General features: G+C 68.6%; 44 protein-coding genes and 1 pseudogene (1 of these 45 running past the window's edge). 31 read left to right on the forward strand and 14 right to left on the reverse strand.

What is annotated here, in order from left to right; genetic code table 11:
- Positions 1-2,335: Ig-like domain-containing protein (locus tag Q664_RS40865; RefSeq protein WP_052519287.1), on the reverse strand; the 2,335-nt coding region annotated here is incomplete at its 3' end.
- Positions 2,336-2,526: 191 nt separating this feature from the next.
- Here Q664_RS40865 and Q664_RS40870 point away from each other — a divergent pair.
- Positions 2,527-3,477, forward strand: coding sequence for a hypothetical protein (locus Q664_RS40870; RefSeq protein WP_043409165.1), 951 nt, complete (start codon positions 2,527-2,529; stop codon positions 3,475-3,477).
- A 19-nt stretch (positions 3,478-3,496) separates the two neighbouring features.
- On the opposite strand, the gene Q664_RS40875 is transcribed toward Q664_RS40870, so the two are convergent.
- Positions 3,497-4,435, reverse strand: a complete 939-nt coding sequence (locus tag Q664_RS40875; RefSeq protein ID WP_052519289.1) for a bestrophin family protein — start codon at positions 4,433-4,435, stop codon at positions 3,497-3,499.
- A gap of 140 nt (positions 4,436-4,575) precedes the next feature.
- Between Q664_RS40875 and Q664_RS40880 the strand changes: the two genes are divergently transcribed.
- From Q664_RS40880 to Q664_RS40930, 12 genes and pseudogenes are all read left to right on the forward strand, one after another.
- Positions 4,576-6,141 (forward strand): urate hydroxylase PuuD, encoded by a 1,566-nt coding sequence (locus Q664_RS40880; RefSeq protein ID WP_052519290.1) that lies wholly within the window; start codon positions 4,576-4,578, stop codon positions 6,139-6,141.
- Between the two features lie 27 nt (positions 6,142-6,168).
- On the forward strand, positions 6,169-7,527 hold the full coding sequence (gene allB / locus Q664_RS40885; RefSeq protein ID WP_043409167.1) for an allantoinase AllB: 1,359 nt from the start codon (positions 6,169-6,171) through the stop codon (positions 7,525-7,527).
- Positions 7,528-7,530: 3 nt separating this feature from the next.
- Positions 7,531-9,093 (forward strand): allantoicase, encoded by a 1,563-nt coding sequence (alc, locus tag Q664_RS40890; RefSeq protein WP_052519291.1) that lies wholly within the window; start codon positions 7,531-7,533, stop codon positions 9,091-9,093.
- An 11-nt stretch (positions 9,094-9,104) separates the two neighbouring features.
- Positions 9,105-9,437 (forward strand): hydroxyisourate hydrolase, encoded by a 333-nt coding sequence (uraH, locus tag Q664_RS40895; protein ID WP_043409169.1) that lies wholly within the window; start codon positions 9,105-9,107, stop codon positions 9,435-9,437.
- Positions 9,434-9,949, forward strand: coding sequence for an ureidoglycolate lyase (locus Q664_RS40900; RefSeq protein ID WP_043409171.1), 516 nt, complete (start codon positions 9,434-9,436; stop codon positions 9,947-9,949). Before uraH ends, Q664_RS40900 begins: the two co-directional genes overlap by 4 nt.
- A gap of 411 nt (positions 9,950-10,360) precedes the next feature.
- Positions 10,361-10,771: a transposase gene (locus tag Q664_RS40905; RefSeq protein ID WP_152622626.1), complete on the forward strand. Its 411-nt coding sequence runs from the start codon at positions 10,361-10,363 to the stop codon at positions 10,769-10,771.
- Complete coding sequence (tnpB, locus tag Q664_RS54220) at positions 10,768-11,166, forward strand: IS66 family insertion sequence element accessory protein TnpB (protein ID WP_063934848.1); 399 nt, start codon at positions 10,768-10,770, stop codon at positions 11,164-11,166. Before Q664_RS40905 ends, tnpB begins: the two co-directional genes overlap by 4 nt.
- Positions 11,167-11,338: 172 nt before the next feature.
- Positions 11,339-12,928, forward strand: a complete 1,590-nt coding sequence (gene tnpC, locus Q664_RS53330; protein WP_268811443.1) for an IS66 family transposase — start codon at positions 11,339-11,341, stop codon at positions 12,926-12,928.
- A pseudogene (locus Q664_RS55635) lies at positions 12,891-13,133 on the forward strand (IS701 family transposase); the annotation flags it as partial. The gene tnpC and the pseudogene Q664_RS55635, both read left to right, overlap by 38 nt.
- A gap of 572 nt (positions 13,134-13,705) precedes the next feature.
- A complete protein-coding gene (locus Q664_RS40920; RefSeq protein ID WP_084610765.1) occupies positions 13,706-14,779 on the forward strand; it encodes an AAA family ATPase in 1,074 nt (357 codons plus the stop codon).
- Positions 14,776-15,591 carry a DUF3226 domain-containing protein gene (locus tag Q664_RS58470; RefSeq protein ID WP_152622628.1) on the forward strand — a complete coding sequence of 272 codons (816 nt, stop codon included), beginning with the start codon at positions 14,776-14,778 and terminating at the stop codon, positions 15,589-15,591. The genes Q664_RS40920 and Q664_RS58470 overlap by 4 nt, the downstream gene beginning before the upstream one ends.
- Before the next feature lie 119 nt (positions 15,592-15,710).
- Positions 15,711-16,193: an ureidoglycolate lyase gene (locus tag Q664_RS40930; protein ID WP_043409184.1), complete on the forward strand. Its 483-nt coding sequence runs from the start codon at positions 15,711-15,713 to the stop codon at positions 16,191-16,193.
- A gap of 14 nt (positions 16,194-16,207) precedes the next feature.
- Here the strand turns inward: Q664_RS40930 and Q664_RS40935 are convergent, their stop codons facing one another.
- On the reverse strand, positions 16,208-16,825 hold the full coding sequence (locus Q664_RS40935; RefSeq protein ID WP_235217079.1) for a CAP domain-containing protein: 618 nt from the start codon (positions 16,823-16,825) through the stop codon (positions 16,208-16,210).
- 199 nt (positions 16,826-17,024) lie between these two features.
- Here Q664_RS40935 and Q664_RS40940 point away from each other — a divergent pair, with 199 nt between their 5' ends.
- From Q664_RS40940 to ureG, 5 genes are all read left to right on the forward strand, one after another.
- On the forward strand, positions 17,025-17,897 hold the full coding sequence (locus Q664_RS40940) for an urease accessory protein UreD (protein WP_235217075.1): 873 nt from the start codon (positions 17,025-17,027) through the stop codon (positions 17,895-17,897).
- 92 nt (positions 17,898-17,989) lie between these two features.
- Entirely contained in the window at positions 17,990-18,757 is a 768-nt protein-coding gene (ureA, locus tag Q664_RS40945; RefSeq protein ID WP_043409190.1) for an urease subunit gamma, read from the forward strand.
- A complete protein-coding gene (gene ureC / locus Q664_RS40950) occupies positions 18,754-20,469 on the forward strand; it encodes an urease subunit alpha (RefSeq protein WP_043409193.1) in 1,716 nt (571 codons plus the stop codon). The genes ureA and ureC overlap by 4 nt, the downstream gene beginning before the upstream one ends.
- A gap of 9 nt (positions 20,470-20,478) precedes the next feature.
- Complete coding sequence (locus Q664_RS40955; RefSeq protein WP_043409195.1) at positions 20,479-21,141, forward strand: urease accessory protein UreF; 663 nt, start codon at positions 20,479-20,481, stop codon at positions 21,139-21,141.
- A gap of 8 nt (positions 21,142-21,149) precedes the next feature.
- A complete protein-coding gene (gene ureG, locus Q664_RS40960; RefSeq protein WP_043409197.1) occupies positions 21,150-21,887 on the forward strand; it encodes an urease accessory protein UreG in 738 nt (245 codons plus the stop codon).
- Positions 21,888-21,890: 3 nt separating this feature from the next.
- Here ureG and Q664_RS40965 read toward each other — a convergent pair whose 3' ends face one another.
- The 3 genes from Q664_RS40965 to Q664_RS40970 form a co-directional block, all read right to left on the reverse strand.
- Complete coding sequence (locus Q664_RS40965) at positions 21,891-22,691, reverse strand: cyclase family protein (protein ID WP_084610769.1); 801 nt, start codon at positions 22,689-22,691, stop codon at positions 21,891-21,893.
- Between the two features lie 30 nt (positions 22,692-22,721).
- Positions 22,722-22,895 carry a histone H1 gene (locus tag Q664_RS58475; protein WP_152622629.1) on the reverse strand — a complete coding sequence of 58 codons (174 nt, stop codon included), beginning with the start codon at positions 22,893-22,895 and terminating at the stop codon, positions 22,722-22,724.
- A gap of 133 nt (positions 22,896-23,028) precedes the next feature.
- A complete protein-coding gene (locus Q664_RS40970) occupies positions 23,029-24,438 on the reverse strand; it encodes an APC family permease (protein ID WP_052519293.1) in 1,410 nt (469 codons plus the stop codon).
- A 250-nt stretch (positions 24,439-24,688) separates the two neighbouring features.
- On the opposite strand from Q664_RS40970, the gene lspA reads away from it, so the two are divergent.
- Complete coding sequence (gene lspA, locus Q664_RS40975; RefSeq protein WP_052519294.1) at positions 24,689-25,180, forward strand: signal peptidase II; 492 nt, start codon at positions 24,689-24,691, stop codon at positions 25,178-25,180.
- A 72-nt stretch (positions 25,181-25,252) separates the two neighbouring features.
- On the opposite strand, the gene Q664_RS40980 is transcribed toward lspA, so the two are convergent.
- Positions 25,253-25,867: a response regulator transcription factor gene (locus Q664_RS40980; RefSeq protein WP_043409204.1), complete on the reverse strand. Its 615-nt coding sequence runs from the start codon at positions 25,865-25,867 to the stop codon at positions 25,253-25,255.
- On the reverse strand, positions 25,864-27,795 hold the full coding sequence (locus Q664_RS40985; RefSeq protein WP_043409206.1) for a sensor histidine kinase: 1,932 nt from the start codon (positions 27,793-27,795) through the stop codon (positions 25,864-25,866). Before Q664_RS40985 ends, Q664_RS40980 begins: the two co-directional genes overlap by 4 nt.
- A gap of 485 nt (positions 27,796-28,280) precedes the next feature.
- On the opposite strand from Q664_RS40985, the gene Q664_RS40995 reads away from it, so the two are divergent.
- Positions 28,281-30,344: a glycoside hydrolase family protein gene (locus Q664_RS40995; protein WP_235217076.1), complete on the forward strand. Its 2,064-nt coding sequence runs from the start codon at positions 28,281-28,283 to the stop codon at positions 30,342-30,344.
- A gap of 174 nt (positions 30,345-30,518) precedes the next feature.
- A complete protein-coding gene (locus Q664_RS53335; RefSeq protein ID WP_160174611.1) occupies positions 30,519-32,417 on the forward strand; it encodes a CHAT domain-containing protein in 1,899 nt (632 codons plus the stop codon).
- A 4-nt stretch (positions 32,418-32,421) separates the two neighbouring features.
- Here Q664_RS53335 and Q664_RS53340 read toward each other — a convergent pair whose 3' ends face one another.
- Positions 32,422-33,426: a reverse transcriptase family protein gene (locus tag Q664_RS53340; RefSeq protein ID WP_052519297.1), complete on the reverse strand. Its 1,005-nt coding sequence runs from the start codon at positions 33,424-33,426 to the stop codon at positions 32,422-32,424.
- Between the two features lie 227 nt (positions 33,427-33,653).
- Between Q664_RS53340 and Q664_RS41010 the strand changes: the two genes are divergently transcribed.
- Entirely contained in the window at positions 33,654-34,166 is a 513-nt protein-coding gene (locus Q664_RS41010) for a hypothetical protein (protein WP_043409211.1), read from the forward strand.
- A gap of 13 nt (positions 34,167-34,179) precedes the next feature.
- Here the strand turns inward: Q664_RS41010 and Q664_RS41015 are convergent, their stop codons facing one another.
- Positions 34,180-34,719, reverse strand: coding sequence for an FHA domain-containing protein (locus tag Q664_RS41015; RefSeq protein WP_052519298.1), 540 nt, complete (start codon positions 34,717-34,719; stop codon positions 34,180-34,182).
- A gap of 196 nt (positions 34,720-34,915) precedes the next feature.
- Between Q664_RS41015 and greA the strand changes: the two genes are divergently transcribed.
- Both greA and recG read left to right on the forward strand, forming a co-directional pair.
- Complete coding sequence (gene greA, locus Q664_RS41020; RefSeq protein WP_043409213.1) at positions 34,916-35,428, forward strand: transcription elongation factor GreA; 513 nt, start codon at positions 34,916-34,918, stop codon at positions 35,426-35,428.
- 112 nt (positions 35,429-35,540) lie between these two features.
- The gene (gene recG, locus Q664_RS41025; RefSeq protein WP_043409215.1) at positions 35,541-38,420 is read left to right on the forward strand and encodes an ATP-dependent DNA helicase RecG; all 2,880 of its coding nucleotides are present in this window, start codon (positions 35,541-35,543) and stop codon (positions 38,418-38,420) included.
- Between the two features lie 74 nt (positions 38,421-38,494).
- On the opposite strand, the gene Q664_RS41030 is transcribed toward recG, so the two are convergent.
- Positions 38,495-43,390 (reverse strand): myxosortase-dependent M36 family metallopeptidase, encoded by a 4,896-nt coding sequence (locus Q664_RS41030; protein ID WP_043409218.1) that lies wholly within the window; start codon positions 43,388-43,390, stop codon positions 38,495-38,497.
- Between the two features lie 234 nt (positions 43,391-43,624).
- Positions 43,625-45,202, reverse strand: coding sequence for a hybrid sensor histidine kinase/response regulator (locus Q664_RS41035; RefSeq protein ID WP_052519300.1), 1,578 nt, complete (start codon positions 45,200-45,202; stop codon positions 43,625-43,627).
- 203 nt (positions 45,203-45,405) lie between these two features.
- Here Q664_RS41035 and Q664_RS41040 point away from each other — a divergent pair, with 203 nt between their 5' ends.
- The gene (locus tag Q664_RS41040) at positions 45,406-45,693 is read left to right on the forward strand and encodes a thioredoxin domain-containing protein (RefSeq protein WP_063934849.1); all 288 of its coding nucleotides are present in this window, start codon (positions 45,406-45,408) and stop codon (positions 45,691-45,693) included.
- On the opposite strand, the gene Q664_RS41045 is transcribed toward Q664_RS41040, so the two are convergent.
- Positions 45,694-46,134 carry an ester cyclase gene (locus Q664_RS41045; protein WP_043409220.1) on the reverse strand — a complete coding sequence of 147 codons (441 nt, stop codon included), beginning with the start codon at positions 46,132-46,134 and terminating at the stop codon, positions 45,694-45,696.
- Between the two features lie 237 nt (positions 46,135-46,371).
- Between Q664_RS41045 and Q664_RS41050 the strand changes: the two genes are divergently transcribed.
- The 3 genes from Q664_RS41050 to Q664_RS41060 are packed head-to-tail and all read left to right on the forward strand — an operon-like array spanning position 46,372 to position 49,580.
- Complete coding sequence (locus Q664_RS41050) at positions 46,372-46,863, forward strand: hemerythrin domain-containing protein (protein WP_152622630.1); 492 nt, start codon at positions 46,372-46,374, stop codon at positions 46,861-46,863.
- The gene (locus tag Q664_RS41055; RefSeq protein ID WP_052519302.1) at positions 46,860-47,546 is read left to right on the forward strand and encodes a GAF domain-containing protein; all 687 of its coding nucleotides are present in this window, start codon (positions 46,860-46,862) and stop codon (positions 47,544-47,546) included. Before Q664_RS41050 ends, Q664_RS41055 begins: the two co-directional genes overlap by 4 nt.
- A 51-nt stretch (positions 47,547-47,597) precedes the next feature.
- A complete protein-coding gene (locus Q664_RS41060) occupies positions 47,598-49,580 on the forward strand; it encodes an SIR2 family NAD-dependent protein deacylase (protein ID WP_043409226.1) in 1,983 nt (660 codons plus the stop codon).
- An 83-nt stretch (positions 49,581-49,663) separates the two neighbouring features.
- Here Q664_RS41060 and Q664_RS41065 read toward each other — a convergent pair whose 3' ends face one another.
- Complete coding sequence (locus Q664_RS41065; protein WP_043409228.1) at positions 49,664-50,026, reverse strand: STAUR_1299 family protein; 363 nt, start codon at positions 50,024-50,026, stop codon at positions 49,664-49,666.
- A 165-nt stretch (positions 50,027-50,191) separates the two neighbouring features.
- Here Q664_RS41065 and Q664_RS41070 point away from each other — a divergent pair, with 165 nt between their 5' ends.
- The 3 genes from Q664_RS41070 to Q664_RS41080 form a co-directional block, all read left to right on the forward strand.
- On the forward strand, positions 50,192-50,833 hold the full coding sequence (locus Q664_RS41070; protein WP_043409230.1) for a protein-L-isoaspartate(D-aspartate) O-methyltransferase: 642 nt from the start codon (positions 50,192-50,194) through the stop codon (positions 50,831-50,833).
- A gap of 362 nt (positions 50,834-51,195) precedes the next feature.
- Positions 51,196-57,468: a S8 family serine peptidase gene (locus Q664_RS41075; protein ID WP_052519303.1), complete on the forward strand. Its 6,273-nt coding sequence runs from the start codon at positions 51,196-51,198 to the stop codon at positions 57,466-57,468.
- 199 nt (positions 57,469-57,667) lie between these two features.
- Positions 57,668-57,671, forward strand: the beginning of a protein-coding gene (locus Q664_RS41080; RefSeq protein WP_043409233.1) for a hypothetical protein. It continues 563 nt past the right edge of the window; 4 of the gene's 567 nt are visible here — the first part of the coding sequence; it begins with the start codon at positions 57,668-57,670; its stop codon lies off the right edge, out of view.

A 57,671-nucleotide genomic window follows, 5' to 3' on the forward strand; every position in this document is an offset into this window, starting at 1 on the left:
CGGTGAGGGCCACCGTGGGGGGGATCCAGTCGTTGTCGACGGTGACGGTCACTGCGGCGCTCCCGGAAGAGGTCAGTCCCGCGGCGTCGTAGGCGATGACGGAGAGGGAGTGGGGGCCGTTGGAGACGGAGCGGCTGTTCCACGAGTAGGTGAAGGGCGGGGAGGAGTCGGAGCCCAGCAGGGTGGAGCCGGCGTAGAAGTCGACGCGGGTCACGCCGAAGTCGTCGGTGGCGGAGGCCGAGAGGGTGACGGTGTTCTTGACGGTGGCGCCCGTGGCCGGAGCGGTGAGCGAGGCGGAGGGCGGCGTGGTGTCCACGTCGGTGCCCACGGCGAACACCAGGTCATCGTGATCGTCCAGCTCGCCCGGGGAGCAGGGCATGGGCATGCCGTAGGTCCGGTAGGTGCCGCGCACGGCCTGCAGGGTGCCCGCGGGCAGCAGGTACGTGGTGGACATCGTCAGGTATCCACTGGAGTACGGGCGCAGGGTGGTGAGGTACGTCCACGACGGCGCGTTCGCGTCCGCGGCGTAGAACAGATCCAGCAGCTCGTTGGTGGGCTCGAGGCTCGCCCAGAGGTTGACCTCGATCTTCACCTCCTTGCCGGGGGCGAACGGTGTCCCATCCGTCCGGATGACGCGGATCCGCTCCAGCGAGGGGTCGAACTGGTACAGGCCGTAGATGCCCTCCTGGCCGTCCGCGCAGGTGCCGCCCAGGGTGTTGGGCTGGTGCTGCTCGGGGCCGAAGTGGGTGCCCCGGCCGGCGAGCAGCCCCATGGAATCGCAGCTGCTGCTCGGGGTGAGGCAGCGCGGGACGCCCATCACCGGGTCGTAGAGCGCGATGCCCGGGTTGTCGAGCGTCACCTCGACGGAGCTGGCCGCGCTGTTGCACCCACTGTCGAAAGCGCGCGCGGAGAGGGAGGCCGTGCCGTTGTCGTGCTCCCGGCTGTCCCAGACGAGCGAGTAGGGCGCCGTCGTGTCGGAGCCGATGAGCTGGCCATCGGCGTAGAAGTCCACCCGGGTGACGCCCACGTCATCGGACGCCGTGGCGGTGAGCGTCACGCTTCCACTGAGCGTGGCGCCATGGGAGGGCGCGGTGAGCGACACCTCGGGGCGCACGGAGTTGTCCTTCCCCATGCAGGCCGAGTGAAGCAACCGGTTCGGAGAGCCGAGTCCGGGCTCGATGATGAGGTTGGGGGTCGAGCGGGCGATGAGCTCCTCGTTGACCTCGGTGGGAGTCGCCGTGGGGTGCCCCTCCAGGTAGAGCGCCACGGCACCGGAGACGTGGGGCGTGGCCATGGAGGTGCCATCCGCGTACTCCATGTCCGTGTCGCCCGTGAACCAGGCGGAGAGGATGCCCTGGCCCGGCGCGAAGAGGTCCACGCAGGTGCCGTAGTTGGAGAACCAGGCGCGCATGTCGTACTCGTCCGTCGCGCCGACGGTGAGCGCCAGGGGTTCGCGGGCGGGAGACGTGGAGCAGGCCTCCCAGCCGTCATTGCCCGCGGCGACCACGAAGGTGACGCCCGCGGCGATGGTGGCCGCCACCGCGTCATCGAGCGCCTGTGTCGCCTCGCCTCCGAGGCTCAGGTTGGCCACGGCCGGCGTCTCGTGGTGGGCGGCGATCCAGTCGATGCCCGCGAGCACCTGCTCCAGGGTGCCCTCGCCCTCGCAGTTGAGCACGCGCACGGGATGGATCAGCACGTCCTTGGCGACGCCCACCGTGGTACCGCCCACCGTGCCGGCCACGTGGGTTCCATGGCCGCGGCAGTCTTCCGTGCCCAGCCCGTCGCCGATGGAGTCGAAGCCGGGGCGAATCCGGCCCGTGAACTCGACATGGGTGGACAGCACGCCGGTGTCCACGATGTACGCGTGCACTCCGGCACCCGTGTACTCGTAGGTGTAGGTGCCATTGAGCGGCTGGTTGCGCTGGTCGATGCGATCCAGGCCCCAGATGGCGTTGCTCTGCGTGCCGGACTGGCGGAAGAGGCGATCCTGCTCGATGTAGCGCACGCGCGGGTCCGTGCTCATGCGCCGCGCCGCCTCCTCGGACATGGCGGCCGTGAAGCCCTTCAGTGCATGGGTATACGTGCGCCGCGGTTGGGCCCCGTGCGCCCCCGCCAGGGACGTGACGCGCTTCCGGGTGTCCTCGGCGGAGGCCGCCACTCCCTTCTCCTCCGCGAGCACGACGATGTAGCGGTCCTGGATGGCCCGGGCCGGTTTCGCGAGCCGGAACTTCTGGGTGGAGGTTCGCTCCGGGAGAGGGGCCTCCGGCGATTGCTCGCATCCCACGGCGAGCAGGCAAGCAGCGAGGCGGACGAAGCTCCACAGCCGAGTGCGCATGGAAACCCCCTGGGTTTTTCGGTGGCGCGTCGGCGAATCATCTCAGGAATGGTGGACTCGGGACCAGACCCCCAGGTCGGAATGTCGGGAGGGCCCCGATCAACCCGCCCCCCTATCGGGCCACGGTGACTCCCGGTTAGCGTCGCGGCTTTTCTCATTGTGACCCCGGAGAAGCTTCAGGGGAGGACTGCATGCGTTCACGTTGGCTGGCGGTAGTGGCGATGTCCGGGCTGTGGGTGGGCTGTGGTGGCCCGGCGGCCGAGGCACTCAACAAATACAAGGCGGCCTCCCTCGCGTCCGAGACCGATGTGAAGGAGTGGGCCGAGCGGTCCAGTGCACCCAACATCTATGCCACCGCCAACGTGGCGGTGACGCTCGTGACGTTGACGGCGGGTTCGGAGGGCGCGGATCCCAACTGTCCGGTGCAGAAGAAGGACGGCAAGACCACGCGCCTCACCGGAGGCTGCACCGACAAGAACGGCGTGGAGTGGCTCGGCTCGATGGAGCTGGTGAGCGAGGAGGAGGGCGAGAGTTCGGGCATCCAGAACGCCCGCTACACCTATGACAACTTCGGCTACCAGAAGCCCTACACCTGTGGGGACAAGACCGGCCTGAACAAGATCGCCTTCCATGGCACCAGCTCGGTGACCGGCACCGAGGCGAAGAAGGAGTTCGCGATCGACGTCCGCCTGGAGTCCTCCGGGCTGCGGGACGAGGACTCCGACTCCTGCGACACCGTCAACTCCTCCGGGGCGTGGGAGTACAAGGGGACCGTCGACGGCGCGGACTCCGACCTGGGCGAGGGCAGGCAGACCTGGAACGGCTCGGGCCGCATCGGCTACGAGGAGCGGGGCCTGGTCGAGGTGGCGACGAAGGACGAGGTGGTGGATGGCTCGGTGTGCGACGAGGAGGCGGCCTCGGGCAGCACCACCATCAAGTCGAGCGGCCACACCGCGGTCATCACGTACGATGGCGCCACGGATTGCGAGGAGGCCAGCACCGTGCAGTGGAGCCTCGACGGGAAGGCCTCGGGAGAGCTGGAGGGCGTCAGCTGCTCGGCCGCCAGTGGCCCCGCGTTCTCGGCGTGGGGCGTGGCCCTGCTCGGCGCGCTGGGGCTGATGCGCCGCCGCGCCCGGCGCTGAGCCCACGCCCCCCTCTGGCTCACGCCACCGGCGGAGGCTCCTTCGGGACTGGAACCCCCGGGTAGCTCAGCGCGGGACTGTCGATGACCTGGTGGGTCCACGGCACCAGGTCGTCGAGGATCCGCGCGATGCCCCCGGAGATGTCCTCGAGCGGAAGGTCGTTGTCCTCGGTGCCGAAGGGCTCCTCGATCTCCACGCCAATCTCCTCGATGCCCAGGAAGGTGTGGGCGATGAGCAGGATGACGGGCACGGTGGCCCAACCGAAGGGCTCCACCAGGGCGAAGGGCAGGCCGAGGATGAAGAGGATGAGCGTGCGGCGCAGGTGGAGCATGTACGCGAAGGGCATCGGCGTCCGGACGATGCGCTCACACCCGCCCTGATAGTCGATGAGGAGCTGGACGTTGCGGTCGAGCTCCATCTGGATGATGTCGGTGATGAGTCCGGCGCGGCGGGCCTCGGCGAGGATGGCGGACATGCGCATCGCCACCGCGAGGCCGGCGTTGCGCGCGTTGAGGATCTGATCGATCTCCGCGCGGGGGAGTACGGCCGCGGCGGGCCCGAGGTCGTCGCCACCGCTCCGGAGGACCCGGGTCAGCGCGAACGGGTACACCGCCGTCCACGCGGCGAGACGGCGCACCAGCTCGGCCGAGGGGATGTTCAGCGCCGCCGCGCGCACCAGGTTCCGCGTCTCGTTGACGACGCCCCCCCACAGCTTCCGCCCCTCCCAGAACCGGTCGTAGGAGGAGTTGGTCCGGAACACGAGCAACAAGCTGAGTACAGTGCCGGCCAGCGTGTGTCCGGTGGCCGGGACGTCCACATGGCGGACGTTCTGATGGAACCAGACCACCGCCGTGGACCAGGCCACGAACACGCCCAGCCGTCCGACGATTTCCTTGAGGATGCCGCCGCGGAGTTTGAGGAGGTGCCGCCACCAGTGATGCGGGTCGTAGTGGATCATTTGTCTCGACGGGCGATGTCAGCCGCCCCTGGCGCGGGTTTTCGCCCAGGAACCGTGGAAGTTCCATGGGGATCTGTTGGTTTACCCACCTTTGTTCGGGGGGCTGCTTTCCGGAAAAACGCGGTAGAGTCGCGGCCATCATGTCCGCCTTCATCCATGAATGGCTGAATCTCCTGGTGCGCTGGGTCCACGTGATCGCGGCGATCATGTGGATCGGAGATTCGTTTCTCTTCATGTGGCTCGACAGCCACCTCACCGCGCCGAGCCGACCCCGGGAGGGCGCCGTGGTGGGCGAGCTGTGGATGACCCACAGCGGTGGCTTCTACGAAGTGGTGAAGCGCAAGTCGCTCGCCCAGGGCGAGATGCCGGACACGCTCTACTGGTTCAAGTGGGAGAGCTACACCACGTGGATCAGCGGCTTCCTGCTGCTCATCATCGTCTTCCACCTCAACGGCGCGTCGCTGCTGATCGACCCGGGCGTCTACCCGCTCACCGGATGGCAGGCCATCGCCATCAGCCTGGGCCTCCTGCCAGTCGCGTACGGGGTGTACGAGCTGCTGTGGAAGACGCCGCTGGCCAGGAACAACCGGGTGTTCGCGGCGGTGGGGTTCGTGTTGATCACCGGGCTGGCGTACGTGCTGACCCACCTGTTCAGCGCCCGGGGCGCGTTCCTCCAGGTGGGCGCCACGCTCGGCACGATCATGGCGGCCAACGTGTTCTTCCGGATCATCCCCGCGCAGCGCTACATGCTCGCGATGACCCGCGAGGGCAAGCCGGTGGACACCACCCTGGGCCTGCGCGCCAAGGGCCGCTCCATCCAGAACCACTACCTGACGCTGCCCGTGCTGTTCACGATGATCTCCAACCACTTCCCGAGCACCTATGGTGGCTCGAAGCCGTGGCTGGTGCTGGGCCTGTTGTTCATCGTGGGCGCGGGCCTGAAGTACGTGATGAACTTCCGCGTCAACACGCCGCCGCTGGTCTGGGCGGGCACGGGCCTGGCGATGGTGGGAGTGGTCGTGCTGACGCGGCCGCCGCCGGATCCGGCGCTCGAGCAGTTCGCGGGCAAGCCGCCGGTGCGGTTCGAGCAGGTGGCCTCCGTGATGCAGACGCGCTGCGCCACCTGCCACGCGGCACGGCCCTCGACCCCGATGTTCGCCGCGCCGCCGCAGGGCGTGGTGCTCGACACGCCGGACTCCATCCGAGCCCACGCCGATCGCGTCTTCGTGCGCGCGGTGGCCACCAAGACGATGCCACTGGGCAACCTCACGGGCATGACGGAGGACGAGCGCGCGCTGGTGGGGGCGTGGTTCGCCCAGGGCGGTGAGGTGCCCTCGGACGCGAAGATGCCCGACCTCGTCGCGCCGCCCGTGGCCGCCGCTCCGGCCGCCGCACCCACGGCGGGGGCCGCGCAGGCGGACATCCCGGAGTCCTCGCGCAACTACTTCGCCTCGGTGTGCAGCACCTGCCATGGCCCCAATGGAGCGGGGGACGGCATGGTGGCGGCGGCGCTGAATCCGAAGCCGCGCAACTTCGGCGACAAGGAGTGGCAGAAGAGCATCACCGATGACGCCCTCAAGAAGATCATCGTCGAGGGGGGGGCGTCGGTGGGCAAGAGCGCGGTGATGCCGCCGAACCCACCGCTCGCGGACGACGCCGAGACGCTCAACGGCCTCGTGAAGCTCATCCGCGCCTTTGGCGCTTGAGGCAGGGACTCCAGAGGGGAACAACAGATGCAGCCGTTCATCGTGCGCGGCCGTCGTGTGCTGACGCCGCGGGGGATCCGCCCCGCGGCGATCCACATCCAGGACGGACGAATCACCAGGGTGGAGGCGGGTGACACCGTGCCTCCGGGCGCGAACGTGCTCGAGGCGGGTGAGCTGCTCGTCACGCCGGGCGTCGTCGACAGCCATGTCCACATCAACGAGCCGGGCCGCACCGAGTGGGAGGGCTTCGAGACGGCGACCGCGGCGGCCGCCGCGGGGGGCATCACCACCGTGGTGGACATGCCGCTCAACTGCATCCCCGCCACCACCACGCGCGAGGCGGCCGAGGCGAAGCTCGCGGCGCTCGAGGGCAAGCTGCACGTGGACGTGGCGTTCTGGGGTGGGGTGATTCCCGGGAACGTGGAGGCGCTCGAGGGGCTCGCGAAGTTCGGCGTGCCCGGCTGCAAGTGTTTCACCTGCCCGTCCGGCGTGGACGAGTTCCCGCACGTCTCACGCGAGGACCTCGAGGTGGCGCTGCCGCGGCTCCGGGATCTCGGGCTGACGCTGCTCGTCCACGCGGAGGCGCCGGGTCCTCTCGACGCGGCGGAGCGGGCCATTTCCGGGAAGGATCCCCGGGACTACCGCACCTACCTTGGCTCCCGGCCGCGCGCCGCGGAGGACGAGGCCATCGCGATGATCATCGACCTGTGCCGCGAGCACCGGGCGAGCGCGCACATCGTGCACCTGTCGAGTGCGTCCGCGCTGCCGATGATCCGCGCCGCGCAGCAGGAGGGCGTGCGGATCACCGCCGAGACGTGCCTGCACTACCTGGCCTTCACCGCGGAGGAGATCGCCGCTGGGGCCACGAGCTTCAAGTGCGCGCCGCCCATCCGCGAGGCGGAGAACCGCGAGCTGCTCTGGCGCGGGCTCGAGGACGGGACGATCGGCATGGTGGTCTCGGACCACTCGCCGTGCACGCCCGCGCTGAAGAAGCCGGAGGCCGGCGACTTCCTCCAGGCGTGGGGCGGCATCAGCTCCTTGCAGCTCGGGCTGTCGGTGCTCTGGACGCTGGCGAAGGAGCGCGGCCACTCCGTGGAGCAGATGTTCCGCTGGAACGTCGAGGGCCCGGCGCGGCTCGCGGGCGTGTCGGATCGGAAGGGTCGGCTCGCCCCCGGGTACGACGCGGACCTGGTGCTCTGGGACGACGCGGCCTCCTTCGTGGTCCAGCCCGAGGCCATCCGCCACCGTCACCACGTGACGCCCTACGCGGGCCGGCGGCTGTTCGGACAGGTGAAGAAAACCCTCGTCGGAGGCCGGATGGCATATGACGCTGCGTCCAACCAGCCCCCGGCCACCGTTGGCCGCTTCCTGGCGGTTCGGAGGTAACCCGTGGCAACGCATCAGCCCGTCCCGGCGGAGTTCAAGGGACTCGTGGATCTCTCGGCCGACCTGCTCGGCACGTTCGTGCTCTACGCGACGGACGACTACTTCGCCGAGAAGGAGAACCTGCTCAAGCCGGGCCCTCCCGAGTGGCGCGAGGGCGCGTACACCGACAAGGGCAAGTGGATGGACGGTTGGGAGTCGCAGCGCAAGCGCGAGCCCGGCCATGACTTCGCCATCATCCGCCTGGGCGCGCCCGGCCGGGTGCGCGGGGCGCTCGTCGATACCACCCACTTCAAGGGCAACGCGCCCCAGCAGATCATGCTGGAGGGGCTCGAGGCGCCGCACACCGCCACCCCGGCGCAGCTGCTCGCGGACGAGCGGTGGGTACCGATCATCGAGCAGAGCACGGTGAAGCCGGACTTCCCGAACGTCTTCACGCTCGCGCAGCCGAGCCAGCGCGTGACGCACGTACGGCTGCGCATCTACCCGGATGGCGGCGTGGCGCGGCTGCGCATCTACGGCGACGTGCTGGCCGAGGATCGCACCTTCTGGCGTCCGGGCAGCGTGGACCTGGGAGCGGTGGAGAACGGTGGCACCATCGCGGCCAAGAGCGACGAGTTCTTCGGCCCGCCGGCGAACATGCTGCTGCCCGGGCGCGGCGTGAACATGGGGGATGGCTGGGAGACGAAGCGGCGGCGCACGCCGGGCAGCGACTGGGCGGTGGTGAAGCTCGCGCGGCGCGGGGTGCTGGAGCGCATCGAGCTCGACACGCACTTCTTCAAGGGCAACGCGCCGCAGGCGACACTCATCGAGGCCGTGGACGCGACGGGCATGGACGCGGACGTCCTGCAGACGCTGCTCGGCTCCGCCTCGCCGAGCGGCTGGCGGGTGCTCGTGGACAAGACGGCGCTCGTCCAGCACCGTCGGCACCAGCTCGAGCCCATCCACGCCATGCCCATCACGCACGTGCGCGTGCACATCTTCCCGCACGGTGGCGTGAACCGGCTCCGGCTCTTCGGGTACGCGCTGGACACCGAGGCGGAGTCCACGGCGCTGAAGCGGTTGAACGCGCTCGACGAGAAGGAGGCGCGGGCGGTGTTCCAGGCGTGCTGCGGCTCCTCGGCGTGGGTGGACGGGATGAGCGCCCGGCGGCAGTTCCCGAGCGTGCGCGCCCTGTTCGCGGCGGCGGACGAGGTGTGGTGGTCGCTCGGGGCGAAGGACTTCCTGGAGGCGTTCGCCGCGCACCCGCGCATCGGCCAGACGAAGAAGGCCGCGCCCCAGAGCGAGAAGTCCGCGGAGTGGAGCAGGGGAGAGCAGCGCTCGGTGGCCCAGGCGGATGCCGCGACGCTGGAGCGGCTCGCGAAGCTGAACGACGAGTACTACGAGAAGTTCGGCTTCACCTTCATCGTCTTCGCCACGGGGAAGAGCGCGCCGGAGATGCTGGAGCTGCTCGAGCAGCGGGTGCGGCGCGGCAAGACGGACGAGGTGGAGACGGCCGCGGCGGAGCAGGCGAAGATCACCCGCGTGCGGCTGGAGAAGTGGCTGCGCGAGCAGATTTCGGGACGCTGAAGGAGAGGCACATGGGCATCAGCACGCACATCCTGGACACCTCCCGTGGGCGCCCCGCCGAGGGCGTCACGGTGACGCTGCACGCACAGCAGGGCGGTGAGTGGAAGGAGCTGGCGCGCGGCGTGACGAACGCGGACGGACGCGTGAAGCCGCTGCTGGAGACGATTCCCGCGGCGGGCGTGTACCGGCTCTCGTTCGAGGTCTCGCCGTACTTCACGCGGCTCGGCACCGAGAGCTTCTACCCTTCGGTGTCGGTGGACTTCCGGGTGAACGCACCGTCGGAGCATTACCACGTGCCGCTCCTGCTCAACCCCTTCGGCTTCTCGACGTACCGGGGCTCATGAGCACACCCCGGATCATCCGCGCGAGGCCGCTGACGCCGGACGCCTTCGCCCCGTATGGAGACGTCGTCTCCGCGGGGCTGAAGAGCGGCACGTCGGCGAACCAGGGCACGGCGGTGCGGTTCGACTGGTCGGCCCGGCTGGAGAGTGATCGCCCGGGGGCCAGGCCGAACCTCGCGGTGTTCCGCTCGGTGCCGCAGCCGCTGCCCTTCACGGTGAAGCTGCTCGAGCACCACCCGCACTCGAGCCAGGCCTTCCTGCCCATGGTCTGCGCGCGCTTCCTGGTGTGCGTCGCGCCGACGGATGCCGCGGGGGGGCCGGACGTGGAGCGGCTCGCCGCGTTCGTGTGTGGCCCGGGGCAGGGGGTGAACTACCACCGGAGCGTGTGGCACCACCCCATCATCGCGCTGGACGCCCCGGCGGAGTTCGCGATGCTCGCCTGGGAAGACGGCGGCGCGGGAGACTGCGTGGTGCGGCAGTTCCCGGAGCCGCTGCGCGTCCTCGTCGAGCTCTGAGCCCTTCGCGGCAACTACAGCGCGCCGAAGTTCTGGGGAGGCGTAGCCGGCCGAGGTGATGCGCTGCCACGGCGCTGGGTCGTTGGAGCCTATGTGGCGTTGTTGTTACCTATAGGCGTGCGAGTACTCGAGAGGTCGGCTGGGGGTCTCCTTCAGGCTCTCAGTTTGGTAGTTCGTACGCATAAATGAAGTCAAATGTCCCGTATGTGCAGAGCCCGCCATTGTCTCCCTTTTGCATGAGTTCGAGGGTATGTGTGCCGGCTTCCAGGGGAAGTACCGCATTGAGAGTGGCAACAGCATTGCACTCGTAACTGGATGCCATGCCAAAACCCGAAGGGTCGACGAGTATTGCGCCATTGAGACGTAAATCCTCGCCCGAGCCCGTCGTGACGTGAGAGCAGAGGCGTGAGCATGTCCGTCGCCCCCATGAAGGAGGCGGAAGTGATGGAAATGAAGGAGCAGGCGGAGAAGTTCCGGCGGCAGGTACTCGAGAGGGGCGAAGTGGGCCCGCGTACGCGCTACACGCAGGAGCAGAGACAGGAAGCGGTGGCGTACCTGAGAGTCCGCCAGCAACAGGGGGCGAGCAGGGAGGAAGCGGCGAAGGAGCTGGGCGTGAGCAGTTGGACGCTCAGCCGCTGGGGCAGCGCCGCTCGCCGTGCCACCCAGGAGGAGCCCGCGAGGGCAGCGCTGGTCCCCGTGGAGGTGAAGGACGCGCGCCCCGAGGCCAGAAGAGGAGGGCTGGTGGTGCACGGGCCCGGAGGAGTACGGGTAGAGGGCCTGTGCGTCGAGGATGCGGTGAGGTTGCTGCGAGGGCTGCTGTGATTGGCTCCACGCGCAGGCTCGCGGTGTACGCCTACGGGCAGCCGTGCGACATGCGCAAGAGCTACGACGCGCTGAGCGGGCTGGTGACGCAGGAGTTGGGCCGCGACTTCCTCTCGGGCGACGTCTTCCTCTTCGTGGGACGGGACAGGAAGAGGGCCAAGGCGCTCTTCTGGGACGGCACCGGGCTGTGCCTGTACGCCAAGCGGCTGGAGAAAGGACGCTTCGCGCCGCTGTGGCAGCCAGAGAGGGACAAGCAGCCGTTGGTGCTGACGGTGTCGGAGTTGGCCCTGTTTCTGGAGGGCAGCGAGCTGGTGGGGCGAGCGCCGCTCTCGCCCGCGCCGTACACGCTGGCGCCGCTCTTCCAGCCGGAGGCCGCCAGCGCGGTGACTTCGTGAGTCATGCCGCGCGCACTACTTGCGCGGGCGGGTGCTGGCATGGCACTACCCGCGCATGAGCTTCCAGCTTACGACGGAGAAGGACGTGGAGAGGCTGCGCCAGGCGGCCCTCCTGTTGGAGGCGGAAAACAGACGCCTGGTGGCGCGCGTGGTGGAGCTCACGCGCAAGCTGATGAGCGCCCAGGGCAAGGACGCCGAGGAGTTGCAGCTGCGTTTGCAGGAGTTGGAGCGGCAACTCGCGCAGCGCACTGGCGAGCTGTTTGGCCGCTCCAGCGAGAAGCGCCCCCAGCGCGAGCAGGACGAGGGGAACAAACCCGAGCCGCCCACGCACGGCCATGGCCCGCGCGCCCAGCCCACGCTGCCGATGCTGGAAGAAGTGCACACGCTGGAGGAGCCCGACAAGCAGTGTCCCAAGTGCGGTGGGGCGCTGGCGCAGATGAAGGGCTGCTACGAGGAAGCCGAGGAGGTGGACGTGGTGGAGCGGCGCTTCGTGCTGCGCCGCCACAAGCGCCAGAAGTACCGCTGCGGCTGCGGCGGGTGCGTGGAGACGGCCCTGGGCCCGCCCAAGCTCCAGGCCGGCGGGCGCTACTCGGTGGACTTCGCCGTGGAGGTGGCCGTGGCCAAGTACCTCGACCACATGCCGCTGGAGCGGCAGGTGAGAACCATGGAGCGCGAAGGGCTGGTGGTGGACAGCCAGACACTCTGGGACCAGATTGACGCGCTGGCGCGGTTGCTGTCGCCCGCGCACGCGGCGCTGCTGACGCGCGAGATTTTGGGGGGAGACGAGACGCGCTGGCCGCTGCTGGGCAGCAAGAGCCAGACGCGCTGGCACGCCTGGGCGCTGTGCGCCCCCGACGCCGTGGTGTACCGGATACAGGAGGGCCGGGACACCGAGGCCGCGCGCAACATGCTCCAGGATTTTGGCGGAATCCTCATGGTGGATGGGCTGAGCACCTACGAGAGCGCCGCCGCGGGCTCCGGTGGGAAGCTGACCCTGGTGAACTGCTGGATGCACGCGCGGCGCAAGTACGTGGAGTGCGTGGAGGCCTTCCCCCAGGCCGAAGAGGCCCTGGAGATGATTGGCGAGTTGTACGCGGTGGAGCGCGAGTACAAGGAGGGAGCCGAGAGCCTGGAGCGCCTGCTGGAACTGCGACAGCACAAGAGCCGTCCCATCATCGAGCGGCTGCACCAGTGGGCGTGCGAGCAGCGCGCATTGCCCCAGTCGGCGCTGGGCCAGGCAATCAAATACATGGGCAACCGGTGGACGGGGCTGACGCGGTTTCTGACGGATCTGCGGGCGCCGCTGGACAATGGGGCCACCGAGCGCGCCATGCGCGGGCTGGCGCTGGGGCGCAAGAACCACTACGGCAGCCGGAGCCGGCGCGGCACCGAGGTGGCGGCCCTCTACTACAGCCTGATGGAGACGGCGAAGCTTGTGCGGGGTGGACCCCAAGCGCTACCTGCGAGAGGTCGTGCTGGCGGCCCTGCGCGCAGAAGCGATTCCCCTGCCCAACCAGCTCGCGCAGCCCGCCGAGGGCTGACGCGCCACGACACTCATTCCCACCTGTCTCGAGCTGACCGGGCGCCGCGGTGCTTGTCGCACTGCGGTAAGCGCCCCCTCACGCCCTTCTTTCGTCGTCAAGCTCCTCGACCACGGGGCTCGGCGAGCATTTACATTGAGACGTACAGTGAGGTGGCCCAGCTGGGTGCAACTACCGGTTTTATGGCGAGTGGAGCGCGACTACCAGGAACTGAAGGCTGAGGTGGGCCTGGACCATTTCGAAGGTCGCTCCTGGCGTGGTTTCCACCACTACGCCTCGCTCTGCATGCTGGCCCACGGTTTCCTCGCCCTGCACCGGGCGCTTTTTTCCCCGAAGGCGGACGCACTGGACGCTGCCCCAGGTGCGCCGCCGCCTTCAGCATTTGCTGCTGCGCCGTATCGGCCACTGCCCTCTTTGCCTGCGTAGCATCAGCGCCCGTGCTCCTCCCCTCGGGCCTTCTCGCATCTAACCGGGTAAGTATTAGTGTTCCCGACGGGATTCGAACCCGTGGAGGAGGGGGGCCCTAAACCCGCGACGGCACACGCCTTTCGAGGAATCGCGAGTGAATCCGGACACTTCGAGTCCACGGGGAGAGTTCTCGGCAATCCGACCAGTCCCTCGGAGTCCCCTCCTGTTTTGGAGACATTTTGGAGACGGGGTTGCACTGTCCCTGCAACCCGAGCGGGGTTGCTTGCGTTGGGAGTCGGACGCTCTCTGTTGCGAGCCCGCTACCTGAGGTGGGGTGGGGCCTGGCAGGCGTTGGGGCCGGGGATCTAATTCGAACGTGCGGCGGGCGCCCCCAGATGCGTTGCCATCGTCAGCAGGGCCGGAATGCCGACGATGCCTCGAACGTGCAAGTATGCGGCGAGCGTTCGGATGAGCCCGGCGAAAACACGGCGACGACCGAGAATTCGGTTGGCCTGTTCGGTGTGACCGCGTGTACCAGTCGGCGATATCGCCGATGACTGCATCTCGGCGGCGGTGGTAGATACGGGACCATGAGTGGTCTCGAAGAACTCCGTGTTGATGCGTACCGTTCGCTGAAGAGTGTGCGGCTTGAACACCTCGGTCGAATGAACCTGCTCGTCGGTGCAAACAACGCCGGAAAGACGTCGGTGCTGGAAGCGATCGGGCTCGTAGCCCGGCCGCTCGATCCGGCCCAATGGATCCAGACAGCGACGAATCGGGACGCATCCGGGCCCCTCGTCGACGGCCTTTGGGCTCTCTTCCCAACAAGTACCGCGCTCACCCTCGAAAGCGGGGATGAGACGTCTAAAGCAATCTCCATCCACGCCAATCTTGGCGATGGCAATCGACATCTCCGGTCGCACGCCATTGCTTTCGTCGAACAGTGGACTGACGTCGACCGGCTCAGCGCCGATCCTCAGAGCGACGCGGTCGTTCGAATCCACACTGACGTGAGGGTGGGGGGAGGCGCCAAAGCGATCAAGCACGAGATGGAGTTCCGGTCGACGACTCCGCGCCGAGTACCTGTTGGTGTCGGTCTTCCTCCGATTCGCGTATTCGTAATAACGCCCATCACGCACCGGTCGACTGCTCAGCTCATCACCCACCTTAGCCACGTCATCGACGAGGGCGCCAAGGAAAAGTCCGTCGAACTGCTCAAAATGTTCGACCCCAACGTGTCCGACGTGTTGATAAGCCGGCCCTTCGGACGCGACGCCATCCGTGTCCTCCATGAAAAGAGCGGGGTCGTCGATCTCGCGACTTTCGGTGATGGCATGCGACGCGCGTTCGCGATGAGCGTCGCTCTGTCGCGCGCGCGCGGCGGCATCCTGCTCGTCGATGAGATCGAATCCGGTATCCACGCGCGGGCACTTGACTCCGTCCTGCCGTGGCTCGTGCGAGCTGCTGCGGAAGCGAAGGTTCAGATCATAGCGACGACCCACAGCCTGGAGGCGATCGACGCCTCCCTCGCAGCGTTCGCGGATGCTGCACCGGAGACAGTAATCACCTACCACCTTCGGCGCACGGAGGCCGGTCATGTGTGCCGCCGGTACGACTTGGCAGGGCTGCGCGATCTGCGTGACGAGGGGCTCGACATCCGATGACTACCTACGTCTATCTCCTCACCGAAGGCGTGCACGACGTCGCATTCCTAGGAAGGCTGCTCCAAGCATCGTTGGCGTTCGAGCGGGTATCCCAAGAGAGCGATCTCGATCCGGCTTGGACGCGCATCCTTCCGACGAAATGGCCTCATGGCGGATCGTTGCGGCCCTCTGTGCCTGCTCCGAGCTTCTACCGACACCTGGGGAGCGGGATATCCGCCGCCGTTGTCAATGCTCAGGGGATCAGCGAACTCGCGAAACGGCTTAAGACGCATCGGAAGGCCCTGGATCTCGACGGCGTGAGTCTGGATGCAGTGGGAGTCGTACTCGACGCCGACGCGAAGGAAACTCCGACGCGACGGTTCAATCGAATGGCTGATGCCCTCACTGAAACCGGATTTCCTCGCCCCCCAGCCGCAGATGTTGTCGCTGGCGCCCCACGCACCGGTGTCTTCGTTCTTCCGGGTGGCGGGGCACCAGGGACGCTTGAGGACCTCCTGCTTGAGTGTTCGGGTCTTGTGTATCCGACCCTTCGCTCCCACGCAGAGCGCTTCGTCGACGGGCTTGATCGCTCCTCTGACTTCGTGGCGGACGAACTGGAGGACCTCAAAGCGCCAGCGGGTCGGCACAAGGCTGTGGTCGCGGCGATGGGGGCTATTCTAAAGCCCGGGAGGCCGATCCAAGCGACGCTTGAAGACCATCGCTGGATCGAGCCGCGCACGCTCAAGTTGCCCCGGATCTCCGCAATCCTGAAATTCCTGAGCGACCTTACCGGTGTACAACCGTCGGCCAGCGAGCCGACAAATGCGGCATGACTGTGGCCCGTTCTCCATTGCTGGGTAAGGAGAGGGTAGGAAGAACAAGAAAAACCCGTGTGTTCTTCGGCATAAGGCTCATAGCGATCATTTCCGCTGACGCGCTGGCTGGTTGATCGGTGCGTCCTCGTCCAATCGCCCCGTATGGAGACGTCGTCTCCGCGGGGCTGAAGAGCGGCACGTCGGCGAACCAGGGCACGGCGGTGCGGTTCGACTGGTCGGCCCGGCTGGAGAGTGATCGCCCGGGGGCGAAGCCGAACCTGGCGGTGTTCCGCTCGGTGCCGCAGCCGCTGCCCTTCACGGTGAAGCTGCTCGAGCACCACCCGCACTCGAGCCAGGCCTTCCTGCCCATGGTCTGCACGCGTTTCCTGGTGTGCGTCGCGCCCACGGACGCCTCGGGAGGCCCGGACGTGGAGCGGCTCGCCGCGTTCGTGTGCGGTCCGGGGCAGGGGGTGAACTACCACCGGGGCGTGTGGCACCACCCCATCATCGCGCTGGACGCCCCGGCCGAGTTCGCGATGCTCGCCTGGGAAGATGGCGGCGCGGGAGACTGCGTGGTGCGGCAGTTCCCGGAGCCGCTGCGGGTCCTCGTCGAGTTCTGAGCCCTTCGCGGCAACTACAGCGCGCCGAAGTTCTGCGTCCAGTAGCTCGCGTAGGTGCTGCCGGAGCTCCGGTAGTAGTACCCCACGCCCAGATGCTTGTAGCTGGCGCCCATGATGTTGTTGCAGTGCCCGGTGCTCTTCATCCAGCCATCCACCACCGCGCTCGGCGTGTTTTGCCCGGCGGCGATGTTCTCCGCCGCGGCACGCCAGGCGTAGCCCGCCGACGTCATGCGCTGGAACGGCGTGGAGCCGTTGGAGCCCGTGTGGCTGAAGAAGTTGTTCACGGCCATGTCCTTGGAGTGCTTGCGCGCGGAGCAGCGCAGCCGCGTGTCCAGGGTGAGCGCGGGCACGGGGGGCTTGGCCACGCCCCCGCATGTGGCGCCCGCCGCGCGCTTCTGGTTCACCAGCGTGAGCACCTGGTTCTCGAAGTCGGTCCAGCCCTGGGTCCAGGTGGTCACGTCATCGCAGTAGGCCAGGGCCGAGACCGTGCGCTCCTCCGCCGGAGCCTCACTCCGCACGCTCTCGCCGATCACTCCCTCGGACGTCGTCTCGGCACATAGCTCCGGACACTCCTCGGCGGGCTCCTCACCCCCTCCACCACCCCCATCCCCACCACAGCCCGCCATCAGCACCGCGCTCAACAGAACAGAGACTCCTCGGTTCATTCGCATCACGTCACCGTTCTTTCTTTTCGATGTGTTGTCCAGCGACAGACCCCGCCGCGCGCTCAGGCCGCCCGGAGAGGTAGCAGTCCTGTATTCCATGATTCATCATGAATCCAGGTCTGGCTATTCTCGCGGGTTGAGAGAAGGATTGGAGATCCCGGCTCGCATGCGGCAGGCTCGTGTGCCGATGATCGCCAGTGAGCACACGCCGCCCCTCGAAGTGCCCCGGATCCGTCGAGCGGGAAGCGCGAGGCTCGCCTTCGAGCGCGTGGGGAACCGGACCGTGGTGCGCACCGCGCTCGCGCACAGTCCCTTGCGGTTGCTGACGCCGCGCAACCACGGGCATGCCGCCTGGGTCTACACCAGCTCGCTCGGAGGGGGACTGGTGGATGGGGACCACCTCACCGTGGACCTGGACGTCGCCGAGGGGGCCGCCGCGCTGGTGTCCAGCCAGGGCTCCACGCGCGTCTACCGCTCGCCGCGTGGCTGCCGCAGTGAGCTGTCCGCCCGTGTGGCGCCGGGCGCGTTGCTCGCGTGGGTGCCGGATCCCACCATGTGCTTCACGGGCGCCCGGTACACGCAGAGCCAGGACATCCAGCTCGCCCCGGGTGCCTCGCTCATCCTGATGGAGCTGCTCACCGCCGGCCGCAGCGCCGCCGGAGAACGCTGGGCCTTCACGCACTACACGTCCTCGCTCCGGGTCCACCGCGAGGGCAGGGCGTTGATCGATGAGCGCTGGCTGCTCGACCCGGCCCATGGCGTGCTGCCCGAGCGCCTCGGCCGCTTCGACGCGCTGGGGACCGTGGTCCTCGTGGGGCCCGCGTTGGACTCGGCCCGCGAGGCGCTCGCCGCACACGTGGGCTCCCTGCCCGTGAAGCCCCGCTCCGGGCTCGTCTGCTCCGTGAGCCCGCTCGGACCCGACGCCCTGGTGCTCCGCGCGGCGGCCACCTCCGCCGAGGCGCTGGTGCGCACCAGCCGCGAGTGGCTGTCCTTCCTGCCCTCGCTGCTCGGGGACGATCCCTGGGTTCGCCGGGGGTGAGTCTCGTTCTCGCTGGCCGAGAATGACGCATCGCGCTAGGGTGGCCGCTGGCCGGTCCAGGCTCAGTGCTGGGCGGCCCACCCGGAGGGGCGATGCACCTGTCACCGCGTGAGATCGACAAGCTGCTGCTGCACGGCGCGGGCTTCCTGGCCCAGAAGCGTCTGGCGCGGGGCCTGCGGCTCAACTACCCCGAGTCCGTGGCGCTCATCGCCACCCAACTCCTGGAGCTCATCCGTGACGGCCGGAGCGTGGCCGAGCTGATGGACCTGGGACGGAAGTTGCTGGGGCGCGCGCAGGTGATGGAGGGCGTGCCGGAGATGGTGGCCGAGGTGCAGGTGGAGGGCACCTTCCCGGACGGCTCGAAGCTGGTGACGGTGCACCACCCCATCGAGGCCGAGCACGGCGATCTGTCGCTGGCGCTCTACGGCAGCTTCCTCCCGGTGCCGCCGCTGGAGCGCTTCCAGCGGGCGCCCCAGCAGGAGGAGGTCCGGCCGGGTGAGGTGCTGGTGCAGCCGGGCGAGCTGGTGCTCAACGAGGGCCGGGACACCGTCACGCTGGAGATCACCAACCGGGGAGACCGTCCGGTGCAGGTGGGCAGCCACTACCCGTTCTTCGAGACGAACCGGGCGCTCGTGTTCGATCGGGCGAAGGCGTACGGGAGGCGGCTGGACATCCCGGCGGGGACGGCGGTGCGCTTCGAGCCCGGGGAGAAGAAGACGGTGTCGCTGGTGGCCATCGCCGGGGCGAGGGTGGTGTGGGGCGGCAACGCGTTGGGCTCGGGGCCGGTGACGCCGGAGAACCAGGAGCGCGCCCTGGCCGAGGTGGCCGCGCGGGGCTTCGGACACGAGGAGGGCGCATGAGCCGGAAGATGGATCGCCGTCACTACGCGGACATGTTCGGTCCCACGACGGGGGACCGGGTGCGGCTGGGGGACACGGGGCTGGTGGCGCAGGTGGAGAAGGACCTCACCGTGTACGGGGACGAGTGCAAGTTCGGCGGCGGCAAGGTGCTGCGCGACGGCATGGGCCAGAAGTCCGGGGTGGGGGATGCCGAGGCGCTCGACTGCGTCATCACCAACGCGCTCATCGTCGACTGGTCGGGCATCTACAAGGCGGACATCGGCATCAAGGCGGGGCGGATCATCGGCATTGGCAAGGCGGGCAACCCGGACGTGATGGCGGGGGTGACGCCGGGCATGGTGGTGGGCGTCACCACCGAGGCCATCGCGGGCGAGGGGCTCATCGTCACGGCGGGCGGCATCGACTCGCACATCCACTTCATCTGCCCTCAGCAGGCGGACGAGGCGATCGCCAGTGGCATCACCACCTGGGTGGGCGGAGGCACGGGGCCGGCCACGGGGACGAATGCCACCACCTGCACGCCCGGCGCGTGGAACATCCGGCGCATGCTGCAGGCCACGGACAACATTCCGCTCAACATCGGCCTCACCGGCAAGGGAAACACCTCGCGCCCCGAGGGCCTGTTGGAGCAGATCGCCGCGGGCGCCATCGGCCTGAAGCTGCACGAGGATTGGGGCACCACGCCGGCCACCATCGACAACTGCCTGTCGGTGGCCGAGGGCGAGGACGTGCAGATCACCATCCACACGGACACGCTGAACGAGTCCGGCTTCGTGGATGACTCGATCGCCGCGTTCAAGGGGCGGACCATCCACACGTACCACTCGGAGGGAGCGGGAGGCGGGCATGCGCCGGACATCATCCGGGTGTGCGGCCAGCCGAACGTGCTGCCGAGCTCGACGAACCCCACGCGGCCGTACACGGTGAACACGCTGGACGAGCACCTGGACATGCTCATGGTGTGTCACCACCTGGACCGGGAGATTCCCGAGGACGTGGCCTTCGCCGAGAGCCGCATCCGGGGAAGCACGATCGCGGCGGAGGACATCCTGCACGACCTGGGGGCCATCAGCATGATGTCCTCGGACAGCCAGGCGATGGGGCGGGTGGGGGAGGTCATCACCCGCACGTGGCAGACGGCGCACAAGATGCGGGAGCAGCGGGGACGTCTGCGCGAGGAGACGGGAGACAACGACAACCTGCGCATCCGCCGCTACGTGGCCAAGTACACCATCAACCCGGCGATCGCCCACGGATTGGCGCACGAGGTGGGAGCGGTGCAGGTGGGCATGCTGGCGGACCTGGTGCTGTGGCGGCCGGCCTTCTTCGGCATCCGCCCGGAGCTGGTGGTGAAGGGCGGTTTCATCGCCTGGGCGCAGATGGGAGACCCGGGGGCGTCGATTCCCACGCCGCAGCCCTTCTACATGCGGCCGCAGTTCGGAGCGCGGGGCCATGCGTTGGGCGCCACGAGCATCGCCTTCGTCTCGGGCCGAGCGCTGGCCGAGGGGACGGTGCGGGGATTGGGGTTGTCCAAGCAGCTCTCCGGGGTGAAGCGGTGCCGGGGGATCGGCAAGCGGGACATGAAGCTCAACGACGCGCTGCCGGTGCTCACGGTGGACCCGGAGACGTACGAGGTGCGCGCGGATGGCGAGCTGCTGACCTGCGAGCCCGCCGTCCGGTTGCCGCTGGCGCAGCGCTACTCGCTCTTCTGAGGGACGGACATGGGCTCCGCGTGGAGGGTGCTGCAGCTGGCCGACTCGGGCTTCCCCACGGGAGGCTTCGCGCACTCGGGAGGCCTGGAGGCGGCGGTACAGCAGGGCGAGGTGCGCGAGCGCGAGAGCCTGGAGCGCTTCGTGCGCGAGCTGCTGTGGCAGACGGGGCACGGGGCGCTGCCCCTGTTGGGAGCGGCCTGGCGTGAGCCCTCCACGTTGGGCGCGTTGGATGCCCGCGCGGACGCCTTCCTCACCAACCATGTGGCCAACCGGGCGAGCCGCACACAGGGGCGGGCCTTCCTGGACACGTGTGCGCGCATCTTTCCCGGACCGGTGGGGCCGTTGCGGCAGGCGGCGCGGGAGGCCAGGGTTCGCTACCACCACGCGCCCCTGTTCGGCGCGGTGCTGCGGGTGCTGGACGTCGAGCTGTCCGACGCGCAGCAGCTCCTGTTGTCCCTCACGCTGCGCGGGGCGCTGTCCGCGGCGGTGAGAATTGGGATCGTCGGCACGCACGAGTCCCACCAGATGCAGAACCGGTGCGCGCCCCTGCTGGACTCGGTGCTGGAGACGTGTGCCGGGCTGGGGGTGGAGTCACTGGCGCAGACGTCGCCCTTGATGGACCTGCTCGGCTCCACGCACGACAGGCTCTACTCACGGTTGTTCCTTTCCTGAGGTGAACCATGCACGACGACCACCGTGGCCACGGCCATGACGACGACCATGACCACACGCATGAGGAGTGGGACCACCCGGGCCACTTCCACGAGCGCGAGCAGTCCGAGCGGCGCGACTACGCGGCGAGGGCCTTCACGATTGGCATTGGAGGGCCGGTGGGGAGCGGGAAGACGGCGCTGGTGCTGGCGCTGTGCCGGGAGCTGAGGGAGCGCTACCGGTTGGGCGTGGTGACCAACGACATCTTCACGCAGGAGGACGCGGAGTTCCTGGTGCGCAACAAGGCGCTCTCGCCCGAGCGCATCAAGGCGGTGGAGACGGGCGGCTGCCCGCACGCGGCGATTCGCGAGGACATCAGCCACAACCTGCTGGCGCTCGAGGAGCTGATGGAGGCGCTGAAGCCGGAGCTGCTGATTGTCGAGAGTGGGGGAGACAACCTGGCGGCGCAGTACAGCCGGGAGCTGGCGGACTACACGGTGTACGTGATCGACGTGGCGGGCGGGGACAAGGTGCCGCGCAAGGGCGGGCCGGGCATCACCCAGTCGGACCTGCTGATCATCAACAAGACGGACCTGGCGCCGCACGTGGGCGCGGACCTGTCGGTGATGGATCGCGACGCGCGGAAGATGCGCGGGGACGGGCCCTTCGTCTTCACGCAGGTGACGAAGGGCGTGGGGCTGCGGGAGGTGGTCGATCACCTGCTCGGAGCGTGGCGCAAGGCCACGGGCGCCACGCTCCGCACCTGATGTCTAACGGTTCTCCTGGGGAATGAAGGCCAGCACGCGCGCGGGGCTGCCACTGCCGCCCTGCACGGCTACCGGCTGCACGACGACGTAGGCCCCATTGGCCGGCAGGGCGGAGAGGTCCGCGAGGTTTTCGATGTGATAGCCGCCACCCGATAGGAAGTGCCGGTGCTGCTCGAACGTCTTGCTCGGCCCCGGGTCCGTCGAGAGCGTGTCGATGCCAATGCCGCGCACCTGACGAGTGTTCAGCAATTGGCTCGCGGCCATGGAGACTCCGGGGAAGTGCATCACGCCGGAGGCGTCCGCATTGCCGTAGCGCGCCGCATCCGGCCAGCGCGAGGCCCAGCCGGTGCGGATGAGCACGATGTGCTGGGGCTTCAGCGCACCATGCTGCCGCTCCCAGGCCTCGAGGTCCTCCACCGTCACTTCGTAGTCCGCGTTCTGCGCGGCCTTGTCCGAGACGTCCACCACGGCGGCCGGGCCCGCCAGAGACTCCACTGGGATCTGGTCCACCGTCTTCGCACCGGCGGCGAAATGGGCCGGAGCGTCCACATGCGTCCCCGTGTGCTCGCCCACCGTGAAGTCGCGGATGTAGTACCCGTCCTTCTCGACGGTGCCCTTGAGCTTCGCGGACATCAGCGTGCCCCCGGGATAGACAGGCATCCGCTCCGTGAGGGGATGGCTGATGTCGACGACGCGGGTACGCGCCATCGTATCGGCGAGGCTGGTCCGTCCAGACTGGGTGGCGCACCCACCGAGCAACAGCGTCAGCGGCAATGCGAGTTTCTTCCAGGACATGTCGTTCATGGCCGGAACATATCCTGGCTGATGTCCGGGTTACTTGCCGGACTTACGGCGCGCTGGGCTCTTCCTTGGCGTGGCCTTCTTCTTGTCGTCGTCCGTGGCTCCGCTGGGCAGAAGGATCCTCGCCGGACTCTTCTTCGACACGGCCTTCTTCGCCTTGGAGGGGGCCTTCACCTGCTTCTTCGCTGCTTTCGTTCGAGTCGCCATGGTGGGATGGAGTGTAGCCCGTCCACCATGTGGACCCCGAGCCCCCGGCACGCCGCGCGGCCGGAAGGCGCCCCGTGCTCCTGCAAGAGCACCCCTGAAAGAACTGACGTACCCGGCCGCTAGCCCGTGCGCCTCAGCCTTCGCCGCCGGCCTGTGCGCTCATTTGGGGCGCGCTCTTCCCCACGGACGTGCGGTGCCGCCAGAAGAAGAAGACCGGGACGCCGGCGAGCAGGAGCAGCGCCCCCTTGAGTGCGTTGGCGGGGTTCGACGCGATGGACCCGATGACGACGTAGGCGGCGGCCGCGATGAAGAGCAGCGGGGTGATGGGGTAGCCGGGAACCCGATATCGCGCTCGCGGCACGCTGCCCGCACGCTCGCGTGCGCGATAGACGAAGAGCGTGGCCGCCGTGGCGCCAAAGACGAGCCAGTCGGCGAAGACGACGGAGTCGAGCAGGTCGCCGTAGGTCCCGGAGAGGGTGAGGACAATGGCCCAGGCCGCCTGGAACACGATGGCGGACGTGGGAGTGCGGTAGCGGGGATGTAGCCGGGCGAGTCGCGGGAAGAAGAGCCCATCCGCCGCCATGGCCTGGTAGACGCGCGGTGAGACGAGGATGACCAGGTTCAGGAATCCGAACGTGGACACCGCGATGCCCGCCGTGATGAACGTCCGGCCTCCGGGTCCGAGCAGTTGTCCGAGCGCGTCCGCCGCGGGAGCGCTGCTCGCCGCGAGCCCCTCCGCACCGAGCGTGCGCAGGTAGGTGAGGTTGGCGAGGAGGTAGACCGTCACCACGGCGATGACGCCGAGGAGCAGCGCGCGTGGCAGGTTGCGCTCGGGGTCGATCATCTCCTCGGCCACGAAGTTGGTCTGCTGCCAGCCGCCGTAGCTGAAGAGAACGGGGACCAGTGCCGCGCCCACGGCCAGTCCGAGTGAGTCCGGCATGGCGGTGGAAGCGCCGACGGCTGTCTCCGGCGTCACTCTGGCCAGCAGAAGCCCGGCACCGCAGAGCACCGCGAGCGCCACCAGCTTCAGGAGCGTGAACACATTCTGGGTGAGCGCTCCGAGCCTCACTCCGACGTAGTTGATGCCCGAGAGCAGGACGATGGCGCCCACCGCGAGCGGAAGCCGGGCCGTGTCCGGCAGCGCGAGCAGCGCGACCGTGTAGCTCGCGAAGGCCACCGCCACCGCCGCGACTGCTCCGGTGGCGATGATGAGCAGCAGGCCCCAGGCGTTGAGGAAGGCCGGCAGCGGTCCGAAGGCATCGCGAAGGTAGACGTAGCTGCCACCCGCCTTCGGGGCGCGCTGACCGAGCTCGCCGTAGACGAAGGCCCCGATCAGCGCCACCACCCCGCCGAGCACCCAGACGCCCAGGGTGAGCTCCGGTGTGTGGACCCGCTGCGCGACGATGGAGGGGTTGAGGAAGATGCCCGAGCCGATGATGCCGCCGATGACGAGCATGACGCCCGAGAAGAGCCCGACCCGTCGCGAGTACCCGGCCTGGTCCTCCACGACGCCGCGCGGCCCTGCTTCGTGTTGTTCGTCCATGAGGGCCCTCGGGTCCGGACGTGAGCTTATCCGAGCGGGGCCCTCGAGGGCAGACGCAGCGCGGGGTCTCGAAGGTGCCGCCAGACCCATGGTTCCGGATGGCTCGGTGCTCACCGGGGGTTCCCGACGCCACGCAGCACGCGGCCATCAGCCGCGTCCTCCAACTCAGCCGGACACGGTGGATGGGGCAGGGCAAGTCTGGCATCCTCGGAGGATGAATCCATGGGCCCGTCGGTATCGACTCACGCTCGTGTCGCTGGTCCTCGCGGGGACGGTGGGCTGCGATCAGGCCACCAAGCAACTGGCCATCTCGCAACTCCGCGATGAGCCCACCCGGAGCTTCCTGGGCGGGCTCCTGCGGCTCACTTTCGCCGAGAATCCCGGCGCCTTCCTGAGCCTCGGCGGCGGCCTTCCTCACGCCGTGCGATTCTGGCTGTTCATCGCGGCAGTGGGCGTGCTCCTCCTCGCTACGCTGGTCTACCTCGTGATGAGCCGCCGGCTCGAGCCTCTCCAGTCCGCGGCGCTCGCCCTGATCGTTGGAGGTGGACTGAGCAACTGGTTCGACCGTCTGGTGAACGATGGACGTGTCGTGGACTTCATGAACCTCGGCATCGGCTCCCTGCGCACGGGCATCTTCAACGTGGCGGACGTGGCCCTCATGTTCGGCGCTGGACTGCTGCTCCTGGCGGGGTGGCGAGCGAACAACCCTGAAGCACGCCAGGGGGGCTCTGGCCAGGGATGAAGCTCATGCCGCCACGGCCCACGGGCATCACGGCGAACCCGTCATTGGACCTGGTACCTGCACAGCGCGGGCTCAGCCCTGGCCCAGGCGGTCCACGAACCGCACCAACTCCGCCACCGAGTCCACGTCCAGCTTCTGGATGAGGCGGGCGCGGTGCACCTTGATGGTCTTCTCGGTGGTGCCCAGCCGCTGGGCGACCTCCTTGTTGGTCAGCCCCTGGGCCACCAGCGCGCATACCTCGCGCTCGCGGGGAGTGAGGACCGCATGACGGGCATGCAGCGCGGCTGTCTCGGCTCGGCCGGCGCGGGCAGCCGCGTCCTTGAGCAAGGCCTGGGAGATGGCGCCCAGCAGTTGTTGCTCATCAAAGGGCTTCAGGAGGAAGTCCACGGCGCCGGCCTTCATGGCCCTGACGCTGGCCGGCACATCCCCGTGGCCGGAGATGAAGATGACAGGCAGGTGGCAGTCCTTGGACTCCATGGCCTGCTGCAGCTCCAGCCCGTTCAGCCCCGGCATCCGCAAGTCCAGCACGGCGCAGCCCGGCGTGTCCCCGGACAGCTGCGCGAGGAACTCGGAGGGCGAGGCGAAGGGCCTCGTGGCATGGCCGGCGGCCCGCAGCAGCCGCCCCAGCCCCCGCAGCACGGACTCATCGTCGTCCACGAGGAAGATGGTGGCGGGGGCTTGTGTCATGGCGAGGACTCCGTGTGCGCCGCGGGAAGCACGCACCGTAGCAGAGCCCCCTGCCCCGGAGGGCTCTCGGCTTGCAAACGGCCGCCGTGCGCCTCGACGATGGAGCGGCTGATGGACAGCCCCATGCCCAGCCCGTGCTTCTTGGTGGTGTAGAAGGGTTCGAAGATGAGGGACAGCCGTGACGGCTCGATCCCTCCTCCCGAGTCCTGCACGCTCAGCTCCACCTGTCCCGGGCGTGGCGAGGCGGTGTGGACCTGCAGCTGACGCTGGCCCACGGGGACATCGGCCATGGCATCCATGGCGTTGATGAGCAGGTTGAGCACCACCTGTTGGAGCTGGATTCCGTCCCCCTGGACGGCGGGCAGCGACGGGGCCAGCGCCAACCGCAGGGTCGCGCCGCGCAGGTGCATGTCGTTGGCCAGCAGGCGAGCCACCTCGCGCACCAGCTCATTGAGCGAGTGGAGCTCCTGCAGGGGCTCCCCCCGCTTGAGCAGCGCGCGCATGCGGTGAATGACTTCGCCCGCGCGTTTGTCGTCGGAGATGATGTCCCCGAGGGCCTCGCGCACCTCGTCCAGCTCCGCGGGGTTGGCGTTCAGCAGGCGGCGTGCGGCCTGGGCGTTGCTGAGGATGGCGGCCAGGGGCTGGTTGAGCTCATGAGCCAGGGAGGCGGCCAGCTCGCCCAGGGCGGCCACCCGGCTCACGTGGGCCAGCTGATCCAGGGTTCGACGCGCCTCTATCTCCGCGAGCTTCTCCAGGCGTTGGCGCTCGAGGAGCTCGGCCTGGGCTCGCATGCGGCGGCGGCGCTCCACCACGAGCCCCCCGGCCACCAGGGCCTGCAGGCCGCTGAGCGTCAGGGCCCCCAGGAGCCACCAGCGGTAGCGCTCCCAGAGCGTGGGCTCGTCGAAGGCGAGCCGCACCCCGGGAGGCACCCGCTCGCGGGGGATGCCCCAGCGCCGCAGCGCGCGGGCATCGACCGTCAGCGTGTCCACGGGGGCCGGCTTCAGGGGCGTGAGGAATTCCTCCTGCTCTCCGCGCAACACACGGGAGGTGAGCATGCCCAGTTGTTGGCCCACGGCCTCGTAGCTGACGAGCGCTCCGCCGACGAATCCCAGACCCAGGACGGTGTCGTGGAGGGCGAAGCAGGGCCGGTTGCTGGAGGAGAGCCACATGCGTGCGATCTCGCGCCCCACGAAGGGTCTCCCGCTGGGATCGGTCATGAAGGTGAAGGTGAGGACCGTGGTGTCGTCCGGCAGGGTCCTCGCGCGCTCGAGCAGCTCGGCCAGCGGCAGGTTGCTCAGGTCGATGAACTCCAGCCCCCGCTGTGCCAGCAGCGGTTGCAGCTCTCGCACCATCTGCTCCTGCCGAGCGCGCTCCCAGGGACTGGAGCCGTTGACGAGCGCCAGCCTCCGTGTGCCAGGCAGCAGCCGCAGGGCCAGCTCCGCGGTGGCCCTCATGTCATAATGCAACCAGAGGCCCGCCACCCGCTCCGGGCGAGGCTGCTGCTCCCAGAGCCGCTCGTCCTCGGAGAGGACGATCATCGGAATATCCGGCCACAGCTCCCGGCGCAGTTGCAGGGCCACCTGGATGGCGTCGGAGCGGAAGGCGATGAGGGCATCCGGCCGGCGCTCCCGGTACTTGGCCAGATACCAGGTGTGCAGGGCGTGTGTGTAGGCAGGCCCGCGGGCCCAACCCAGATCCAGGCTCTCGACATCCACGGAGAGCGGGCCGTCCTGGGCCTCCCACAAGGAGGAGCGGAGACTGGCGACGAGCGTCGCCATGGCGGGCAGCGCCGTATCCTCGGGAATGAGCAGGAGCACGGACTTTCCAGCCGGACTCGCCTCCTGGGCCACCGCCTGGGTGGGCAGCAGCGATAGGAGGCAGAAGACAAAGACCATGCGCCAGGACGGGGTGGACACTTTGAACCGCATGAGGAGTATCAGGAGGAGACGAAGAACCAGGCAGGCCCAGGTTGGGGTGCTCCTGGCTGGGCGGCGAGCGAACAACGCTGGAGAACGCCGGGGGGACGATGCGGCCGAGCTGCGCACGCGTGGCCGGGTCCACGTGGCTGCTCTGGGAGAAGGCCAGCTCCTGGAAGTCCAATTCGAGCAGCCCGCGCTCGATGACGAGCTCGCGCAGTATCCCGGAGTCAGGGGAGCCGTTGGAGTACTGGAGGGCGTAGCGGGTGATGGGTTCATGAGTGGGCGTTCTCCCTCCCACCCGGCCAATGGCGGATGGGGCCGCACACGCCATCTTGCTCGCTCTTCCTCCTCGAGGTGACGCAATGAACAGGCGCGTAACATCAAGACCTGAGGCTCTTCTGCTGTGGGGACTTTTCTGTGCACTTCTGGCGGGTCCGGCGGGCGCCTTCGACGGAGCAGCGGCGGGACGGGTCATCCAGGTCGCCCAGCGGAAGGTGGCACGGACGGCGGCGATGACTCCCGTGGGCCAGTACCCCAAGAGCTCGAGGCCGGATGGGACATGGTTGCTCGTCCCCGCCACCGACATGATTGGCTGGACGCAGGGCTTCTTCCCTGGCGAGAACTGGCTGCTGTACGAGCAGTCGCGCACGCCCGACTGGAGGACGCGGGCCGAGGCCTGGACGCGGCCGCTCGAGGTCCAGCAATGCAACATGCAGACGCACGATCTGGGCTTCAAGTTCATGCCCAGCTACGGCCTCGCGTACCAACTGACGGGAGATACCTATTACAAACAGGTGCTGCTGACGGCGGCTGGGGCGCTGGCCTCCCGTTACAACCCCCGGGTCGACATCATCAGTTGCTGTGATTGGAACCCGGACTGGCACCTGCCGATGGTCGCCGACACCCTGGTGGACCTGGAGTTGCTCCTGTGGGGCGCCCGGAACGGGGGACAGGTGGGCTGGCGCGACATGGCGCTCAACCATGCCCTGCGCGACCTGGCGGACATCGTGCGCCCGGATGGGAGCACCTTCCACGTCGTGGACTACGACCCGAACACCGGCGCCCAGCTCTTCCGAGGTACCTTCCAGGGGTATTCCAACACCTCCACCTGGGCCCGCGGGCAGGCCTGGAACGTGTATGGCTTCACCATGCTCTACCGCTACACGCATGACCCGCGCATGCTGGAGGCCGCCCAGCGGGTCACCGACTACTACCTGAGCCGGCTGCCCGCGGACGCCGTTCCCAACTGGGACTTCGACGCGCCCAACCTCCAGAAGGACTCCTCGGCGGCCGCCATCGTCGCCTCGGCGCTCCTGGAGCTGAGCAACTACGTGCCGGATGCGAGCAGGCAGTCGATGTACTGGAACGCGGCCCTGCGGATGCTCGACTCGCTCAGCTCCCCGGCCTACCTGGACTCGACGGACACCACCCCGGGACTCCTCCTGCATGGCGTGGGCCACCTGCCCGCCGGCCAGGAGGTGGATGTGAATCTCATCTACGGGGACTACTACTTCCTCGAGGCCGTGCGCCGCTTCCAGCGGCAGACGCGTCCTCCCTCCGCGAGCGATTGGTACTCGAAGCTCGACTTCGCCGCGGCCACGCACGCCCTGGGCAGCGGCAACACCGGCACCGTCACAGTGCGGTTCGATGTGACGCCCCTGGATGCGCCGCTCGACTCCGTCATCGGCTACGCGGACAGCTCCACCACCGTCACCGCCTTCTCGCAGCTCTCCATGCTCATCCGCATGAACGCGAGCGGTTTCTTCGACGTGCGCAACGGGGCGCTCTACGCCGCCGCCAACCCCGTCCCCTATGTCCCCCTCTCCACCTACCACTTCCGCATGGTGGCCGACCTCCCCGCCCAGAGGTACAGCGTCTGGGTGACTCCGCCGGGTGGCACGGAAGTCCTCCTGGCGGACCGCTTCAGCTTCCGCACGGGCGCTCCGCCGATGGATGACCTCGGAAAGGTCCTCACCAAGAGTGGCTTCGTCGACAATGAGTACCGCGTGTCCGGCCACACCGTCGTGGGCAGCGCGGGCAGCGTCTGGTTCTCGAAGCCGGGCTTCTACGCGGGCACGCGCAGCCTGGGTCCCGGGCACACCGGCATCCAGATGATCGACTTCGACGTGACTCCCCGGAGCAACAACATCGACGGTGTCATCGGCTACGCCGACAGCTCCGCCACCGTCGTGTCGCGCTCCGAGCTGGCGATGCACCTGCGCCTGAATCCGGCGGGCTTCATCGACGCGCACAACGGCACCCGCTACGCCGCCGCGGCCTCCGTGCCCTATACGGCCAACAGCACCTACCACATCCGCATCCTGGCCAATCTCCCTGCCCAGAGGTACAGCGTGTGGGTCCGCTCTCCGGGAGGACCCGAGGTGCTGCTCGCGGATCGCTTCGTCTTCCGCGCCGAGGCGCCCGTGATGGATGACATCGGGCAGCTCTCGCTCAAGAGCACGCTCGACAGCGAGTTCTCGGTCGCGGGCCATACGATGGTACCCGTCACGGGCCTCCTCCCGCCGGAGGAAGAACAGCCCCCCGCGCCAGGGAAGTAGACGCCATCTTCGTGGGAAGGGAGCCCGTTCCCCGGCCAGTGCGGGGAACGCTCCTCATCCGAAGGGGCCTCGGCATCGGGGGAGGTGGGCCGTGGGTGAGGCGTCCACTGGGAAGCACAGTGGGCTATGCTCCACGGCATGGGCAGCGGCGGATCGGCACCTCCTCACTTCTGGATGGAGCTCTCCCTCTTCGAGTCGGAAGTGGAACTTTCCGTTACGGCTCGGGGCAGCCAGGGCGAGCATCCTCGCCCCCATTCCCTGGGACCGCAGTTCACACCCGACGCCGTTCGTGAGTTCAGCGAACAGGTGAGGAAGGCCGCAGCGCGTGGAGTGCCGCTTGGGACCATCCTCCCTCGGAGTCAGTTGTTCCATGCAGCGCTCTTCCAGCACGAGCTCCAAGAGGTTCTGCACAAGCTGCGAGGCGCCGCGGGTCGTACGCCAGTCCTGCTGCGGCTGATGCTTCAGAACCCCCAACTTCACGCGGTCCCCTGGGAAGCACTTTGTCAGCCGGGCAAAGACGTCGGCTTCCTAGGCACATCTCCAGGGGTGTTCGTCGCGCGAGGCGTCCACTCGACGAAGCCATGGCGGCCTCACGAGATCACTGGTGCGATCCGGTTGCTCGTCATCTCCCCGTCAGATGCGGACGCGCCCTCCCGGCTCCGGAAAGCCCTCCATCTGAGCATCGAGTCGGGTGAGATCGAGTGGCTCGAGCCGATCACCGGTCCAAGATGCGCTGCTGAATACCTCCTCAACCGACTCCGGCGCGAGCCCATCCCCCACATCCTCCACTTCATCGGGCACGGCGGACTCGAGGCGGGAGCCCCCCTCCTGAAACTCACGGACCATGAGGACGAGCCCTCGTGGATCAAGGCGGAGTTGCTCGCCCAGCAACTGGAGGCTTCGTTTCGCGATGAGCTGCGCCTGGTTGTTCTCGAGGCCTGCGATGGAGCACAGCCCGGCGTACTTGCCAGCGCTGCGGAGCGGTTCGTCAGGGCTGGGGCTGACGCGGTGGTGGCACACCTCTGGCCCGTCAAGGCGGATGTGGCGAGGCATTGCTCGGCGGCGTTCTACCACTCGCTGACAGGGGCGGCCGCATATCCGGGAGATGTGGCGGGTAGCCTCCATGACGCACGGCGTACCGTGCTGGCGAAGTTCAACGAGAGCGCCGAGGCGTTCTCTCCGGTGCTGTATCTGAGGGGCCATGAGTCCACCCTCTTCGACTTCCATCGCCGCGGAGTGGTTCCGCTCCAATTCGCCCCAGTCCTGGTCAGTCCCGTTGTCACGGAGGCGCCACCCGCTGTTCCCTCGTCAGTGCCTGCTGCTTCCCCGATTCCTCCAGCCCCACTCCAGCCGCAGTCCCACGCTTCATCCGAGCACACGCTCAACCCGAAGCGCGAGCCACGCCACCTGTTCCTGGCGGAATCGGGGATCCGGGAGGAGGGCGCCTCGATCGCGCTCGCCGGCTGCGTCGTCATGCAGTATCCGGACGCGATGGCCCTTGCGGTGGAGAAGTTTCGCGAGGATCTGCTCCACCATCCCTATCTCCTCTCTCCGGAAGAGAACAAGCGTCTCCAACGGCAGGGTTTCGTACCGGGTGTGGATGGCGAGAAGACTCGCAACAAGATGATCGAGTTCCTGACCACGGCGAACTTCGACATCTTCGTCTTCTACGGGCCGAGAGATCGGCTCCCTCGCGATGAGCTGGCGTGCCGGAGCGAGCTCTTCACGGCTCTCCTCAAGAGCCGTCTGGCCGCGAAGAAGTGGCCCGCTGCCACGATCCGGGGCCGTCACCCACTCCTCGCCTCGCTCGTGAAAAGCGTCGGGGACTCCCTACGAGACAGGAATTGGGTTGATGTCAGCACACCCGAGTTCCTCGTCCCCAAGCCGGTCGATTTCTGCCTGATGGTCGCCGAGTATGGCTGCGCGATCATTCGCACCCACCTGGAGCGGCTCGCGGAGGATTCACTCGCTCCGAAGTCCGACCCGGATTTCGAGAGGATCCGCAACCAGTTCCGCTGGGCGGTGAACGTCGTGACGGGGGAGGAGTTCTACCGCAATCGCCCGCTCCCCTGAATCATCACGGCTCCCCGTTCTCATCTTCCCCCTCGTGCGCCTCTTCCCGCGCATCCGCGTGCAGCCTGAAACCAATTTCCGCGAGCAGTGGGTTCATGCGCTCGGTGGTCCGAGGCTCCACTGAGCGGAGGAACCGGACCATTCCCTCCAGCTCCGCGTAGGCGAGTTTGGGGTTGGCACTGCCCCTGCCTGTTCGCTTGAGGTGGTTCTCGAGCCCGTAGCGGCTGGCGTAGTGCAGGACGAGCCGGAGCCACCGCTTCGCTTGCCGGGAATAGCGTGGTCCCTGCGTATCCGCCACGGAAAGCCCGGTGACAAACTGGCTGTGCCCACGCCGCTGGATCCGGCACTTCTCCGCCCGGAGCTTGAATCCGTGCTTGTTCAGGATCGCCTCGACGCGTTGGGGCTCGGGCACCTCGTCCCCGGAGAAGGCGATGTCATCCGCGTAGCGGGTGTACACGCACCCGTGCCTCGCGGCGAGCTGCTTCAAGTCCGTATCCAGATGAAGGCAGACCCGGTTGGCCAGGGCAGGGCTGGCGTGGGCGCCCTGCGGCAGGAACCCATCCAGGGTGCACAGCCTTCCCAGGAGAGCCGCGACGCCGGAATTGCAGCCCAGGGTTTCGAAGACCGACATGACCTGCGCCAGTGTTATGGACTCGAAGAAGTTCTGGATGTCCGCGTGGAGTAGGACCTTGCACCCCAGGTGCTTCCGGGCATTCGTCACGATGGAGCGGTCGCGGACGAAGCCCTGGACACACTCGTCGAAGTCTTCCCCTTCTTGCGGAGCCAGCTCCCCCGCGAGGGTCTTGTGCATCCGGGCCAGCGACTCTTCATTGGCCCGGTAGACGATCCGGACCTTGTCCCGTCCCCTGCGCTTGGGGATTCTCAGCAGATCATAGAACTGGCGTTGGGGCTGCGTGTTCGCGAAGTGGAGGAGTTCTTCGGGAGAGCACCCCAGGTGGAGCGCCAGATCACCGACATGGCGGATCCGGCTGAAGGGGGTCAGGGCCATGCGTGGCTGCTCCTCCGGGTTCGACGAACAAGGTGGGCCACGAGGGATACAGTATGAATCGTTACCCGATTGTCGGGCGCGCACTCGCGCCCTCGAGATGACCTCGTCGAGTTCTATCCCCCGTGGCCCGGGGTGAGCGGTATCCGACGGATTCCGCGACGTCAAGGGAGGCACGCGGTGCTCACCCGGGCGTTGCCATGGAGGGCGCGCGGTCGTAAGACGGGGCCGTGTCCGAGTCCGATCCCCGGAAAGATCCCCGCTTCCGTCCCTTCCGCGCCGCCGCCTATGGCCTCTACATCGCCGTGGTGTCCGCCTTCTGCATCGCGGTCATCATCGGCGTGACGCGCTCGGTGCGGGCCATGACTCCGGAGAAGAAGCCCGCCGAGGAGCAGGTGCTGTCCTACCGGGAGTGCCTCGACGCGGCGGACTCGCTCTGGTCCCAGCTCGAGTCCGAGCGCGAGAAGCTGGTGCGCATCTCACCGGCCCGCGATGTGGACAAGGAGTGGCTCACGTTCCGCACCCACTGGTTGCAGGGCATGCGCGACACCGAGGCCCGGTGCGCGCTCGAGTCCCGCGACCGCGCCCACCTCAAGGAGGTCTTCCGCCGCCTGGAGGATGTACAGGACCTCTACTCCATCCACGCCGTGCAGTACGCCGGCGAGGTGGGCGGCGTGGTGGACGCCCTGCGCGGCGCCTTCTCCACGGCTCGAAAGAACCCCGCCGCGGGCCGGCTGCCCTGAGCGGGGCTCCTCGCTACCCGCCCCGGTAGGGCCCCTTGGCTCCCTTGGCGGCCGGGGTCCCGTGCAGCCGCACGTGCAGCGTGTCCGTCACCAGGTACCAGAACTGGACATTGCCGAAGCTGAGGATGTCCCCGTCCTTGAGCGTGGTCTCGCGGGTACCGAGCGTGCTGCCGTTGAGGAAGGTGCCGTTGGTGGAGCCGGTGTCCTGCACGGTGCAGCGGCCCTGGGGCTCGTTCCAGCGCAGCACGGCGTGGCGCTTGGACACCGAGGCGTCGTCGATGAACAGCTCGCAGTCCGGCAGCCGTCCCACGCTGAGCTCCTCCACGCGGGCCAGCGGGGGGAGGGTGGTGATGAGCAGGTCCTCGAACTCGAAGAGGAGCGAGAGCATGCCCTGTTCAATGGCGTCGGCGGAGGCCACGCGGGTGGGCTCGAGCGCGGCGGACGAGGGCCGTCCGGGGGCGCGCTGGATGAGGACGAAGGGGCCCAATTGACGGCGGAAGGCCCCGATGGACAATGACGCGCCGAGCGCGCGCAGCTCCTGGATGGACAGCACGGCGCGGCAGCATGCCAGAAGTCCGGCGGGACGGGCGGGCGGAAGATGCGCCGAAGCGGGGGCGGACGGCGGGTTTCGTTGACCGGCCAGTCAAACGTCCTTTACAGTTTCCCTTTCGGCCCGGGCGCCGCCATCGTTGAAGCGCGGTGGCTGGGGCCCCAGCGTTCACCTGTTGCCGTGGGAAGGAGTCGTGTCGATGAGTGGGAGCGGGAACATTCCAATGACCCCGTCGGGTCTGCGGAAGCTGAAGGCGGAGCTGAAGCACCTTCAGACCGTCGAGCGCGGGAAGATCTCCCGGGAGATCGAAGTGGCGCGCGCGCACGGGGACCTGCGGGAGAACGCCGAGTACCACGCGGCCAAGGAGAAGCAGTCCCACATCGAGGGGCGCATCCTGGACCTCAACGACTGGATCGCCCGGGCCGAGGTGATCGACCCGGCGAAGCTGGGCGGGGACAAGGTCGTCTTCGGTGCCACGGTGGACCTGCTGGACATGGAGTCGGACAAGACGGTCACCTACCGGCTGGTGGGCGAGCTGGAGGCGGACCTGAAGAAGCGGTGGATCGCCGTGACGTCGCCGGTGGCCCGGGCGCTGATTGGCAAGAAGGTGGGCGACGTCGCCACCGTGCAGAGCCCCGGCGGCACCCGCGAGTACGAGGTCCAGGAGGTCCGCTTCGAGGACCCGCAGGAAGACGCGCCGGCGGAAGGCTGAAGACAGCTCGAGGCCAGGCGGGCGGGGGAGCGGGCGCGAGCTCGTTCCCCCGTGTCGTTCTGGTGGGCGGAGAGAAGGCCGCGCCTTAGGATGAAACGCTCGGATCCTGCCTGTGAACCATCCGCTGACCAGTCTCGTTGGACCGTTGCGTTACGCGTGCCGGAGTGACTTCGCCCATCTGTCGACGGTGAAGGACCTGCGGAGTCTGTTGGAGCGCGCGCTGGCGGGGGCGACGGGGGTGGACGGGGAGGCGTTGAAGCAGTTGAGGGCGGCGTTGCCGCACGTGGACCATCCGGCGCCTGAGCGGCGCAAGGAGGCGCTGAGGAGGGTGCTGGCGGGGCTGAAGCTGAGCGGGGTGCCACTGCCCGACGAGCTGGCCCAGGTCGCGAGCGCGGCGCCCCCAATGCCCGCCGGTGCCACCCCATCCGCCCCAGTGCCCCCATCCCCCACCGTGCCCAAATCCCCTCGCCCTCCGGGAGAGGAGCCCCCCGTCGTTCAAAGGGGGGGCAAGGCCCCCCGGGGTGAGGGTATCGAGTCCCCCAGGTTGAACCGCTCCCCTCTCCCCCTGGGAGAGGGACGGGGTGAGGGTCGTCGCGAGCTCGTGCCCGAGTGGAAATCGCGAACCCCGGCACCTCCGCCCCCGGGAAACCGGGGCGCGATGTCCCCGACCGCCGCCGAGGGCACCCAGCCGCCACTCGCGAGCCGCCCGGCCCCGGCGAGACCCACGCCCCCCATCCTCGCGCGGAGCGCCACGAAGCCCGCGGCCTCCACGCCACCCGAGGCGCCCCCGGCTCCCGAGGAGAAACCCGCCGCGAAGCGCAAGAAGAAGAAGGCGGCGAAGGGGCAGGAGGAGTCGCGAGCGGAGGCGAAGCTGCTGTCGATCGCGCCGCGCTCGGGGCCGTTGGCGATTCCGCTGAAGACGATGGGCAAGCGGTTGGGCCCGAGGCTGTTGGCGGCGCTGAACAAGAAGGGGCTGAAGCGGGTGGGGGACATCCTCTTCCTGCTGCCGCGCTGCTACGAGGATCGGCGCAAGCTGCAGACGATCGCCGAGCTGATGCCGGGCGAGCGTGGGGTGACGGTGGGCGTGGTGAAGATGGCGGACTTCGTGCCGAGCCGGACGGGCAAGCGCTACTTCCGGGCGGTGGTGGCGGACCGCTCGGGGAGCATCGCGGCGACGTACTTCAACGCGGGCCCGTGGCTGAAGGCGCGCTTCCCGGTGGGCAAGCGGCTGGTGCTGTCCGGCGAGGTGCGCGCGTCGCTGTCGGGGCGCGAGATGGCGCACCCGGAGATCGAGCCGGCGGAGGACCTCGAGGTGTCCTCGGTGCACTTCAACCGCATCGTCCCGGTGTATCCGGGGTTCGAGCGGGGGGACCAGCGCATGTTCCGGGAGCTGGCCTCGGTGGTGAGCGAGTCCTACGCGCAGCACGTGGAGGAGCCGCTGCCCGAGAGCCTGCGCCGGAAGCTGGAGCTGATGACGCTGACGGAGGCGCTCAAGGCCCTCCACTTCCCGGCGGGGGACGCGGATCCGGAGATGCTGGACCGGCACCTGAGCCCGGCGCACCGGCGGCTGGCGTTCGACGAGCTCTTCTTCCTGCAGCTCGGCATGGGGCTGAAGCGGCAGGGGGTGAAGACGGAGAAGGGCATCACCTTCGACGTGTCGGCGCCGCGGTTGGAGAAGGCGCGCGGGGCATTGCCCTTCCAGCTCACGGGGGCGCAGAAGAAGGTCATCGAGGAGATCGCCCAGGACATGGGCGCGGCCGAGCCGATGAACCGGCTGGTGCAGGGCGACGTGGGCTCGGGGAAGACGGCGGTGGCGGTGGTGGCGGCGCTGGTGGCGTTGCAGGACGGCTACCAGGTGGCGGTGATGGCGCCCACGGAGATCCTCGCCGAGCAGCACGAGCGCACGTTCCGCAAGCTGCTGGAGCCCCTGGGCTACAAGGTGGGGCTGGTGAGCGCGGCGGGGACGGCGAAGCGCAAGCGCGAGGTGCGCGAGGCGGTGGCGCGAGGGGAGATCCACCTGGCGGTGGGCACGCACGCGCTCATCCAGCAGGACGTGGGCTTCGAGAAGCTGGGCTTCGTCGTCATCGACGAGCAGCACCGCTTCGGCGTGTTGCAGCGGCACACGCTGATGAGCAAGGGCGTGTCGCCGGACGTGCTGGTGATGACGGCCACGCCCATTCCGCGCACGCTGGCGATGACGCTGTACGGGGACCTGGACGTGTCCATCATCGACGAGCTGCCGCCGGGGCGCACGCCGGTGAAGACGCGCGTCTTCAACGACAAGCAGCGGGCGCGCGTGTACGAGGCGGTGGCGTCCGAGGTGCAGAAGGGCCACCAGGCCTACGTGGTGTACCCGCTGGTGGAGGAGTCGGAGAAGCTGGACCTGGAGGACGCCACGCGCGGCGCGGACAAGCTGCGCCAGGTGTTCCCTGGCGTGGAGGTGGGGTTGCTCCACGGGCGGATGAAGCCCGAGGAGAAGGACCTCGTCATGGAGGCCTTCCGGGCCGGCACCATCCAGGTGCTCGTGTGCACCACGGTGGTGGAGGTGGGCGTGGATGTGCCCAACGCCTCGGTGATGGTCATCGAGTCCGCGGAGCGCTTCGGCCTGTCGCAGCTGCACCAGCTGCGCGGCCGGGTGGGGCGCGGAGCGGCGGTGAGCTTCTGCTTCCTCGTGGCCAACCTCGCGCGCTCCTCCATGGACTCCTCGGAGCGGCTCGGGGTGATGGAGCACAGCAGCGACGGCTTCGTCATCGCGCAGAAGGACCTGGAGATCCGCGGCCCGGGTGAGTTCCTCGGCACGCGGCAGAGCGGCCTGCCGGAGCTGGCGGTGGCCAACCTCGCGCGCGATGGAGATCTGCTGTCGCTGGCGCAGCAGGAGGCGCGGCGCATCCTCGCGAGGGATCCGAAGCTCGCCGCCCCCGAGCACCAGGCGCTGGTGAAGGCGCTCGAGGAGCGCTGGGAGGGGCGGCTGGCCCTCGCGCGCGTGGGCTGAGCGGGGGCTGAAAAAGAAGAGGGGTGGCCCGGAGGCCACCCCTCGTTCAACAGGGCCTCAGGCCCGCGGTTGGACTACCCGCGGCCGAAGGTGCGGCGGCGCGAGAAGAGCAGGCCGGCGCCGAGCAGCAGCATCGACACCATGGTGCTCTGGCCGGAGCCGCCCGTGCTGGAGCAGCCCATGCCACCACTCTGCTCCTTCGGCACGTCCACCGTCACCTGGTTCGTGGCGGACGCCTTGCCATCGGACACCGTCAGCTCGAAGACGAGCGTGGCGCCATCCTTGGACTTCGGCGACACGAAGCTGGTGACCGCGCCATCCGTCGAGGTGAGCGTGACGGACGGACCGGACACCTGCCTCCACTGGTAGGTGAGCGTGTTGCCGTCCGGATCCGTGGAGCCGGTGCCATCGAGCGTGATGGTGTCACCCGCCACGCTGCCGCCGGAGCTCTTCCGGGCCAGCGCAGTGGGCGTGCGGTTGACGTCCGTCACCGTGACCAGGGCCGTGACGGCCTCGCTCTCGGCGCCATCCGCGTCCTTCGCGATCAGGCTGAAGGTCACCAGGGTCTCACCCAGCACCTCGGGCGCGGTGAAGCTCAGCGTGGCGGTGTCGGCACCCGACAGCTCCACGCGCGGGCCACCCGTCTGCACCCACCGGTAGCTGAGCGCGTCGTCGTCGGCGTCCGAGCCCTCGGCCGTGAGCGTGACGCTGCTCCGCTCCTCCACCGTCATCTCGTTGAGCCCCTTGACCACGGGGTGACGGTTGGACTTCTTGATGGTCACCGTGACGATGTCCTCACCCACCAGCTCGTTGGTCTGGGCGAGCAGGAGGAACACCAGCTCCGTGTCCTCCTTCACGTCCGGGGCGGTGAAGGTCGTCTCGAGCGCGCCATCATCCTTCAGCGCCACCTCCGGGCCACTCAACTGGAACCAGAGGGAGCCGAGCACGAGGTCCCCGTCCGGATCCGTCACGGAGCCCGAGAGGGTCACGGTGCTGCGGCTGGCGGCCTCGAAGTCCGCACCCGCCTCCACCACGGGGTCGTGATCCGTGAGCACATAGAGGGTGACGTTGGCCGGGGCGCTGTTCTCCTTGCCGTCGTTGACCACGAGCTGGAAGACGAACGTCTCGCTGTTGGCCACGCGGGGCGTGAAGGTGGGCCTGGCCGTGGTGGCGTCCGTGAGCGTCACGGGAGGTCCGGACAGCTGGGTCCACGTGTAGGTGAGCGCGTCACCATCCGGATCGAAGCTGCCGCTGCCATCGAGCTGCACCGTCGTGTACACCTTGGCACCCGTGGTCGGGTCCAAGGTGAAGTTGGCCACGGCCTGCGGACCCTTGCCCGAGTTGGCCACCGGGCGGCGGTTGCACACGAGGGTGGAGGGATCACCCGCGGGACCCTCGAAGGTCTCGCGGACGGGGCCGCCGAAGGGCAGCTGACTGGCATCGATGCCGGCGAACTCCAGGTCGTCCACGTCCAGACCGTGCGCGCCCACGCCCGGATCGGAGCCGATCCGGAAGCGGAACTGCACGCGCTTGCCCGCCAGCTCGCGGCCGAAGTTCAGCTCCGCCGACTCGAAAGCCGGGAAGGCCGCGCTCAGGGCGGTGTAGCCGGGGAGCCCATCGAGCGGGTTGGTGGCGGACCCATCACCGATGAGGCCGGTGTAGCCCGGGTCCACCTCGTAGGCGGCGACGTTGTGCCACACGATGCCATCGGTGGTGACCTCCACCGTGGCGCCGTCGAACCAGAGCTCTTCGTAGTTCCCGTTGTCGGTCTCGAAGGAGTAGCGGTACTTGTAGCGGAAGATGAAGTCCGCGTCCTCACGCACCTGCACCCAGGGCGAGGTGAGCGCGATGTCGGCGGTGAAAGGCAGGTTGCGGCCGTTCCAGTAGTGGTTGCCCTTCTCCTCCACGCGCTGCCAGGGCTGCTCCGGGCCGGAGCCCATGACGGACGAGGTCCAAGCGGTCGTCTGGCCTTCCACTGTGTCCAGATCGCTGTTGCCCGCGGACTCGTCGGTGTTGACGAGGCCGTTGTAGCCCACTGACTTCGACGCGTCCGGGAGCGAGGGCCCATCGAGCGTCAGGGTGATGCCGGCGCGGGGCTCGGTGCCGGTGGTGCTCATCAGCTTGAGCGCCAGCTTCCCGGTCGCCGTCTGCCCGGGCGCCAGGGGCGGGAAGGCGATCGTGTTGCCCGAGGGCGTCTCGAAGGTGGCGGTGGCGCCGGTGGTGGCGAGCGTGGCGTTGAAGGCGCTGGTGGTGTCCCCGCCCACGTTGCGCAGGGTGACGGTGAGGTAGCCCGTCTCGCCCACGTCCAGCACGCCGTCCTGGTCACACCCCTCGAGGGTGTCGTCCAGCCTGATGCTTACCACCTCCAGGGTGTTGCCGGTCTGGTAGCTCTCCACGACGCCGATGAAGTCCTGGGAGTCGCGGTCCGGCGCCTTGGCGCCGAAGCCCATGCCGCGCCTGGCGAAGGCATTGACGAAGCGCGTGTAGTCCGCGGCATCCGACGCCTTGGCCACCGACAGGAGCGCGTCACGCGCCTCGATGTAGGTGGGGCTCGACGGGGTGGCCTTGTAGGCGGCCACCAGGTACTGCTTCATCCGGCGCTCCGCCTCCGCGAAGGGGTAGGCGTTGAGCAGCGAGGCGTAGCACTCCCACAGCATGGTGGCCCACACCTCGCCACCGTTGTGGACCTCGGAGTTGATCCGGCCGTCCCCCTGGAACGCCACGGGGTGCGTGTCCGGCAGCGGATTGCCGTTGGCGATGTGCTTGAAGGTGAGGGCGTTCTTCTCGAACGAGGTGGAGTACGGGACGCGGCGGATGCCGTAGTAGGCACCGGGCACGCCGGGGCCGCTGGTGACGTAGGCGGACACCGTGTAGACGCCCTGGAAGAGATTGTTGTCGGCGACCGTCCGGTCCGAATCGCGCACCTGCATCATCAGGGCGTGGAAGTCGCCCCAGCCCTCGCCCATCGCGCCGCCCTGGTAGTTGACCAGGCCGTTGGCGTCACCGATGAGGCGGTTGCTGATGTAGTGACCCCACTCGTGGGCGACGATGGCGTTGTCCAGCGTACCGTCGCGGGCCGCGCCGGGCTTGGTCTTCTGCAGGTGCACGTTGACGGTGCCCGTCTGGAGCGCCGTCTTGATGGCGTCGCCATTGGCCTTCAGCATGCCCACCACCGGGATGGTGATGCTGGCGTCGGTGCCCGCGGGGATGATGCCGCCGGTCGTGTTGTTGGCGATGAGCACACCGATGGCGCCCGCGTTCTGCGCGTTCTTGGCCTTGAGGGTGAAGTCGCAGGCGCCGCGGTCCACGAGCGCGATCTTGCCGGTGATCTCCGCCGCGTTGGTGAAGGCGTCCGTGCTGCAGCCGTTGCTCACGGTTCCATGGAGCGCGACGGCCACGTTCCCGGTGACGTCATACCCCTGGGGGCCGAACGCCGCGGGGTTGGCGGAGATCGTCATGCCCGCGGGCGTGCTGACGCTCACGGTGAAGAGCGAGACCGGGTTGAACACGTACATCTGCATCCGCGGCGGCGCGCCGTCCGCGGGAGTGGACATGTTGGCGTTGTCCAGGCTGCCGTAGTCCTGGGCCTCGGCGCGCATCCGGTCGCCTTCGACACCGCCGCGGCCGAAGTTGTAGGCCTGCGCGTTGCCGGAGGCCTCGTCGAAGCCGGCGGCGTAGAACGAGTCGTGCAGCCAGTTGGTGACGTAGAAGAGGTTCGTCACCGCCGCCTGGCGCTGGTTGGCGTCGAAGCCAGGCGCCTTGGTCAGGTCGTAGAGGTAGTCGAAGCCCGGATCGGAGGCCTCGCCCGTGAGGACCGCGCGCACGTCCTGGCTGCCGGGCTGGAAGCCGTCCGGCACCGACAGGTCGGCGTAGGCGTCCACGTTGTTGCCCACCGTCTCGGTGGAGCCCGCGGGGAGCCACGGATCATTGCCGGGCAGGCTGGAGATCGTGATGCTGTTGGGCAGCCGGTCCAGCGGCACGTCCACGCCATCCGGAATGCCGGGCTGGTAGGGCGTGGTGTCGGTGCCGTGCGGGCCGTCATGCGGGGTATAGGGCGCCGTCGCGTCCGCCCACACCTTGTAGCGGTACTCGGTGCCCGCGTGCGCGGACAGGTTGTTGCGCATCAGCAGCGAGCCGTCCACCGCCGACACCACGAAGGAGTGGTAGTCCGAGCCCGTGCCGTTCCGTGCGCCGGAGTTCACCTCCACGTACCAGGCCGGCACCAGGCCGTCCGGCATCGTGTAGTAGACCTGCTTGGCGCGAGCGGGCACCACCAGGGTGTGGGTGAGGACGTGGGCGGAGCTCGCGTCCAGCTCGTAGTGCGAGTAGGGCCCGTTCACCTTGCCGGTGGACACGAAGCCACGCGCCGGCATGGAGATGCCGGTCTGGTCCTGGAAGGCGATGGCGATGGCCTGCTCGGCGGAGAGCCTGAAGGCGTTGGCCGCGCCGAGGCTGGCCTTGCGGGCCGACTGCGCGGGCGCCAGGTAGCCGGAGACGGCCACCAGCTCGAGGTCGCGGTCCATGATGACCTTGACCTCGTTGCGGAAGACCTCGATGCCGTCCACCTTCTGGGCGAAGCTGGCGATGACGGGGCCCTTGCCGGTCTGGTGCACCGACTTGAGCACCACTGCGGACACGTCCTCGGAGCCCACGCGGTACAGGTCCGCCACCGACTGCAGGTGCGCGCGAGCGGCCTGGTCCGGCTTACGGGCTCCCAGCGCCTTGCTCATGCTCGTCGTGGAGCTCGTGCTCGCACGGGTGTTCCATACGAAGCTCGGGACTCCGAGCCGATCCTCCATCTGCGAAACACGCAGGCCGCGCGTCCGGAGAGCGTCGTCCTTGGCGGCGAGAGCCATCTCCTCCTGGCGAGCCAGGAAGGCGTCGAAATTTCCTCGAGTCGCGGCCAGGGCACTTCCGCTCGCGAGGGGCGTGAGCAACAAGCTGGCCCACAACGTTTGCCTCAAACGCATGCAGCCTCCGTCTTGAAACTGGGGGGTTCCCGGTCTCCACATCCCCTACTGAACGAGCCAGGGTCCGGGAGGTCGCATGATAGTCGCAATTTCGACAGGTCGCTCAAGCACCCCCCCTGTGCTGGCGTGTCTTTCGCGCAGCGGGCAATGGAGTTGCATGGAGACCGAAGCACCGGATTCCCGGCGCGACTTACATGAATGGCTGAGCTTCGCGGTTTCCTGTGCGCGCGTTTCTCAATTTCGGGAGAAGCGATTGATCAGATTGGCGAGTGCCATCACCAGTTCGATCGGATCCACGGGCTTGGGCACGTATACGTGGAAGCCCGCGCTCAGGGCACGCGTGCGATCCTCCAACCGCGTATAGGCGGTGAGGGCGGCGGCGGGCACCTGGCCTCCTCGTGCTGGAGGCAGGGCGCGCACCTGGCGGATGAGCGTGTACCCATCCGCGTCCGGCATGCCGATGTCCGAGACGAGCAGATCCGGCGGGGCACGCTGCAACTGCTCGAGCGCCTCGGCCGCGCTGGAGGCGGAGGACACCACCGCGCCGCGCTCCTCCAGCAGCGCGCGCAGCAGCTCGCGGATGCCCTGCTCGTCATCCACCACCAGCACGCGCACGCCGGAGAGATCCGGCAGGTACGCGGCCAGCGAGGGATCCGGAAGCATCGACGCGATGCCCGGAGACGCGCCCTCCGCGCCGCGCGCCGCGATCAGGGGCAGGCGCAAGGTGAAGGTGGAGCCGTGGCCCTCGCCCTCGCTGTGGGCCTGGACGGTGCCGCCATGCAGCTCCACCAGGTGGCGCACGATGGCCAGTCCCAGTCCCAGGCCTCCGTAACGGCGGGCGGAGCCGCCGTCGGCCTGCCGGAAGCGCTCGAAGACGTGGGGCAGGAAGGCGGGCTCGATGCCCTTGCCCGAGTCGGTCACCTGCAACTCCACGTGCTCCTCCACGCACCGCAGCCGGGCCGACACCTTGCCTCCATCGGGCGTGAACTTGATGGCGTTGGTGAGCAGGTTCCACGCCACCTGCTGCAGCCGCTGGGCATCTCCCTGGACGGGGCCCACCCCGGGCTCCAACTGGGGCTCGAGCTGGATGTTGCGGGCGGCCGCCACCGGACGCACCGCTTCCAGCGCCGCCTCCACCACGGGCGCCAGCTTCACCGGCTGCATCTCCAGGCGCATCCTCCCGGCGACGATGCGCGAGATGTCCAGCAGATCATCGACGATCTGCGCCTGGGCCCTGGCGCTGCGCTCCACCGTTTCCAGGGCGCGCGTCTGCTTCTCCGGGGGGAGCGTGTTGGTGCGCAGGATGCTGGTCCAGCCGAGGATGGCCGTGAGCGGGGTGCGCAGCTCGTGCGAGACGGTGGCGAGGAAGTCGTCCTTGGCGCGGTTGGCCTCCTCGGCCCGATCGCGCTCCTGGCGCACCTGCTCGAACGTCTGGCGCGCGCGCTGCCGCGCGGTGATGTCCGCCGTCACGTCCCGGAGCAGGACGAGCACTCCCTCTTCGGAGGGGAACACCCGGGCCTCCAGCCAGACCCCGAGGGAAGCGAAGTACTCCTCCACGGTTACTGGCGTACTCTCCGCGAGCGCACGGTGGCAGGCCCGGTGGAGCTCCGTCTCCTCCAACCCGGGCAGCTCCGCCCAGAGCCGGCGGCCGAGCAGCAGGTGCCGGGAGCGGCCCAGGATGCGCTCGGCGCTGGTGTTGACGTAGGTGGGCCGCCCCTGGACGTCGAGTGCGAGCACTCCGTCCGTGACGACCTCGAGGTACTGCTCGAGTCGCGGCGGCGCGTGGCCGTGCGTGTCCGTCAGGGGAATCATGAGGGAGATCGTGACAGGTCGAACTCCCGCTTGCCTGCTCCTGCCCGCGACGGCTCCCGGACAACGCCCGGCAGTGAACGGGGTAAGTGGGGATTCTCAGGTCGCGAGACCGCCAGCGTTGGACGCCCCACGGTTGCCTGCCCTGCCAGGGGCGAAGCGCGTCTGGGTTGTGCCCGCGGAGCCCCGCCGTTATCAGGGGCGGCGTGTCGGAGCCAAAGGAAGTCCAGCCCCGGTGGGAAGGGCTGGTGTTCGTCTGCCGCAAGTGCATGAAGCGCGCGGGGGCGGAGGACGTGCGGAGCACGCTCGAGGAGGAGCTGGGCCGGGGCGTGCGCGTGGTGCGCAGCAGTTGCCTGAAGCTGTGCCCCAAGGGCCGCGTCACCGTGGTGGTGGGCAGCGGCGAGGGCATGCGCTGCCTGCTCGTCGATCCCGAGGAGGACGCGGACTCGCTCGTCCGCGCCGTCTCCCGTGCGCTCGGCCGTCCGCTGGAGTGACTATGGGATCACGCCCGCCTGCCGCAGCAGGGTGGAGAGATCGTAGAAGGCCTGGTAGTGGCAGATGCGGCCGTCGCGGAACTCCCAGCGGTCCACGCCGGTGATGGACATGCGCTTGCCGGTCGGCTGGGCGCCGTTGGGCAGCGGGCCCGTCATCGTCCCCGACAGCCGCCAGTGGAACATCACCGACCTGCCATCCGCGGCCAGGTAGGGCGGATCCATGATGTCGCAGGTCAGGTCCGGGAAGGCGGTGAAGGAGCCCTCCAGCAGCATCATCGCCGTGGCACTGCCCTGGCCGGGCTGTGGCAGCATGGGATCCGCCCAGGACACGTCCTCGGTGATCAGCGCCTGGAGCGGGTTCGAGGCGGACTCCTTCTTCGTCCATGCAGCGGCGTAGCGGCGCACGAAGTCATTGATGAATTCCTGGGTGATTGTGGCCATGCGAGACGGCTCCCCGGCTGTTAGATGGAGGTCCGGAGCCTGTCAGTTCGCTGTTCAACCTGCCAAGGACGCGGCGGGTACAGTGGTGCCCCCGCTCCGGGAAGGATGTGGCACAACGCCACGGTCCCGGAACGCCACATTCCAGGGGGGTGCCCAGGGTTGTGGCGGGACGCTACAGTTCGAGTCTGGCTGCATTCGTGGAACCCTTCGTGGAACCGCAAGAGAAGGAGCGTTGGCATGTCCGTCGCAGTGGGATCCCCCGACATGATCAATCGGGTGGAGACGTTGAAGAGGGACCACGGCCGGCTGCGCGTGCTCCTCGGCGCATGCGACGGAGCGAGCCCGGTGGAGCTGCCGGGTCTGATGCGGCAACTCCATGATGTCTTCATTCCCCACCAGCGGGCGAAGGAGCAGCTCTACGACGTGGTGGTGGCGGCCTGCCAGGAGTCGAAGGACGCGACCTCGCTCACGCTGCTCAACATCTTCCGCACCAACCTGACGGTGATGTCCAACGCGGTGCTCGGCTTCTTCTCGCACGTGGACTCGGATCCGGAGCGGCTCCGCCAGCGCTTCCGGACGGTGTCCGCCGCGCTGCGCTCCCTGATGGACACCGAGGAGAAGTCCGTCTTCCCCCTGTGCCTGCGCCAGCAGACGCGCATGAAGCAGCCCGCCCAGGCGCTGCGTATCCAGACCCTCTCCTCGCCGTCGTGGCAGGCAGGTGGCCGATGAGCTTCGTGCCGCCCAAGGACATGTCGGTGCTCGACGACACCGAGCGGATGTCCTCCTTCGACGCCCCGCTGCTCGAGTCCTCGCCGGATCCGGAGCTCCAGGCGCTCGTGACCGAGGCCACCGCGTTGACGGGCTTCCCCATCGGGCTGGTGAGCCTGGTGGTGCGGAAGATCCAGTTCTTCCGGGCACAGGTGGGGCTGCCGCCGGACCTCTCCGCGACGCTCGCCACCGATCGCTGCACGTCCTTCTGCCAGTTCGTGGTGGCCCGGGGTGGGCCCCTGGAGATCGAGGACACCTCGCGCGAGCCCGGCCTGCCCAGGGATCTGGTGGAGCGCTACGGCATCCGGGCCTACGTGGGCTTCCCGTTGAAGGTGCGGGGGCAGACGGTGGGCTCCTTCTGCGTCATCGGCGCGCAGCCCGCGCGGCTGACGGCCGAGGTGCTGACGAAGCTGGAGCAACTGGCCGGGCGCGCCAGCGCTCGTCTGGAGGCGCTGGCAGGCCAGACGCCGGCCCCGGCGTCCTCCTCCGAGGCCGAGGAGAAGGCCCGGAACGCGTGGCTGGCCGTCGCCGAGGCCCAGCCGTTGCTGAGCCTCAGTGAGCGTTTCGCCGATGGGCAGATGTCGTTCGAGGAGTTCCAGCGGGGCCTCGGAGCCCTGGCGGGGCTCACGGACTCGTCCGACTGACCCTCGTCCGGGCCGCCCGCGCTATGCTCCGGGCGGAGACCGAGGGGGCGCATGAATCTTCCAAGAGAGCTGGTCGAGGCGGTGCGCAGACACCAGGTGGTTCCCTTCGTGGGCGCCGGTGTGAGCATGGGGGTGAAGCGGGGGCTGTTTCCCTCGTGGAAGCAGCTTCTGGAGGGGCTCGCGGAGCGGCTGGAGCAGGAGGCGCTTCCGGAGCCGGTGGTCGCCGAGGTGCGCAAGTGCATCGCCGGGGGCGACTTCCTCACGGCGGCGGAGCTGGGCTTCAAGGAGATGGGGGCCTTCCGCTTCAACCGCTTCCTGCGCGAGCGGCTGCGCGTGCACCGGCCGGCCGACGCGGAGCTCTCCGTGGTGCGGGCGCTCTGGGGCCTGCGGCCCGAGGTGATGCTCACCACCAACTACGATGACGTCCTGCTGTGGGGCCAGGAGGGCGCGGAGCCCATCTCCAATGATCAGGACGACGAGCTGCACCTGATGGACGCGGAGGCCTCGCCGGACGCGCCGCGGCTCTGGTACCTGCACGGCACCATCCACCGGCTCTCGACGCTCATCCTCGGTGGGGCCGACTACGCGCGGCTCTACGGGGATGGGACCCAGCAGCATGGCCGCTACTCGCACTACACGAACGCGCTGGTCCGGCTGCGCGAGTGGATCCGCGCCAGACCCTTCCTCTACGTGGGCTTCAGCTTCAGTGATCCCTACGTGCTCAAGCAGATAGAGCACGTGCTGGGCATCACGAAGGGACGGCACGTGCCGAGCTTCGCGCTGATGAAGAAGGGGAGCATCGAGCGCGGCGCGCTGTGGCCCCGCTACAACATCCAGCTCATCGAGTACGAGGATCACGGTCCGCCGCTGGCGGCCTGCCTGAACGCGCTGTCACGGGCGGCGTTCGGGACGGGCATACCCGCGCCCGCGCCCATCCACAGGGGGCCCGCGATGGGGCCCGCGGCCGCATCGGACGCCTCCGTGCTCGAGCTCCTCACGTTCCGGTCCGGAGAGCCTCGAGCTTCTCCCTCACAACCGGCGCCCGCGGCCCCGCCGCAGCCCGCTCCCGTTCCACTGGAGTCGGCTCCCATCCCGTTGGATCCGCCACACGTTCCGCGGGAGGCGCTGGAGCATGTGTACGCGCACATCCTCCGGCACCGGCACCGGCTGGTGCTGTTCGCGCCCGAGGACGGCGGAGAGGAGGCGATCGCGCGCCGCGTGGCGCGGCAGTACGGGGAGCGGGTCTCCTGGCTGGAGCCGCCGAACGTGCCGGACTGCACGGAAGCCGACTACTGCCGCGCCCTCGCGGGAGACAATCGCGTCACGAGCTTCGACGCCCTGGTGGAGCACCTGCGCCAGCGGGCCGAGGGACTCGGACGTGAGCACCTGTTCGTCCTGCGCTACGAGTGGGGGCCGTTGGGACACCTGGACACGCTCGGCAAGCACCTGCGGCGGTGGATGGAGGCGCCGTCGAAGGTGGAGTTGCACCTGCTGGTGGTGGGAGGAGGCGCGCGGGGCGGGTGGCTGCTGCACAACGTGTCGAAGTCCTCCGTGTTCTCGGACGCGGTGAAGCGCGAGGTGCCCGACTTCACGGTGGACGAGGTGTGGCAGTTGCTCGACGCGGCGGACCTGGATGGGGAGCGGTGGGCCCGGGATGTCCACGAGGCCACGGGCGGTCATCCGGGCCTGCTCGAGGAGCTCCTGGCCGGGGCGGGGGCGCTCGACCGGAAGTCGGTGACGGAGAGACTGGCGCGCAGCCCGTGGGTGCGAGGCGCGCTCCAGGAGCGGCTGCGTGAGGACGAACGCAACGGCGCCTCGGGGACGCGGAGCTGCCGTTTCGTGCTGGAGGAGTTGCTCGCGGGCCGGCCCGTGAACGCGCTCGAACCGCTGGACTACCACCTCGAGCAACCGGAGGTGCGGCTGTACTTCTCCGGGCTGGTGCGCGGTGACGAGGAAGGGAGGACCGTGCTGCGGTGCCGGGCGGTGGAGCTCGCCGCGAGGGACGAGCTGGCGCGCAAGGACGGGCGGTCGTGAAGAGAGGGCCGGTGCTTCAGGGAGACACCGGCCCCGCGCGTCTCAGGACGAGGATGCTCGCCCTCCAGGGGAGACCCCCTGGGCTACCTGGGCCCGTAGCGCGTCTTGAGCTCGGCCATGGACAGACCGCTCCAGCGGGAGAGCAGCTCCACGACGTCCCGGGCTTGCAGGAAGTAGAGCGTGTCTCCGGAGAACACGGAGAGGAAGACGCCGCCGCAGTGGGGCAGTCTGGCGCCGCTCGACTCGAGGTAGTCCACGAGCCGGGGCAGGGTGTGGTCGAGCAGGAAGGAGCGGACGTTCTCGGCGGGCAGCACGAGCTCGTAGCTGGTGGCGCCGGAGAGCTCGTCTCCAGCCTCGGCGCGGATGCGGGCGATGGCCTGGTTGGCCTCCAGGGCGGGGGCGCGGTCGAAGGCGAGGCGGAGCAATTCGTCGGCGGCGGCGTCCATGCGTGGGCTCTCCTGCCCGGATTCCCACCATGGCCCTCCGGGAAGTGCAAGGGGAAGCCTCGGCGAGTGTCGTCGGGAAGGGGTGGACGCGGTGGCTGGCCGTTCCTTCCACGGGGGAGCGGGGCAGGGCCTGCGGTGGCGGCCTCGCGTGGTTAGGCTCGTCCCATGGGTGACGTGGAACTCGCGGAGGCACTCCGGCGGCAGGGCATCTCCGACACGCGGGTGCTCGAGGTGATTGGGGAATTGGACCGGGCGGCGTTCGTCCCGGAGTCGATGCGGGACGTGGCTGGACAGGACTTGCCACTGCCCATCGGCCATGGGCAGACGATCAGCCAGCCGTTCATCGTGGCCTTCATGACGCAGGCGCTCAACCTCCAGCCCGGTGAGCGGGTGTTGGAGATTGGAACGGGCTCGGGCTACCAGACGGCCGTGCTCGCGCGGCTGGGGGCCGAGGTGTACACGATGGAGAGCCTCCCGGAGCTGGCCGGTCCGGCCCGGGAGCGGCTGGAGCGGATGGGCTTCAATGGCATTCATTTCCGGGTAGGTGATGGCTCGGCCGGCTGGCCGGAGGACGCGCCGTTCGACGCCATCCTGGGCACGGCGGCCCCGGAGCGGTTGCCCCCAGCGCTCTACCAGCAACTGCGGCCAGGCGGCCGGCTGGTGTTGCCGGTGGGTCCGAGGCACGGCTCCCAGGAGCTGATCCGGGTCACCCGGCCGTCACGAGGGGAGGCTCCCCAGGTGGAGAAGCTGCTGGGCGTGCGCTTCGTGCCGATGACGAGTTCGCCGCCGCCCGGGTTCGTGCACTGAGGCGGTCTCCGCCTCGGGAACCGGGCTCCTTGATTCCTGTCAGTCAGTTGCTGCGGCAAGCATTGTAGGTGGAACCCCGCGCGTGGGACGTCGCGGGGTTTGTTGTTTTTGCCATCCGGAATGGCTTTGTCGCTTCTGCTTTCTCAAACTCCAAAAACGTTGCATGCCAAATCGAATTACATTTGTTGACGGCTTGTCCGTCGTTGAACTCGTGTGGTAAATGTGAAGTTCCGGCAGTGCGTCTTGGGATTCGGGACACTGCGGCTTCCAGGGGGCACGCGCGCGAGCGCAGCAATCGCCGGGTTTTCACCCGAGTGAGCCGTGCCCCACACTGGCTTGCTCGTCTCAAGGAGTATCAATACATGAAGGACACGGCGTACCGGCCTGCCGGTAAGCGCGTACGGGCTTTGTCCACGCGCGCACTCGGAGTGGCTTGGCTCGCGACGACGCTGGCGTGCGGAGGCTCCGCGAAGGAGCCCAGCACTCAGCAGTCCGCGGGCTTTCGTTTTGACCCCTCACTCCACAAGGTGCAGATCAGCGCGGAGAAGGCCGCCGCGCTGGAGGCGCAGGGAGCCTCGGTCCTCGCGGACTATGGTTCCTACAAGCTGTTGCAGGTGGATGACGCCACGCTCAAGCGGCTGCCCGCGCTCAAGGACGCGGAGCTGCGCGACGAGTACAATCACATCCTGCTCAACTCGGGTGTGATCGACACCATGTCCGAGCATGGGCAGTCGCTGCGCGGCATGAGCAAGACGGCCGTTGGCAAGCGCTTCCACATCGTGCAGTTCGCCGGCCCCGTGCAGCCCGAGTGGTACAAGGCCCTGGAGGCCACTGGCGTCAAGGTGGTGACGTACATCCCCAACAACGCCTACCTCGTCTACGGCAACCCCGCCGCGATGAACTCGCTGGCGAAGCACACCGACACGGCTTCCATCATCCAGTGGGATGGCGAGTACCTGGCGGACTTCAAGCTGCATCCGTCCGTCAACAAGATCGCCACGGGCGCCTACTCCATCCAGCTCGTCAAGGACGAGGGGACGAACGAGGAGACGCTGGCGCTCATCCGCAAGCTGCAGTCGCACGAGGCCCTCGTCCGTAAGTCGATGGACTACGTGAACGTGGTGGCCTTCGTGGACCGCCAGGCGATCGATCAGCTGGTGCAGCGCCCGGACGTGCTGTCCATCCAGTCGCGCATCGAGCCCAAGAAGTTCGACGAGCGTCAGAACATGATCCTCGCCGGGCAGATCTCCGGCACTACGCCCACGGGGCCGGGCTATCTGGCCTGGCTGGCGGCCAAGGGCTTCACCCAGGAGCAGTTCACCACGTCCGGCTTCGGCGTGGACGTGAGCGACAGCGGCCTGGACAACGCCACGCCGACGCCCAACCACTTCGGTCTGTACGTCAACGGCGATGTCGCCAACGCCAGCCGCGTGGTCTACGCCCGTCTCGAGGGTACGCCGAACGCCGGCAGCACCAACCAGGGCTGTGACGGCCACGGCACGCTGAACTCCCACATCGTCGGCGGCTACGTGGGCCTGACCGGCGCCCCTCACGAGGACACGTCCGGCTACAAGTACGGCCTGGGCGTGGCGCCCTTCGTGAAGCTGGGCTCCTCGGTGCTGTTCGATCCGGGCCGGTTCACGAGTCCCGACTACTCGGACCTGCAGGCGCGCGCGTACCGTGACGGCATGCGCATCAGCACCAACAGCTGGGGCTCCAGCTCCAGCGCGTACACCATTGACTCGCAGGAGTACGACGCCCTCGTCCGCGACGCGCAGCCGGATGGCTCCGCGGTGCCCAACCCGGGCAACCAGCAGATGATCATCGCCTTCGCGGCGGGTAACGACGGCCCGGCGGTGAACTCGGTGGGCAGCCCGGGCACGGGCAAGAACGTCATCACCGTGGGTGCCTCGGAGAACGTGCATCCCTTCGGTGGCGCGGATGCCTGCAACACCGCCGACAACGAGGCGAACAGCCTCCTGGACGTGGCGTCCTTCTCCGGCCGTGGTCCCACGGATGACGGCCGCAAGAAGCCGGACATCATGGCGCCGGGAACGCACGTCTCGGGCGGTATGGCCCAGACGGATGGGCAGCGGGCCAACCCGCCGGCCCTCCCCAATGGCCAGGCGCTCTCCTGCTTCGACGCCTCCGGCGTGTGCGCGGGCTTCAACAACGACTTCCACCCGCCGGGCCAGCAGTGGACCTCGGCATCCTCCGGTACCAGCCACTCCACCCCCGCGGTGGCCGGCGGCGCGGCCCTCCTCTACCAGTACTTCATCAATCAGGGCATGGCCCCGCCGAGCCCGGCGATGGCGAAGGCCTACCTGATGAACTCCACCCGTTACATGTCGGGCACGGGGGCCAACGACTCGCTCTACTCCAACAACCAGGGTACCGGTTTGATGGACCTGGGCATGGCCTTCGACGGCCTGCCCCGCATGCTGGATGACCAGAACCCGGACAGCCTCTTCACCGCCACCGGCCAGACGCGCACCTTCTCCGGTGCCATCTCGGACTCGACGAAGCCCTTCCGCGTGACGCTGGCGTGGACGGACGCCCCGGGCTCCACCACCGGTAGCGCCTGGAAGAACAACCTGGATCTCACCGTGACGGTGGGTGAGAACACGTACAAGGGCAACGTCTTCACGGGTGCCAACTCCGTGACCGGCGGCACCGCGGACGGCGCCAACAACGTGGAGAGCGTCTTCCTGCCGGCCGGCACCGAGGGCTCGTACACCGTGACGGTGACGGCCACCAACATCAACTCGGACGGCGTGCCCAACAACGGCACGTCGCTGGATCAGGACTTCGCGCTCGTCGCGTACAACTCCTGCAACCTGGCGCCCGCGACGCCCGAGAGCGTGACGGCCGCGGTGGCGGGTGACAACGCCATCGACGTGAGCTGGACCGACAACGACGCGACCTCGTACAACATCTACCGGTCCATCACCCCGGGCGGGCCGTACACCCGCGTGGGCACCGCGACGACGTCGCCGTACCATGACGTCGGCGTGTCCGGTGGCACGACGTACTACTACGTGGTGCGCGGCGTGAAGTGCGCCGAGTCGCCGCGGTCCACCGAGGTCTCCGCGACGGCCACGGGCGTGTGCACGCTGCCGCCCACCTTCGCCGGCCTCACCTCCGCCAGCAACGGCGCCGCCAGCACCTGCGCCAACACCCTGAGCTGGTCCGCCGCCACGCCCGTGTGCGCTGGCACCGTCAGCTACTCGGTGTACCGGAGCACCACCCAGGGCTTCGCTCCCTCGGCGGCCAACCGGATCGCCACCGGCGTGACGGGCACCTCGTTCTCGGACGACCTGAACCTGACGAACGGCGCCCGGTACTACTACGTGGTGCGCGCGACCGAGGTGAGCTCGGCCACGCTCGAGGAGACGAACACGGTGGAGAAGGCGTCCGTGCCCACGGGCATCATCACCCCGGCCGTCGGCTTCTTCGACGACTTCGACGCCAACCGTCCCGCCAACGCCTCCGCGTACTGGACGCCGACGGTGCTCGCCGGCAACGCGGCCTCGGTGAACATCGTCTCCGGTTGCCACTACCAGTCGGCCACCAACGCGTACCGCATGGGTGCGACCAACACGAGCTGCGGTGGTCAGTACCTCGTCAGCCAGCAGCACGTGCTGGCGCTGGGTGGTAACGGCTCGACGGCGGGCATCAACGGCTTCGCCATCCCGGCCACCGCCATGGGTCCCCAGATGACGTTCAACATCTGGTACGACTTCGAGACGCGCTACGACGGTGCCTGGCTCGTCTACAGCACCACGGGCGCCAGCGGTCCGTGGACCAACGTGTCCGACGCGGTGTCGTCGACGCAGCCGTACATCTCGGCGGGCGGCTATGACAACACGCTCACCAGCTCCTCCACCACGCGCATCTGGACGGGGAACAACGCGGGCGCCAACGGCTCGCTCAAGGCGGTCACCGTCAACCTCGACGCGCTGGCGGGCAGGACGGTGTGGTTCGGCTTCCGCATGCACACCGACACCACCACCAACGCGGAGGGCTTGTACGTGGATGACGTCCGCGTCACGGCGGACGCGGCGGGTACCTGCACCACGAACGTGCCGCCCGCGGGCCCGGCCGTCGCCTACCGGGTGGACGGGCTCGCCAACCTGGTGTCGGCGGGCAATCCGGCCAGCTTCGGCCTCTCGGCCATTGACTCGGCGGGCGTGGTCGCCACCAGCTACACGGGCAGTGCGTCGCTGAGCAGCTCGGATGGCGCGGCGACCCTGCCGGCCACCGCGTCCTTCACCAACGGCGTGGCGAGCGGTCTGTCCGTCACCTTCGGTACGGCGGGCGTTCAGTCCATCCGCGCCACGGGCGTGGAGGACCCGGACCTCGTGGGTGGTGCCAGCACCAACGTCACCACCGCGAGCAAGCTGGTCTTCACCACCTCTCCGGCCAACACCGTCGCGGGCGTCGCCTTCGCCCCGAGGGTGGGCCTGGTGGACGCGGCGGGCAAGCCGGTCACGTTGGGCTCGTTCAGCGTCAACGTCTCCATCCAGAACAACGCGGGCGGGGGCACGCTGTCGGGCACCACGTCCGTGGCCATGGTCAACGGTGTCGCCACCTTCACGGGCCTGTCCATCAACAAGGTGGGCACGGGCTATACCCTGAAGGCGAGCGTCGCCGGCCTGGAGGATGGCATCAGCTCGGCCTTCAACATCACCCCGGCCGCGGCGGCGAGGCTCGTCTTCTCGACGCAGCCCTCCAACACCGTGGTGGGCTCGGCCATCACCCCGGCGGTGCAGGTGGCCATCCAGGACGCCCTGGGCAACCAGACCACCTCCACGGCCAACGTCACCCTCGCGCTCTCCGGGGTGACGGGGGCCACGCTGTCCGGCACCGCCACGGTGGCGGCGGTGGCGGGTGTGGCGACCTTCCCGGGTCTGTCGACGACCAAGGCGGGCACCGGCTTCAAGCTGTCCGCCACCTCGGGCTCGCTCACCGCGGCGAGCAGCGACGCCTTCTCGATGATCGCTGGCGCTTCGTACCGGGCGGCCATCACCCGTCAGCCCACCAACGTGGATGCGGGTGCTGCCATCAGCCCGTCCGTCCAGGTCACGCTCTACGACGAGCATGGCAACCTGGCGACGCACTCGTCCGCGCCGGTGTCGGTGTACCTGGGCAACAACCCGGGGAGCGCGACGCTGGGTGGCACCACCACCGTGAATGCCGAGGCGGGCGTGGCCACCTTCGACAATCTGACGGTGAGCCGTCCTGGCTCCAACTACACCCTGGTGGCCGGCACGAACGGCGTCTACCTGGGCACCAGCGTCGGCTTCGACGTGCGTGAGGGCGCGGCTTCGCGGCTCGTCTTCACCAGCACGCCGGCGGACAAGACGGCCGTGGGCTCCGCGTTCACGGTGCGCGTGGCGGTCCAGGACAGCGCTGGCAACCTCCTCCCCAGTGCGACGCCCGAGGTGACGCTGTCGCTCGTCACCGAGTCGGGTGCCACCCTGGGCGGGACGAAGACGGTCACCGCCGCTGGCGGCGTGGCCACCTTCTCGGGCATCTCCGTGGACAAGGTGGGCACGGGCTACGTGCTCCAGGCGGAGTCGGCGGGCCTCTCCTCCGGCACCTCCCCGGCCTTCAGCGTCGTTCCGGATTACGCCGGGACGGGGCAGCTGGTCTTCCGCGGCACGCCGGGTAGCGCCACGGCCGGGGCCACCCTGGCTCCGATCGAGGTGGAGCTGCGGGACTCGCTGGGCAACCTGCTCACGGACAGCAAGGCCCTGGTGACCCTGGGCCTGGGTGCGAACCCCGCCGCCGGCTCGCTGCTGGGCTCGGTGTCGGTGGCCGCGGTCAATGGCGTGGCCACGTTCGATGCACTCTCGCTGCGCAAGGCGGGCGCCGGCTACACGCTGGTGGCGGCCGCCGAGGGCTTCACGGGTGCGACGAGCGCGGCGTTCGCGGTGGCGCCGGGCGCGGTGGCCAGCTACTCGCTGGCGCTTCCCCCGAGCATCACGGCGGGCCAGGAGGTCACGTTCTCCGCCACGGCGTATGACGCCTACGGCAACGTGGCCACCCACTTCTCCGGTCCCATCGCGGTGACGAGCTCGGACACGGCGGCGGTGCTGCCGGCCAACGTGCTCTTCGCCGAGGGTGTGAGCGCCGAGGTGAAGGTGACGTTCAAGTCGCTGGGCCTGAAGACGCTGTCCCTGGGCGAGGGTGCCCTGAGCAGCGTCGCGCAGACCAACGTGACGGCGTTCGCGCAGCCCACGGTGTCCATCACCAGCCCCGCGGGCGGCACGGAGGTGTCCGGCAAGGTCACCATCACCGCCCAGGGCGCGGTGGCCACCGGTACCACGCTGAGCCAGCTGTCCATCATGGTGGATGGCGTGGTCATCGGCTCGGGTGCCGAGGGCACGCTGTCGGCCGAGTGGGACAGCTCCGGCGCCACGGGCGGCAAGCACAGCATCACGGCCGTCATCACCGACGGTGCTGGCAACGTGGTGTACTCGGCTCCGGTGGGCATCACCGTGAAGGCCGAGGAGCCGGCGAGCTGCGGTTGCGCCGCCACCTCGGGCGCGGACGCGAGCCTGTACCTGGGTCTGTTCGCCCTGGCCCGGTACGTGTCGCTGCGCCGCCGTCAGGCGAAGAAGGCCGCCTGATGAGTGACGCGGTCCCGGGCGCCAGGCGGCGCGCCGGGGCCAGGCCGGGCGGGGAGGTCTTCTCCGCCCGGCTGTCACGCAGACGAGCAGGTTGAACCGAACGCGCTGGTGTGGGTCCATCCCCGCCAGCGCGTTTTTCATGGGGCGGGCGGGCGCGGGTGCATTGCCCGGGTGGAGCGGGGCCGCTAACCTCCCGATCATGA

This window comes from Archangium violaceum Cb vi76 (assembly GCF_000733295.1).
GTDB classification, from domain to species: domain Bacteria; phylum Myxococcota; class Myxococcia; order Myxococcales; family Myxococcaceae; genus Archangium; species Archangium violaceum.

Excerpts from the sequence above, each read along its gene's own strand:
- greA (WP_043409213.1), top strand. The coding sequence starts at position 34,916 with ATGAGTGGGAGCGGGAACATTCCAATGACCCCGTCGGGTCTGCGGAAG.
- Q664_RS41050 (WP_152622630.1), top strand. The coding sequence starts at position 46,372 with ATGTCCGTCGCAGTGGGATCCCCCGACATGATCAATCGGGTGGAGACG.
- Q664_RS41065 (WP_043409228.1), bottom strand. The coding sequence starts at position 50,026 with ATGGACGCCGCCGCCGACGAATTGCTCCGCCTCGCCTTCGACCGCGCC.
- Q664_RS40870 (WP_043409165.1), top strand. The coding sequence starts at position 2,527 with ATGCGTTCACGTTGGCTGGCGGTAGTGGCGATGTCCGGGCTGTGGGTG.
- Q664_RS41030 (WP_043409218.1), bottom strand. The coding sequence starts at position 43,390 with ATGCGTTTGAGGCAAACGTTGTGGGCCAGCTTGTTGCTCACGCCCCTC.
- Q664_RS40985 (WP_043409206.1), bottom strand. The coding sequence starts at position 27,795 with ATGCGGTTCAAAGTGTCCACCCCGTCCTGGCGCATGGTCTTTGTCTTC.
- Q664_RS41060 (WP_043409226.1), top strand. The coding sequence starts at position 47,598 with ATGAATCTTCCAAGAGAGCTGGTCGAGGCGGTGCGCAGACACCAGGTG.
- uraH (WP_043409169.1), top strand. The coding sequence starts at position 9,105 with ATGGGCATCAGCACGCACATCCTGGACACCTCCCGTGGGCGCCCCGCC.
- Q664_RS40980 (WP_043409204.1), bottom strand. The coding sequence starts at position 25,867 with ATGACACAAGCCCCCGCCACCATCTTCCTCGTGGACGACGATGAGTCC.
- Q664_RS58470 (WP_152622628.1), top strand. The coding sequence starts at position 14,776 with ATGACTACCTACGTCTATCTCCTCACCGAAGGCGTGCACGACGTCGCA.
- Q664_RS41055 (WP_052519302.1), top strand. The coding sequence starts at position 46,860 with ATGAGCTTCGTGCCGCCCAAGGACATGTCGGTGCTCGACGACACCGAG.
- Q664_RS41075 (WP_052519303.1), top strand. The coding sequence starts at position 51,196 with ATGAAGGACACGGCGTACCGGCCTGCCGGTAAGCGCGTACGGGCTTTG.
- Q664_RS41070 (WP_043409230.1), top strand. The coding sequence starts at position 50,192 with ATGGGTGACGTGGAACTCGCGGAGGCACTCCGGCGGCAGGGCATCTCC.
- Q664_RS40900 (WP_043409171.1), top strand. The coding sequence starts at position 9,434 with ATGAGCACACCCCGGATCATCCGCGCGAGGCCGCTGACGCCGGACGCC.
- Q664_RS40940 (WP_235217075.1), top strand. The coding sequence starts at position 17,025 with ATGCGGCAGGCTCGTGTGCCGATGATCGCCAGTGAGCACACGCCGCCC.
- ureA (WP_043409190.1), top strand. The coding sequence starts at position 17,990 with ATGCACCTGTCACCGCGTGAGATCGACAAGCTGCTGCTGCACGGCGCG.
- Q664_RS41045 (WP_043409220.1), bottom strand. The coding sequence starts at position 46,134 with ATGGCCACAATCACCCAGGAATTCATCAATGACTTCGTGCGCCGCTAC.
- Q664_RS40970 (WP_052519293.1), bottom strand. The coding sequence starts at position 24,438 with ATGGACGAACAACACGAAGCAGGGCCGCGCGGCGTCGTGGAGGACCAG.
- Q664_RS40920 (WP_084610765.1), top strand. The coding sequence starts at position 13,706 with ATGAGTGGTCTCGAAGAACTCCGTGTTGATGCGTACCGTTCGCTGAAG.
- Q664_RS40965 (WP_084610769.1), bottom strand. The coding sequence starts at position 22,691 with ATGAACGACATGTCCTGGAAGAAACTCGCATTGCCGCTGACGCTGTTG.
- Q664_RS40875 (WP_052519289.1), bottom strand. The coding sequence starts at position 4,435 with ATGATCCACTACGACCCGCATCACTGGTGGCGGCACCTCCTCAAACTC.
- Q664_RS40905 (WP_152622626.1), top strand. The coding sequence starts at position 10,361 with ATGTCCGTCGCCCCCATGAAGGAGGCGGAAGTGATGGAAATGAAGGAG.
- Q664_RS41035 (WP_052519300.1), bottom strand. The coding sequence starts at position 45,202 with ATGATTCCCCTGACGGACACGCACGGCCACGCGCCGCCGCGACTCGAG.
- tnpC (WP_268811443.1), top strand. The coding sequence starts at position 11,339 with ATGAGCGCCCAGGGCAAGGACGCCGAGGAGTTGCAGCTGCGTTTGCAG.
- Q664_RS58475 (WP_152622629.1), bottom strand. The coding sequence starts at position 22,895 with ATGGCGACTCGAACGAAAGCAGCGAAGAAGCAGGTGAAGGCCCCCTCC.
- ureG (WP_043409197.1), top strand. The coding sequence starts at position 21,150 with ATGCACGACGACCACCGTGGCCACGGCCATGACGACGACCATGACCAC.
- Q664_RS53335 (WP_160174611.1), top strand. The coding sequence starts at position 30,519 with ATGGAGCTCTCCCTCTTCGAGTCGGAAGTGGAACTTTCCGTTACGGCT.
- Q664_RS40880 (WP_052519290.1), top strand. The coding sequence starts at position 4,576 with ATGTCCGCCTTCATCCATGAATGGCTGAATCTCCTGGTGCGCTGGGTC.
- ureC (WP_043409193.1), top strand. The coding sequence starts at position 18,754 with ATGAGCCGGAAGATGGATCGCCGTCACTACGCGGACATGTTCGGTCCC.
- Q664_RS40955 (WP_043409195.1), top strand. The coding sequence starts at position 20,479 with ATGGGCTCCGCGTGGAGGGTGCTGCAGCTGGCCGACTCGGGCTTCCCC.
- allB (WP_043409167.1), top strand. The coding sequence starts at position 6,169 with ATGCAGCCGTTCATCGTGCGCGGCCGTCGTGTGCTGACGCCGCGGGGG.
- Q664_RS53340 (WP_052519297.1), bottom strand. The coding sequence starts at position 33,426 with ATGGCCCTGACCCCCTTCAGCCGGATCCGCCATGTCGGTGATCTGGCG.